A 57,671-nucleotide genomic window follows, 5' to 3' on the forward strand; every position below is an offset into this window, starting at 1 on the left:
AATGACCATGCGACCGAGACGCGCCTTGAGATCCATGAGGTCGGTGGCCAGGCAGAAGCAGGCCATGACCTCGGAGGCCACGGTGATGTCGAAACCGTCCTCGCGCGGCATGCCGTTGGCAACGCCTCCCAGGCCGTCGACGATGCTCCTGAGCTGGCGGTCGTTCATGTCGACGCAGCGCTTCCAAACGATGCGGCGCGGGTCGATGCCAAGGGTGTTGCCCTGCTTGATGTGGTTGTCCAGCATAGCGGCGCAGAGGTTGTTGGCCGCGCCAATGGCGTGGAAGTCACCGGTGAAGTGCAGGTTGATGTCCTCCATGGGGACAACCTGGGCGTACCCGCCGCCCGCGGCGCCACCCTTGATGCCAAAGACGGGGCCAAGCGAAGGTTCGCGCAGGCAGAGCATGGCGTTCTTGCCCATCTTGCAGAGGGCGTCCTCAAGTCCCACGGACGTGGTGGTCTTGCCCTCGCCTGCGGGCGTGGGGTTGATGGCGGTGACCAGAATGAGTTTGCCCTTCATGGGCGTATTGGAAAAGGCGTGGATGTCCACCTTTGCCTTGTAGTTTCCGTAGAGCTCCAGCTGCTCGGGACCCAACCCCGCCTTCTTGGCGACCTCGGTAATGGGGAGCATCTTCGCCTCTTGGGCAATCTCGATATCTGACTTTGCCATCTCCTGACTTCCTTTCGCTTTATGGCGCTGGTCGACGCCAACGGTTACCGAGTTTCACGGGACGAACTGACCGCGTCCCATTGTGCCGCTCCGGGCCACGTCGCCATCGCAAGAATCCAAGATGAAACATGGATACTACCGAGTGAACGCACCTGAGATACCAACGAACCAAGGCAGTCTCCCCGTCGCTTGCAAGGAGATGCTACGGCCCTGCCACGCACCTCTCAATGTCAAAACAATACAAATCGAGGTGCAGAAAACCGTTCAATTTGACCAGGCGCTCTGCCCCTCGTTAGCTCAACCTTACCTGCGGTGTGAGCGAATGGGAATACCGTTTGAGAATGACGTGATACTCGTGTCGCTCCGGGCCACGTCGCCATCGCAAGAATCCAGGATGAGACGTGGATACCACCGAGAACGGATAGCCAAGCCGTGAAAGACTCGTTGCTCACCTAACGGCGCATCAAAAATCCTCGCGACCAGGCAGCCAATTGCCTAGAGAAGGGCCCGCCCAGAAGAGCGGGCCCACCCTTGCAGTTATCTTCGCATCATGGGCTAGAAGGTGGTCCAGCCACCGTCCACGGTTATCTGGGCACCATTCACATAGGCATTGTCATCATCGAGAAGGAACAGTATTGCCCTTGCAATGTCCTCTGGCGTTCCCATCATGGTGTTGCCGTCCGCATCGTGACCCAGTGAAACTCCCCCGCGAACGTTGTACAGCTCGTTGCCCTCGGAATCCATGACGTCGCGATCTGGCCACTTCTCCATAGCGTTCCCCAGGATGCCGGAGAGTATTGCCCCCGGGTTTACGACGTTCACCCTAAGGTTGCGCCAGTGATACGACCATGCAAGATTTCGCGCAAGGCCAAGGACTGCGTGCTTTGAGGTTACGTATGCCGCCCCCGCAGTGGAGCCATACAGTCCGCCCACCGAACCGACTATCACAACATTTGCTGCAGGCCCCTCATGATCGAGCAGCATGGGAAGGCAGTCTCGAACAAGGTAGAAGCAATCGTTGCAGTTCACATCCATGACATATTGCCAAAGTGCATCATCTGTCTTGTGAGCAGGGCACATGAGGTCGAGGACCCCGGCGACATACAGCAGACTGTCGATTCGCCCGTACTTCTCGCGAGCCGCCGCAACAAGACCCGAACGGTCTTCGGAGCTCGTTACGTCCCCGTAGACCATTTCAAGATTGCCTTTGAATTCGGGCAGCTCCTCGGAGATCTCCTCGAGCGTATCGGCCATGTTGTCTCTGTTGTTGTCGAATCCAATCACCGTTGCGCCATCGGCAAGAAGCATCTTGAGGGTGGCTGCCCCCATCCCCGAAGCGCATCCAACGAGTACAACGACCTTTCCCTTCATGGAAGACATGGCATATCCCTCCTAGCACCACTTGGGAGCAACGATGACGGCGGGCGAGTCATTTGGCCCAATGGTCACCTTGGTCCCCAGGGGACATCTCTTCGGATCGACTATTGCGTAGCCGATGTTCTTATCGACGGTGTAGCCGTAAATCATCTGGCGGCACTTTCCGACTGGTATTCCGCGCTTGCGGACTATCTCGTTCTGGCATATGTCCTCATAGCTCTCGCGCTCAATCTCAACGCCGACGAACGCATAGCGCGGGCCAACTTCCTGAGCCTTCTCCAGTGCAGCGCGCCCCACAAAGTCACCCTTCTTGTCGAGATGCACCGACCATCCAAGGTTTGCCTCGAAGGGCGTCAGGTGGTGATAGTCCTGCCTAAGGGCCATGCCCTTCTCCATGGGTAGGCTCCTCACGAAAACCTCGAGCGTTTGCAGCTCCCGAGAATCTGCGTCACGCAAGAGCTTGAGAATCTGGTCGGAATCAGAGCGAGAGCAATAGATCTCATAGCCGAGTTCGCCGGTGAAGCCGCCTCTGTCCACGCGAACCGAAATCCCACCAATGCTGGCATCGACAATCTGGAAGCGCTTCAGCTCATCGACGGGAGCATCCAGCAGCTTGTCCATCACCTCTGCTGAACGAGGCCCCTGCACGGAGAACATGTCGATTTCTGGCGTGATGTCAGAGAAGGCGACATCGCATCCTTCCGCATGCTCTCCCAGCCAGCGGACCATCTGAGGTCCGTAGAGCGTAGAGAGCCACCAGTGGTTCTCCTCAAGGCGGATTGCCATAAGGTCATCGATAATTCCACCGCTATCGTCGAGCATCGTGGTGTACTTCTCGCGCCCCACGTTGCACTGAGCAACGGTATTGACTAGAAGCTTGTCGAGCAGGGCGGTCGAGTCTGCCCCCGTTACGTCCACCGTGTCGTGGGTCCAGCGATACCAACCGGAGTCTTTCCTCACTGCAAGCGCATCTGCACGAGCAACCTCATCGTCTTTAAACAGCATGATTCGTCACTCCCCTACACCATGTGTGTATCGATCTTGCGGCCAATCTGGATGAACTGGTACTCGTCGTCCTTCCCGTCAATCCAGACGGACCACTCGGGCGAGACAAGCGTCTTGACGGCACCGTTCCACTCAGCCTCGTATCCGGCGGTTATCTCGTCGAGAGGAGCCATGGGGAAACGGCCGTTAAAGTCATCGGTTGAGACCTTGATGGTCACGCCATCGCTGTCGAAGGCCTCCCACTCGAAGGGAACAAGCTGGCAGCCCATGATGGCCCCAATGTAGGCGCCCATGACACGCGGGTCGTTGTCGCCCACCTCGCGGGGGATGTCGAGCCACGCACGGAGACCCTCCCGTGCAAATGGGTCGACAAAGTGGTTCTTGCCTGCCGTTGAAAAGACAATCGGAAGCACGCGGTCAAAGTCTCCGTCGTTCTTCTCCATATCCCTGATTGCAATAAGCGGGAACGAAATAGACCAGACCCAGCCCATCTGGGCAACCCAGTTGTACTGCCACTCGAAGGAGTGCTCCTCGCCAAAAGTCTGCGTATACTGGCCGTTTCGAAGGCCTTGGGCATGCTTCACGCGACGCTCCAGCGGCGTATCGTGAACGGGAGCTGCGGACTCGCCCCTGTGGTCAAGCCAGCCCTGGTGATGCAGGCCAAACGCATCGAGCCGCTCCGCGACCACACGACAGTGGGGGTCGCCGCACCCACGCGCCTCGCACATGTTCAACGCGACGTCATTGGTGATCTTGCCATGCTCACCGCCTGCAGCGATGTCGAAGTTGGCGGTAAACATCGCCGTTGTCATGTTGCACATCTCGGAGCCGACAATGTCCCAAGGGCAGGAATCGAGCTCCTTCTCGACACGGTTTCGCGTGAATTGAATCACGCGCCCAGCCATATCCTCTGCCTCATCACCATAGTCTCCCCATATGGCACCTATCCACGCCTCCCTGTCTACGAATTCCGGGATGTTCCATTCGTCGTAGAAGGCATTGAGATACTGTTGGAGCTGACCCTCGGAGCCCGAGCACGCTGCGCAGTTCATCATGTTCGCGGTTTCGCAGATTCGCGCAGTCCGGTCCTCCCAGTCATCGTTGAGGATGCGCATCACCTGGAAGATGTTTGCGGAGAACGCGGCAATCGTTCTGAGGCAGAAGGAATACGCCTCCTTCTCGGGAATCACCTTCCCAAACGCCGTCTCGACACCACGATGGAGATCAACCCTCTGTTTTAGTGCCATGACCCACTCCTCCTCCGATGCGAACCGAAAGGCAGCACGTGCCTCATAAAATGGAGGATGTAATTGGAGGGCATTTACTGCCAGCGGCAGTTTGGAGGATTGTGCCTCGAGGGACACCTACGATCTGTTGGTCCCGAGAGGCAGTCGCCCTTCCACCGAGACACGTCGGCCCCTTGACGGAATGGATCGGCTCGGCTCTTCCTGTCTGCTACATTGGCAAGCACATTACGTAACGGCACTTGGTGTCATGTCCAGGCATGTGGTGATTGTCATGAAGGTGAGTCCTCAGTTGATCTGCGAAGGCCTTCCGGCTGAGTTCGAGGCGCAGCTCTCCGGTGCCTCTCCCCTGGAGGAGACGCTCGAGGCGCCCGAACTCCTGGCAACAGATGCCCCCGAGCTGCGGGGAGGACGAATCTTCGTAACCAGCGCAGACCGTCTCCCCCGTCTCACCAAGCTTGGACAAGGCTGCGCCCTGCTTTGCATAGGCGACACCAGGAGGTTGGATTGGTTTCGGAGGCACTGCACAGTCATCACCGTTAGCCCGAGCCTTGATTTCTACACTGTTTTCTCCGCAGTCCAGCAGGTGTTTCTCCGCATTGGAAACTGGGTGCTCGACACCTACCAGATACTCGAAGACGGCGGCTCAATCCAGTCGATGCTCGAGGCATCCGCAGCAGTCACCCCTGCGTCGATGATCGTTGTGGACTCGAGCTTCGACTGCATAGCCTCAACAGGCCTGAGGGCGGATTCGGCGGAGTCTCCAGAAGGCGTCCCAGATGGCGCGGCAGAGGAGGCGGGCAGAAGGCTTCCCCTCTCGCAGGTAGACCAGTACCTTGCGTCCTACAATCTCTCAATGAGCGAAAAGGAGCCCTTCGCCCTTGAGTTTGACCAGCTACAAAGCCTGAATGTTAATCTCATCGACGCTAATGGATACCACGGGTGCCTCTCGTTCCTCTATTACGACAGGAGCATGCGTCCTGGCGACTCATTCATCGCCAGGCATCTTGCGCGCATGGTGCTTCGGTGCGTATCCCAACCCAGAGGCAAAACGGAGACCCGCAACGACATTTTGAAGAGAGCCCTCTCCAACCTGATAGAGAACCTTCCCCTTGGCACCCTGGAGCTCGCAGCCCTTCAGGCAGCATCCTCGAATGGCACCTACGTTTGCGTGCTGATGCGACCCCAAAGGCGGTCTCGGGAGCTCCCGCTGTCCTACATTTGCAACTCGCTCGAGGAGGACATCCCCGGTACAATCGCATTTGAGTACAAGCAGACTTCGGTTGCCGCCTTCATTCGCATCGACCGTCTTGCACCAGAGGGGAGTCGCAGAGACGAGCTTGAGCGCAGGCTCCTCCCCATTCTCGTCTCCCTAGACATGAAGGCAGGGATGTCCGATCATGTGAGCAACCCGCTTGAGGCAAGAAGCTATTTCCTACAGGCGAGCATTGCCCTTGACAAGGGCTCTTGCCTGCAGGAAGGTCCCTCCCTCTACCGATTCCAAGACTATGCGCTCGCAGAGCTGTTGGAGAACTGCACGGGAGAAATGCCCGTCGAGCTGTACTTCACGAGCGGTCTTAGGCGGCTCTTTGCCCACGACAAGAACTCTGCAACCTCATACGTCCAGACCATGAGCGAGTACCTGAAGCACAACATGAACGTCACGCACACTGCCCAGGCTCTCTTCATCCATCGCTCCACGCTCATAGACCGCCTCGAGCGCATACGTTCGCTTTTGGACGAAGACCTGGAGGACCCGGACGAACGGCTGCGACTGGAGATGGTACTGCGAGCGTTGGAGCTTCGTGGCCAGTTGAGAAACCAGCTCGGGGGATACAGCCAAAGCGGCAGCATCCCCCTGATGTGGCACTCCCCGTTATAAGGCAGCCGATGGTTCCAGCGCCTAGTCTCCCAAGGCCTTGAGCTCTGCGTCAATCTCGTCGAGATGGTCCGCAAGTTCCTTGGCTTGGGGGAAGCTCGCGAGCTTCCTCAGAGTGAGCCCATACACCATCTTCATCTGAGGGTCGGTCTTGAAGCCGGGCGAATACTTGCAGATGATATCCGCAGCCGCCTCGTTCTTCGCAAGCGCTTTGATCTTGCTGTCAACAGAAACACCCATTGCGCTCTCCTCTCCTTGGCGGGATGCTGCATGCATCCCGCCCTGCTGGTGGATTGCGAGGACACCCTCGCAGCTCTCAACTAGCATCAAGGTAGAAAGCGCGTACGTACACCGCACAAAGCAGAGGTGTTTTTCGAGGGGAACACCTACAAAGTGAACGTGATGCGCGGGGCGGCAGGATGGCATAGGGCAAAGAGACCCCTATCCCCGCGCAGCACCAAGTGCGCGCCATAGATATTCCGACCGGGACTCACTATGAGCAGTCGTCGCACGGTCATGCTCGCCCCTGCGTGACCGATGCACCTTGAGCGCGATCGTCACAAGGTACTCCTCTTTCATCCTCGGCAAGAATGAGACAAAGGGACTGTCCCTTTGTCTCATCTTTGTCTCATCGCAGGTCGGCGACGGTTTGGCGCTCGACGAGCGTTCCGGCGATTCTGATCTGCTGGATGTGGTAGTTGGGACTTGTACCGAGAAGTGCCTGCTCAAAAGCACGACGTCCACGTGAGAAGAGGTCAAACCGAACGGTCGTGAGCCGGTTGTGCGGAACCGAGGCGGTAAGCGAGTCGTCCACACCCACCACGCTCACGTCCTCGGGCACCCTTCTGCCGGCATCCTCAAGCGCAGCAATGACGCCGAGCGCCATCTGGTCGTTGGCAACGTAAACAGCCGTCATGTCCTTGTCGGCCGCAAGCGCCGCGCCGGCCTCATAGCCGCTGTCTGCCGTCCAGTCACCACGCAGCGGCTCGGCAACATCGATACCACGCACCTCGAGCGCGTCTCGCCAGCCCTGCTCGCGGAAGTTGGAGTCAACGGAGTACGAAGGGCCCGCCACAAAGCGAACCTGTCGATGCCCGCGTGAGAGCAGGTGGTCCATCACGAGCATGGAGCAACCGTACTGGTCAGAGTCAACCGTAGTGCAATGGGGATGTTCATACATGGTGAGCAGAACCGTGCCAAACCCCGGGCTGGGACGGAAGGTGTCGAAGTCCTCGGCCTTGATGCTCATGCTCATGATCATGGCGTCAACCGGCAGCGTGAGCATGCGCTTCGTCATGTACTCCAGGGAGACCGGGTCATCGCCACCCATCTCTACCATGGTGATGGCATCGCCGTGCTCGCGTGCGGCAGTCATGATGCCGTCGAGCGTTGAGAGGTTGCCAAACTCGGTGATGTTGTAGATGCAGAGCCCCACGGAGCGATACCTGCCGCTCCTGAGCGACCTTCCGGCGAAGTTGGGCCTGAAGCCAAGCTCGTCCATGGCCTTCTGGACCGCCCGCCTCGTCGACTCGCTCACATTGGGCTGTCCATTGACCACGCGAGAGACCGTCTGCTGAGACACACCCGCCCTCTCGGCGACGTCTGCCATCGAGACCGAACGGCGTGTGTCGCCCAGATGCCTCGTGCTCATTTCACATCTCCCCAATCTGTGTGTCTCAGGGGCCGTGCTGTAACCGTTTGCCAGATGGCAAATAAAACAACAAAGTTCTCAATGTTCATCCGTACTGAGTACGTTAACATTGCCTTGGTTGCAAACACGTGAGAACGCTGTATCCACCGTTCGCCGAGCAATTATCGCACACGAGAGGAGACCCCATGGTCAGCTCGGAATCCCTTGGGCAGACGCCATCGGGAGATTTGGTCCGCGTCTTCACGATCACCACCCCCAGGGCACGCCTCAGGCTCATGGAGTTTGGGGCAGCGCTCCTCTCGCTGGAGGTCCCCGACGCCTCCGGAACGCAGGGGGACGTTCTTCTCGGCCTGGCCTCGCTCGAGGATTATTTCGATAACCCTGCCTGCCACGGTTCCACCTTAGGGCCCATCGCAAACCGCACGGACGGGGCAGAGATGACCATAGGCCCCGCCGTCGCCTGCCACCTTGCGAGAAACGATGGACCCGGCCAACGCAACAACCTCCACACCAGCCTTACCTCGGGGCTCCACAAGCGCGTATGGCGAGCCGAAGCCGTCGAGGGGAGAAACGCCGTGCGCCTTACCTGCCGGCTTGGCGAGGGCGAGCTTGGCCTTCCAGGCAACCGTACCTTCACCTGCGAGGTCTCGCTTGTCGACCTTCCCGATGAGACCACGCGCCTCACGGTCTCGTACTCCTGCAAGACCGATGCCCTCACCTTTGTGAACATGACCAACCACAGCTACTTCAACCTGGCAGGCCACAACGCTGGCACCGCTATGGGAACGGTCGTGCGCCTCGAGGCAGACGAGTTTCTCCCCATCCGCGAGGACTCGGTCTCGACGGGTGAGATTCGCCCCGTCGACGGAACGCCCTTCGACTTCCGTGAGCCAAAGACCCTGGGATGCGACATTGACGGTAATGACGAGCAGCTGCGGCGGGCACGCGGATACGATCACTGCTTCTGCATCCGCAACTGGAAGCCGGGTGCCCCACCACGCCTGGCCCTCTCGGCACGTGACCCCAGAAGCGGTCGTACGCTGGAGATATACGTCACCACGCCGGGCGCGCACCTCTACACGGGAAACTGGCTCGACGACGCCCACGCCAAAGGCGGCGGCACCTATCAGCCACGCGCCGGCTTTGCTTTCGAGCCCGAGTTCTACCCGGACTGCGCGCACCATCTCTCATGGCCGCAGCCAATCTGCACACCTGCCCAGCCGTACACCCAAACGATTGTCTACCAGCTGGGAACCATGTCACGCTGAGGAAAAATGCTGTAAAGGTGAGACGGGCGCTGCCCCCTCATTGCAATGATGCGTTGCCCGGCATGCCGGGAGGAAGGAGAACACGATGAACGAGACGTGCGCCATTCAGGAGGGTGGCATCGAACGGGCACGGCAGCTCTTCTGCCAGGAGTTTGGTGAGCCCCCCGTAGGCGAGCGCCTACTCAGGGTGCACGCCCCGGGCCGCTCAGAGATCGCGGGCAACCACACCGATCACGAGGGCGGCCACGTCATCGCGGGCGCCCTGGATGTGGCAGTAAACGCTCTCGCCCGCCCCAATGGCTTGGACGTCGTGCGCCTGGCAAGCGACGGATACCCCACCATTGAGGTCTCCCTCGAATCGCTTGATTCCCAGGACGCCGAAAAGAACACCACGGCTTCTCTGGTAAGGGGCATGGCGTTCAGGATGGCCCAGGACGGTAGGATCCCCGCGGGCTTTGACCTTGCCATGACGAGCACCATCCCCGTAGGCGGTGGCCTCTCCTCCTCCGCAGCTGTCGAGGCAGCGCTGGGACGCGCGATGGAGGCCCTCTGGGAGGGTCGCAGCTATGACGCCCTCGAGATGGCGCGCATAAGCCAGTTTGCCGAGAACGTCTACTTTGGCAAGCCCTGCGGCCTCATGGACCAGGCATCCGTCTGCCTGGGCGGCCTCGCCTTCATCGACTTTGCCGTTCCCGAGGACCCTGTTGCCCGACGCCTGGAGTTCGACTTCGAGGACCACGGCTATGCGCTCTGCCTTGTGGACGTCGGATCGAGCCACGCGGACCTCACCGACGCGTACGCCGCCATGCCCCAGGAGATGCAGGCGGTTGCCGCCGTGTTTGGAAAGAAGCGCCTCTGCGAGGTTGACCAGGACGACTTCGACGCCCACGTGCCTGAGCTGCGGCGCGACCTTGGCGACCGTGCGGTCCTGCGCGCCATCCACTACTGGCGCGAGAACGAGCTGGTCGACAAGCGCTGGGCAGCACTCAACGCCCCGGACATCGACGCCTTCTTGGCGTGCACGCGCACCTCGGGGGCGAGCTCGGCAATGTTCCTCCAGAACGTCTCCTGCGGCATCGAGGACCAGCCGGCGATGGTGGCGCTTGGGCTTGCCGAGCGCGTCCTCGACGGCCGCGGCGCCACGAGGATCCACGGCGGAGGCTTTGGCGGCACCATCCAGTGCTTTGTTCCGCTCGACATGGTCGAGGAGTTCTCCGACCGCATGGACGCATGGCTTGGCGCCGGCTCCTGCAGGCGCTACCGCATCTCTGACAGGGGGGCGTACGCGGAATGGGAGTAGAGAGCACACATACGCCCATTGACGGTGCTGCCCTGGTTGCTGCTGCTGCGGGGATTGTCGACTATGCTGCCAACCATGGGCTCATTGGCTGGGCGGACCGTGTCTGGGGCGTGAATGCCGTGCTTGAAGCCGTGGGCGCAACCGGCCCCGGACCCAGCGACGCGTGGGTGCTCGCCGAGGGACCGGACTCCCCCGCCGTGACGAAGGGCGCAATGGCCACGGCGCCGGACGACCTTCTCGCCACGCTCGCCGAGGTCGCGGTGGACAACGGCTGCACCGCAGACACAGCGAGCGGCCGTGACCGCATAGCCATGCGCGTCATGGGGCTTCTCATGCCCAAGCCCTCCGAGGTCGAGGCAACGTTCAAGGGTCTTCTCGCGCAGGATGGCCCCAAGGCTGCGACCGACTGGTTCTATCGCACCTGCTGCGACGCCGGCTACGTGCGCCGCACCGCCATTGCCCGGAACGTCTGCTGGAACACGCAGACAAGCTGGGGGTCGCTGGAGATAACCATTAACCTCTCCAAGCCAGAGAAGGACCCGCGTGAGATTGCCGCGGCAGGCAAGGCGCCCGCAGGCGAGAAGTACCCCGCCTGCCAGCTCTGCATTGAGAACGAGGGCTATCCTGGGCGAGCCGCCACAGACCCCATGGGTGCGCACCCCGCCAGGCAGAACCTGCGGATCATCCCAATATCCCTTGGCGGCGAGCGCTGGGGCCTGCAGTATAGCCCATACGCGTACTTCAACGAGCACTGCATTGCTATGAGCGCACGTCACCGCCCCATGCACGTGGACCGTGTCTCGCTCTCGTGCCTCTTCGACTTTGTGGACCTGCTGCCCCACTACTTCATTGGCTCCAACGCAGACCTGCCCGTGGTTGGCGGTTCGATCCTCTCGCACGACCACTTCCAGGGAGGCGCGCACGTCTTTCCCATGATGCGCGCGGCCACTGCCGAGAGGTTCTCGCTGCCGGACTTCCCAGAGGTCTCCGGCGAGGTGCTGCACTGGCCGCTCTCGGTCCTGCGCCTCTCCTCCCAAAGCCGAGACCAGCTGCTTGACGCCTGCGACCACGTGGTTGCGGCGTGGCGCGGCTGGAGCGACGAGTCTGTGGGCGTTATCGCACACGACGCTGACGGCACGCCGCACAACACGGTGACCCCCATCGTGCGGCGCGTGGATGCCCAGGGCAACGTGGGCGGCTCCACGTATGAGGCCTATCTCGCCCTTCGCTGCAACGTCACAAGCGCCGAGCACCCGCTGGGCGTCTTCCACCCGCACGAGGAATGGCACCACATCAAGCGCGAGAACATCGGCCTCATCGAGGTCATGGGGCTTGCCATCCTGCCTCCGCGCCTGGTGGGAGAGCTTGGCCGCGTTGAGGAGCTGCTGGTTGCGGGGGCAACTAGGGAGCAGATGGCCGCGGACCCGCTGGCCTCATCGCACGCCGACTGGGCGGCGCAGCTTGCCGAGGAGAACCCCGGGCTTTCCGCCGCAGACGTTCACCAGGTGGTTCGCGACGGTGTGGGCCTGGTCTTCTCGCACGTGCTTGAGGACGCGGGCGTCTTCAAGTGGGACGATACGGGTCGCGCGGCGCAGATGCGGTTCGTGGCGTCGCTGTAACAACGCGCTCATCGAGACACGAGGGCCATCCCGGCAGCGCTGGGGTGGCCCTTCTCGTTAGCGTGAGACTTGCCAGCAGGCCACGCCGCGGCGGCTCGTCGGCCGCAGCGCGTCCCTGACTGCACGCGCCACAGCAGGCCGCGCCCTGGCTGTATGCACCCCCTCTCTCCAGGAAAACTGCGGTTTAATTGCTGTTATTTTATTGTCTTGCTGAGAATAACCGCAGGTAGAAGCGCTGGGTGCAATTTGGGAACTGCAACTAAACCGAACATATCCTAAGGCCAAGGATTCCCGAGCCAGATACGCTTCCCGAATCCGGGAATCGCGTGAGTCACGTAATGCCGCGTATTCCGAACGGTTAGAGGCACCTAAACGGTGAGAACGCGCTGCATGTGGGAACATGCCGCGGATTCCGAACGGTTAGGACCGTCTAAACGTTCGGAATATTCCTAAACGGCGAGAACACGCGGCATGACGGCCTCATCGCGCAACAAAAAATGGGTCCGCGGCGGACACTCCGTCGCGGACCCATAACACGCTGGCGAGAAAAACTACCGCACTTATGCCAGGTCCACAATTTGGCCCTTCAGCTGCTCGATCGTGGTCGTGAGCTCAGCCTGCTGCGCGCGCTTCTTCTCGATGACGGCAGGGGCCGCCTTCGCGACGAAGCCCTCGTTGGAGAGGGTCCTGCTCACGGAGTTCAAGTCCTTCTCGGCCTTCTCGAGCTCCTTCCTCAGGCGCTTCGCCTCCGCGGCAAGGTCGACGAGGCCACCGAGCGCCACGAAGATCTCGAGCGTGCCGTCGGCAACCGTGACCGACCCCTCCGGCTTCTGCTGCTCGTGGCCGAGGGCGAGCTGGTCCACGCGGCCGACAGAGCAGATGAAGCCGCGCTGGGCCTCGAGCACCGCGGCGTCCTCCGCGGAGGAGCGCACCGCGACGTCCAGCTCGGCCTTGGGCGACAGGCGGTAGCGGGCACGGGTGGAGCGCACGGCGGAGACCACGCGCTTCGCGAGGTCGAAGTCGTGCTCGGCCTTGTCGTTCACAAAGGCAGCGAGGTCTGCGGGCTCGGGCCACGCAGCGGTCATGAGGAACTGCGCGGAGTGGTCATCGAGGCCGCTTGCGGGCAGCGCGTCCCACACGCTCTCGGTGACGAAGGGCATCACGGGGTGCAGCAGGCGCATGGATACGTCGAGCACATAGACAAGGTTGCGCTGCACCTGGAGGCGCTCTTCGGGCGTGCCATGGAGCAGGCGGCCCTTGCAGAGCTCGATGTACCAGTCGCAGACCTCGCCCCAGAAGAACGACTGCAGGTCGCGGGCATAGTCGCCAAACTCGTAGCCCTCAAGCTGGCGCGTGGCGGCCTCGACGGCGCGGGCAAGGCGCGAGAGCATCCAGGCGTCCTCGGCCGTCTCTGCCTTGGGGGCACCGGGCGTGTAGCCATCGAGGTTCATCTGGACAAAGCGGCTGGCATTCCAAATCTTGGTCACAAAGGAGCGCGCCTGCTCGGTGCGCGGGCTGTCGATGAGCTCGCGCGTCTTCTTGTCCAGATTGGCGTCGAATTTGACGTCCTGGTTCGTGGTGATGAGCGTGAGCAGGTTGTAGCGCATGGCGTCCGCGCCGTACTTGTCCATGAGCGCCATGGGGTCGACGCCGTTGCCCTTGGACTTGGACATGCGGCTGCCGTCCTTGGCAAGGATGGTGGCGTAGATGTACACGTCGTGGAACGGCACCTCGTGCGTGAAGTAGAGCGAGCTCATGATCATTCGGGCAACCCAGAGGGCGATGATGTCTCGCGCGGTCACGAGAACCTTGGTGGGGTGGTGCCCCTCCATCTCCTCGGGGTGGTCGGGCCAGCCCTGCGTGGCAAAGGTCCACAGCTGAGAGGAGAACCAGGTGTCCAGAACGTCGGGATCCTGGTGCACGTGGTGGCCGCCGCACTTGGGGCACACGTCGGTGTCCTCCATGAGGGCGTCCTCCCAGCCGCAGTCCTCGCAGTAGAAGACGGGGATGCGGTGGCCCCACCACAGCTGGCGGGAGATGCACCAGTCCTTGAGGTTGTCCATCCAAGTGAGGTAGGTCTGCGTCCAACGCTCGGGATAGAACTTGACCTCGCCATCCTGGACGACCTTGGTGGCAGGCCCCTTGAGCTTGTCGACGGCAACAAACCACTGCTCGGAGAGCCAGGGCTCGAGGGCGGTGTCGCAGCGGTAGCAGTGCATGACCGAGTGCTCGAGGTCCTCGATGTGGTCGAGAAGACCGTGCTCGTCGAACCACTTCACAATGGCCTCGCGTGCCTCGTCGCGATCCATGCCAGAGAACTCGCCGTAGCCGTCCACGATGTGCGCGTGCTCGTCGAGGATGTTGATCTGCTCGAGGTTGTGCGTCTGACCCATGGCAAAGTCGTTGGGGTCATGCGCGGGCGTGACCTTCACAAAGCCGGTACCAAAGTTCTTGTCGACGTGCCAGTCGGAGAAGATGGGAATCTCGCGGTTCACGATGGGCAGCATCACCGTCTTGCCCACGAGCTTGGCCTTCTCCGGGTCCTCCGGCGAGACGGCCACGCCGGTGTCTCCCAGCATGGTCTCGGGGCGCGTGGTGGCCACGGTGATGTACTCGATGCCATCGACGGGCTCGGTGAGCGGATAGCGCAGGAACCACAGGTGGCCCTTCTCGTCATGGTACTCGGCCTCGTCGTCCGAGATGGCGGTGCCGCACACGGGGCACCAGTTGACGATGCGCTTGCCGCGGTAGATGAGACCGTCGTGGTACCAGTCGCAGAAGACCTTGCGCACGGCTCGGCTGAACTCGGGGCTCATGGTGAACTTCTCGTCATCGAAGTCGATCGAACAGCCCATGCGCTTGATCTGCGAGACGATCGTGCCGCCGTACTCGTGGGTCCAGTCCCAACAGGCGTCGAGGAACTTCTCGCGACCCATCTCGAGACGAGACTTGCCCTCGCTCTTGAGCTTCTTGTCCACCTTGGTCTGCGTGGCGATGCCGGCGTGGTCGGTGCCGAGGATCCAGCGGGTGGAGCGGCCGCGCATACGGTTATAGCGGATGAAGGTGTCCTGGATGGAGTCGTCCATGGCGTGGCCCATGTGCAGGATGCCGGTCACGTTAGGCGGCGGGATCACGACGGTGCAGTCCCCTACGCCCTTGCTGCGACGGTAGCAGCCAGCATCAACCCACTTCTGGATGAGCTGGGGCTCGGCCTCTTGCGGATTGTAGGTCTTGGGCATCTCTTCCACGATACGGTCCTCTCGAACACAGCCATGTGGGGCGCCTGGCGCCCAGATTGCAGCTTCCCAGCTTAGCACAGGTGCAATGAGACAAAGGGAGTCTCCCTTTGTCTCATGCTTTCGACTATTATCGGGGCGATTGCAAGAGGACAAGCTAGAACGCGGAGAGACGCATGGCAAACGTTGACGAGACACCCACGTCCAGGCTCGAGCTGGTCATGGGAAAGGACGCCGTGAGAAGGCTCGCAAACTCCTGCGTGGTGGTCCTTGGACTGGGCGGCGTGGGTTCCAACTGCGCCGAGGCCCTTGCGCGCGGTGGCGTGGGGTCGCTCGTCCTCGTAGACCGCGACGTAGTCGAGCCAAGCAACATCAACCGCCAGGCCGTGGCCTACACGAGTACCGTGGGCCAGCGCAAGACCGACGTTATGGCGCGCATTGTGGCAGACATCAACCCCTCAGCCAGCATCACACCCATCCACGTGTTTCTCACACGAGACAACATAGGCCAGATTCTGAGCGGGCTAGACCCGCGCCCGGACTTTGTGGTGGACGCGATCGACAACGTGACCGCCAAGCTCGTCGTGGCTCGCTGGTGCCAGGACGAGGGAATGCCCCTGGTCTCGAGCATGGGAGGCGCCAATAAGCTCCACCCCGAGCTCCTGCGCTTTGCTGACATCTCGCAGACGCATGGGTGCCCGCTCGCCCGCATCATCCGCAAGGAGTGCCGCAAGCGCGGCATCCGCGGACTGAGGGTGCTCTACTCGCCCGAGGAGCCAGTGCGCCCCCAAGCGCCCGATGGTGCTTCCGGCAAGGCGGCAACGCTGGGAACCATGTCCTACTTCCCGCCCATCATGGGTCAGATGATTGCCGGTGACGTGATCTTGTCGCTCACGGGGCTTGACGGCAGGATCACCACCAGCGGGGGGAACGCGCGATGAGGCTCTTCGACGCCCACGTGCACCTTGACTTCTACGCAAACGCACCGCAGGTGGCAGCGCAGGCACAGGAATTTGGGCTCTCGTTTCTCGCCTGCACGGTGACGCCAGCGGGCTATCTTTGCGCGGCGCAGGAGCTTGCCGACGCACCGGGGGTCCATCTTGCCGCTGGCGCCCATCCCTGGTGGATCGCAGACGGTCGCATTGCCGAGAAGGACGTTGACACGCTGGTCTCCATATTGCCTGAACTGCGCTTTGTTGGCGAGGTTGGCCTGGACTTCTCGCCAGCGCACGTGGGCGAGGGAACGCAACGCGCTCAGGTTTCGGCCTTCGAGCGCATCATGCGCATCTGCGCCGAGACGAGCGACCCCTCGTGCTCCAAGATCGTCTCCATACACTCTGTGCGCTCGACAGACGTGGTGCTCGACGTGTTGGAGCGCACGGGCGCCGTCAGGTCCTGCCGTTGTATATTCCACTGGTTCTCCGGAAGGCCAGAGGAGCTGTGGCGCGCCGCCCGCATGGGGTGCCACTTCTCGTTTGGCGAGCACTCCCTTGCAACCAGGCGCGGACGCGAGTACGTGCGCGAGGTGCCCTCAGAGCTGCTGCTCACCGAGACCGACCTCCCCGCAGGCGAGAAGGTCTTGGGCAGCGCGCAAGAGATTGCCTCCTCGCTCGAGCGAGCTATTTCGAAGGCATCCGAGGTACGCGGCGAGGATGTGGGGGCACTGGCAGTCTCCAACGCCACCGCGCTTCTCGCATGAGACAAAGGGAAACTCCCTTTGTCTCACAGATGGGTCTTTGGCGCGGACGAGCGGGAGAACGCGGCAGTGCTGGCCCATCATGGTAGAGTCATACGTACTGTTTGCACGCCGAGAAGGGCATCCTACAGGGAGCAGCCAAACGATGAACTCACAGAGCAGAACACCTGCCTCACAGCAGTCGCAGAGGGGGACCATGCTGGCCACCTCGTCGCGCGAACTGCCGCTCGACCTCGACGACGTCGTTCTCGTCTTTGCCTGCAACGAGCTGTTTGTCCCGTACCTCTCGGTGGCGCTCCAATCCATCCTGGTGAACGCCTCGCCAAAGCGTCACTATGACATTGTGGTGCTCACGCGCGACATTACCCCCAAGAGCATGATCACGCTCACGCAGCAGGCCTCAAAGTACCATGTGGGCTTGGGCTTTCTTGATGTTGATGCCGCGCTTGGCGACATCAAGCTCCCCCACCACGGCCACTTCAGGCCAGAGACCTACTTCCGCCTTCTCGCACCCACGCTCCTCGATAACGTCGAGAAGGCCATCTACCTTGACTCTGACATCGTTGTGTGCGCAGACGTGGCGGAGCTCTTCGACACGGACATCACGGGCTACCTGCTGGCGGCAACGCGCGACGCAGACACCATAGGCCAGATTGATGGCTACGACCCCACGGTCTACTCGTACCTCAAGGACCAGCTGGGCATGACCGAGCCGCACGACTACTTCCAGGCGGGCGCACTGCTCATGAACCTGGAGAAGTTCCGCCAGACCATCACTGCCGAGGAGCTGCTCGACATTGCCACTGAGCGCACATGGCGCTGGCTCGACCAGGACGTCCTCAACAAGGTGGTAGACGGTCATTACCGGCGGGTGCACATGAAGTGGAACTACCTTGTGGACTGGCAGTACATGCGCCGCACACACATAGTGGCACAGGCCCCCAAGGACGTCCAGGACGAGTATGACGAGGCGCGTCGAGACTATCGCATCGTTCATTACGCCGGCCCGGATAACAGACCATGGCTCTATCCAGACTCCGACCTCGCTGGTCTCTTCTGGCAGTACGCTGCTGGGTCCCCGTACCTTGAGTACCTTCGAGACCAGCTCGAGATGTCACGCAAGACGGTCGACGGCATGGCGCGTCGCGTGAAGGCCGTCGCCATCTACCGCGGCATCATGCGCGCCTTTGACTACACCTGCCCCGCAGGGACAAAGCGCCGAAAGAAGTTCATCGAGTACTACGAGCGCTTTGGTGGCTCGGTGGGCTAGGCGCTAGAGCGGCATGGGCCGCTCCAGCATTTCAAAACAATGGCGACAAAAACGGCCGCGCCCGGACTCCGGACGCGGCCGCCGTTCTATCAAATCAACCTGTGCCTTACGGGCCTAGCTCGCGCGGTGCTTGGGGAGCAGCGGCTCCTGCCGTACGACCTCGGGCTTCTCGGCGCCACCGACGCACTCCTTGGTCACGATGACCCTGGTGATGTCGAGGTCACTCGGTAGGTCGAACATCGTGGACTGAAGCGTCGACTCGCAGATGGCGCGGAGACCACGGGCACCCGTGCCACGGGCGATGGCCTGGCGGGCAATCTCATTCAGGGCCTCGGGGGTGAACTCCAGCTCGACCCCCTCGATCTCGAAGAGACGCTTGTACTGCTTGACCAGCGCGTTCTTGGGCCTGGTGAGAATGTCCACGAGATCGGCCTCCTTGAGCTCCCTCGTGGAGGTAATCACCGGGATGCGGCCGATGAACTCGGGGATCATGCCAAACTTGTGCAGGTCCTGGGGCATGACCTGCTCCATGAGTTCGTCCTCGTCCTGGTCGACGTTCTTGCCAAGCTCGGCGTTGAAGCCAACGCCCTTCTTGCCAATGCGGTCCGCAACGATCTTGTCGAGGCCCACGAAGGCGCCGCCGCAGATGAAGAGGATGTTCGTCGTGTCGATGTGGATGAGCTCCTGCTGGGGGTGCTTGCGGCCGCCCTGCGGAGGGACGCTCGCCTCGGTGCCCTCGAGGATCTTGAGGAGCGCCTGCTGCACGCCCTCGCCCGAGACGTCACGCGTGATGGAGAGGTTCTCCGCCTTGCGCGCGATCTTGTCGATCTCGTCGATGTAGACGATGCCCAGCTCGGCGCGGGAGACGTCGCCGTCAGCAGCGGTGATGAGCTTGAGCAGGATGTTCTCGACGTCCTCGCCCACGTAGCCGGCCTCGGTGAGGGTGGTGGCATCCGCGATGGCGAAGGGCACCTCGAGGAAGCGGGCGAGTGTCTGGGCGAGCAGCGTCTTGCCGGTGCCGGTGGGGCCGAGGAGCAAGATGTTGCTCTTGGCGATCTCGACGTCCTCCTCGCCCTCGGGAACCTCGTCGTTGCCCGAGAGGATGCGGCGGTAGTGGTTGTAGACGGCAACGCTCATCGCGCGCTTGGCCGCTTCCTGGCCAATCACGTACTGGGAGAGCTCGTCGTAGATCTGGTGCGGGGTCGGCAGCTCCTTGAGCGGCAGAGGGGACTCCTCCTCGGCGTCCTCGTCCACCGCTGCGGAGCCGTCCGCCTCGTCAATCATCTGGGAGCACGCATGGACGCACTCGTCGCAGATGTAGACCCCGCCCGGCCCCTGGATGAGCTTGCTCACCTGGCTGCGGCTCTTGCCGCAGAACGAGCAGTGCATCTCGTTGTCGCCGTACTGGCGACCGCTTCCGTTGTCGTGGTCCTGAGCCATGCGCTACTCCTGCTTGCCCTGGTCGTTGCGGTTGGTGATGACCTTGTCGACAAGGCCGTACTCCTGCGCCTCGGTCGCGCGCATGTAGTTGTCGCGCTCGGTGTCGGCGTTGATCCTCTCGATGGGCTGACCGGTGGCCTCCGCGAGCATCTCGTTCAGGTGCTGCCGAATCCACTTGGTCTCGTCGGCCACGATCTGGATGTCGGTCTGCTGGCCCTGGACGCCGGAGCTGGGCTGGTGGATGAGGATCATCGAGTTGGGGAGCGCCAGGCGCTTGCCCTTGGTGCCGCTGGCGAGAATTGCCGCGCCCATGGAGGCAGCCATGCCCACGCAGATGGTGGAGACGTCGGGCTTGATGAAGTTCATCGTGTCGATGATGCCCAGGCCGGCGTAGACGTCACCTCCGGGAGAGTCGATGTAGAGCGAGATGTCCTTGTCGGGATCCTGGCTCTCCAGGTGGAGAAGCTGCGCGATCACGAGGTTGGCGGAGTCGCGCGTGACCTCCTCGCCCAGGAACACGATGCGGTCGTTGAGCAGGCGCGAATAGATGTCGTAGCTGCGCTCGCCGCGCGGGGTCTGCTCGACGACGTACGGGATGAGCGGGATGTTGGTTGGGTTGTGCATGACACTCCTTTCAGAATTCATATGCGTTCCGTTCCAATGTGCCCCGAATGGCTTGCGCCATCCGGGGCACGGCGTCAGTTCACAGGGTCTGCACCATTAGTTCGAGCAGAGGGGGGCTACTCGGCGTCCTCGGACTTCTCGCCCTCGGACTCCTTGGCGGCCTCGGCAGCCTCGTCCACGACGGTCACCTGGGCGTTCTCGACCAGCCAATCAAGAGCCTTGGTGCGCTTGATGGAATCGCGGATTGCAGGGAGACGGCCCTCGGAGCGCCACTGCTCGATGGCCTTGTCCACGTCCTCGACGTTGGCCTTCTCGAACTCGTTGCGCACGTCCTCCTCGGTGGCCTCGAGGCCGAGCTGACGGGCCACGGCGTCAAGAGCCAGGGACTGGCGGGCACGCTCCTCGGCCTGCGCGTGGAGGTCGGCGATGAAGGCGTCGGGAGAGATGCCGCGCGCATTGAGGTACATGTCGAGCGAGATGCCGGAGCGCTGCATCTGGCCGAGAACCTCCTGGCCAAGCTCGTTGAAGACCTCCTCCTGGTAGTCAGAAGGAATCTCGTCAAGCTGCAGGCGCTCGCCCACTGCCTCGACGACGCGGTCCTCCTTGAGGTTAGGGAGGTTGGCCTTCTTGTCCTCGGCGATCTCGTCGCGGACGGCGCTCTTGAACTCGTCGACGGTGTCGTAGCCAAAGCCCTTCTTGGCGAACTCGTCGTCAAGCTCGGGCGTGGTGGGGCGCTGGATGCCCTTGACCGTAGCCTTGGCCTTGTAGGAGTGCTCGTGGGTCTCCTCGCCCTCCTCGTGCTTGATGGTCCAGGCAAGGTCGACGACGTCGCCAACCTTGGCGCCGGTGAGGGCCTGCTTGACCTCGTCGGGCACCTGGCCGTCAACCAGCGCGAGGGACTGGCCCTCGCCGGCGAGCTTCTCGGCGCCCTCGACGTTCTCGATGTCGGCCTTCACGACGTCGCCCTCCTGGGCGGCCTCGCCCTCGGGAACGTCCTCGTAGGAGGTGTGGTAGGTCATGTAGCGCTTGACCTGGGCCTCGACCTCGGCGTCGGTGACCTCCTCAGGAGGCATGTTGATCTGGGGGGCATCGTAGGAGTCAAGCTCGGCCTCGGGACGAACGCCGATGGTGACGTCGATCGAGTAGTCCTCGCCCTCCTTGGCGAGATCCGCGTCCTGGGCGAAGTCCGGACGACCAACGGGGACGATGTTGAGCTCCTCAAGCATGAGGGGCTCGGCAGCGTTGAGAAGGTCATTGGTAGCCTGGGCGAGCACCGACTCCTTACCCAGGATGCCATCGATCACAGGACGGGGAGCGTGGCCGCGACGGAAGCCCTGGAAGTTGTACTTGTGCGCGAAGTCCTTGTAGGTCTTGGCGACAGCCGCGTTGACGTCTGCGGCGGGAATGGTGAGCTTTGCGGCAACCTTGTTGTCCTTGGGCTCCTCAGCGGTGACGGTGATCTTCAACGTTCCTCCAGTGTCTCGTCCTCGGCAGGCGGGCGCCCGCCGTTGATTCCTGCGAATGCAGCTCATGTGGTGCGGGCGAAAGGACTCGAACCTTCACGGGGTCTCCCCCACTGGAACCTAAATCCAGCGCGTCTACCAGTTCCGCCACGCCCGCATAGTCACACATAGCCTTGCCATAATAGCAAATGCACAGGTCTTGGCCTAGGAAACGAGAAAGAAATCGACACGAGCACACGTAGGCGGTGCCAATCGCGACCGCTGGAGGAGGCAAAGCGCTGGCGCCGGAGGGCTTAGTTTGTTGCATTTTCTCCCTGGGACGACGCCTCCGGCGACTATTTGTCGCCGGAGGGAGCATCTCGTACGAGATCCCGTCGGAACCCTTCGCTCCGGCGCCGTTTTGGCGCCGGAGAGGCCGTTGCCGCAGCTATCACGTACGAAACCTCGCTTCGGGCGTCACCCCGACGCCGAAGGGCGCATTCCAGCAGGATGTCTTCACTCCCTCAGCAGGTCAAGAAGCATGCGGGCTAGTTCGTCTCGGCGATGGATTCCCAGCTTCTTGTAGGCAGACGCCCGTCGCGAGGCAATTGCCGCAGGTGAAAGCGAGAGTGACCTCGCCACATACGACACGCTATATCCGCGACCGAGAAGGATGATGGCCTCGATTTCTCCCTCGGTAAGGCCGGTCTTTGTTCCAACCTCGCGCCAACGCTCGCGCACAGAAAGACTCGCCAGCCTCGCTCTGCGCTTGAAGAGCCGCACGAGTCGCGCGAACGCTAGCAACCCCACAACGGCAAGGCCGCATCCCAGGCAGGTGCGCAAGGCAACAGCAACGCCATTCGGAGTCTCTCTCGTGAGGACCCATAGCCACCCCAGGCAAAGCCCAACAATCTCGACGGCCAGCGACGGCAGCAGACGAGAAAGACCGCCGCCTTCCAGAGCACCCAAAATGGTGGACAGCAGGACAATAACGGCAATGGCAATTAGCCCATACGCAATTGACGCCTCAACAGGGCCAGGCGAGAAGCACTGCAACGCGCTCACCAAGATTGGAGCTGATGCACCAAGAGCGCAGAGTCCAACGGCAATGTGCACGGGAGGGAAGGGAGAGAATGCCTGCTTCGGCACGCCCTCTTCGCCGCCAGACATTTGCGCGAAAAGCACACCGGGAACAGCGAGCAACGCTGCCATGTACCAGCGCCTAATCGAAAGGGGCAACAGCAGCGCTACCGCAGCGAGCGCAAACGCACCGAGCGCCGCGATGGCCCTTTGCCGAGAATTGCCAAGAGCGTGGGAATCTCGGGAAACACCATCGAGGTAGAGAATAGGAAGCGCATAAGCAGCCGCTACAGACAAGGCATCCGTTCCCCACGACGCCAAATTGCCAAAAAGCGAATAGCCTGCAAGGCCGCCAGCCAGAGCAAGCACCAAAGCGACAACGCCCCGCTTGGAGATTGGCATGCGCGTACCGGCCGCAGCGATTATTACCAGAAGTCCAAGCACAATCGTCCCCGGACGCAGGTCATCGACTTGAGAGATGAGCAGATGCGCCCTCCCCAGCCATGGAAGCCAGTAGATTGCCACCGCGGCACCAATGCAACTAGCGGCAACTGTATGACTGACACGGTACGCTCTCTGGCACAGAGCCTGGGTATCGTCTCTCTCCGCAGTCGGCAGACACTCACCACTTTGCTCCCTGACCTCGTCGAGCAGGGCGATTGCAGCGTCTCTAGAGGTCACCCCCAGCTTCTCGTACGCCCGCTTGCAGTAGGTGCCAGCGGTTGAGCGCGCCACACCCATCTCGTCCGCAAGCTGCGAGACCGTGAGCCCGCGGTCCAAACCGCGTATGGCAGTTTCCTCTCGACTGGTAAGTCCATGGTCAAGAAACAGCTGGTCAACGGCAACGTATGGCCGTTGGATGTTGCCCGAGGCAGGCCGACCGCCCGAAAAGATACAGGGCAGGGCAGCGAGAACCGCCCAGGCAACAACACGCTGGGTGCCGCCCCACCCCAGCTGCTGCATGCCAATCGCAAGGGCACTCAAGGCAGCCGAAGATATCAAGACCGCCGCGCCCGCCCGAAAGAGGCCGCCACGAGATTCGAGGAGAATCCCTCGCGCGTGCAGAACAACGGCAACCACGAGCAGGGCATACTCCGCCACCAAGGTATTTTGTGAAGGCACCGGTGACGCCACTGCCATCGGGTCAAGCGGGCGCTCCCAGCCGACAAGCGCGACCGCTCCCCATATGGCAATCGCAACGCCAAGCAGGACAGGAACGGCCCAGACGCACTTGCCAGCATGGCGCGACCGCGCGGCAATACCCAAAGTGCACGGAACAAATGGGAGCGCAAAGTATGTCTCGGCAGGCAATCCGTCCCAAGCAACATTACCCGTCGCGATTGCCTGCAGCACCGAAAAGGAAAGCGCAAGTCCAAAGCTCGTACCTAGCGTACCCGCAAGGGCAGCTGGCGCGGGGAAGGCAGTGCTCCCCTCCCTAAATCCCAGGCTGCACAGCCACGCAAGGGGAAGGACGCCCAACAGCAATCGCAGGGTGAGGAGCACTTCGCCATACGGCCATCCCAACGGCAGGTTGCTGAGAAGCACCGTCACCACCAGCGACGGAATGGCAACCCGCATGAGGGCAGAATCCTCACACCTTTGCGCCAACCCTGGAGAGGTACTCGCGCTCAAGTGCTGCACCCCCATTCCCCGCCGCAAGACGCGTGAGGCCACCGCCATGGACTAGATATACATCGTCACACAACTCGGCAACCTCACCGAGCATGTGGCTCGAAAATATGACCGTCTCGCCCTTCTCGGCACATGCACGCACAATTCCGCGCAGCATAACGACCCCTTCTGGATCAAGACCGTTGGTCGGCTCGTCGAGAAGAACGAGGTCCGGATCGTCCATGATTGCCTGAGCGATGCCCAGGCGCTTTCTCATGCCAGCGGAGTACCTGCCAACGGGCGTGCAGTTGCCGGGGTCCAAACCAACAGTAAGCATTGCTTGCTCATAGACGCAATTGTCTTTGCGGCCGCCAAGGTCCCCCAGGATGCCAAGGTTCTCGATACCCGACATACGGTCAATAAACGGAGGCGCCTCGAGGAGCAGCCCCACTCGTGGCCAGCTCCCCATGTTCCTAATGTCTGCGCCAAGCACACTCCCTGCTCCGGAACTTGGAATGAGGAGGCCGGCGAGAAATCTGAGCATCGTTGTTTTCCCCGAGCCGTTGGGTCCAATGAGTCCAACGACCTCTCCCCTACCAACTTGCAGACCGCCGGAATCGATGACCGTAGTCCCGCCAAGACGTAACGAGAGGTCCACGACATCAATGGCCTTCTCGGCGGCCGGTCCCATATGTTTGAGAACTTTGGTATTTACAGGCATCCTAGTCAACCCTCGCATTCCGTCTGCCCACGCCGGATTCTCCGTAGCGATGAAGCAATGCCAGAAGCGATAGGCCAGCCAGCAGCAAGAGCACAAGGGCAAGCGTGGAATAGCTGTTGACTTGTGTTGCAGCACTTGCCACAATTTCCTGCCCATCGAACTGGCTTGTGATTACCGCAGCTTGTCCAACCTCTGTCTGGGTGAAGGATGCCCCGAGACAGTAGAAACAGAGGCAGAAGCGATCCATGAGAAACCCCCAGTCCCTCTGCTGCAAAGATGGATTAAGGAGGAACGCAACGTTAACGAAGAGCTCGGGCAGCGCCGTAAGAGCGACTAGGACCGCAAAGCCGAGAAGTGTTGGATTGGTCTTTGCTCTAATAGCTGCGGCACACGAGGCGAACGTGATCGTGATGATGGATAGAATCACTCCCTCGACGAGCGCCAGAACAATTACAAGGTGCGTATAGTTCCATGACTCAGGTACCAGGGCAATTCGTATGTAGTAGCGATTCCATTGGAAGTCATCCGGATTCCCGGAATAGGCAAGCCATTGGGGGACGGTGACAGACGGCATTGTCCCAAAGACAACCATGTCAAAGACGCACATGAGGACGAGCGTCGCTAATGCATAAAGCAGGCACGTCACCGTGATGGAAAGGCACTTTCCCCAAAGCCAGACCCTCCTGTTGCTTAGCCTTGAAAGGACGATATCCGAGAAACCACCCCGATCCTCCTTTGAAAAGGCGTCTCCGCAAAGCGCAAGTGCCCCAGTTGGCAACAAGATGCATGCAACAAGGGAGTCATTGAGACCTACGTAGAACACGTCGGGCGCAGATGAGCCAGCAAGGCTTCCACCCGATTGGACCTGGAAGGAACCCAACAGCGCGTACGAGATTGCGATTGACACAACGATGCACCCCAGCGCCATCAACAGACGCCAGGCTTCAAGCACACGTAGCAGCTCGATTCTCAGCACCAGAGGAAGAGGATGAAGCGCTGTGGACCTTGCGGATTGCAAACTGCTTCACCCCCTTGCCACAATGAGCCTGGGCAAGCACATCGAGGCGCACGCAAGCGCTGCAGTAAAGGCAAGGCCAGCGCACAGGTGTCCCACGCCGTACTCCCAAGCGGCACTGATTCCAGGCATCGCCATTTGTGGAATTAGCCAATCCGAGATGAAGCTTAAGTTTGCAATCGCCGGGAGGAGATAGTTTCCCCCGAGGTACACAACCAAGGAGACCGCGTATGCCATCCCACTGCTACCGAGCACTACGCAAGCAGCGGCCCACAGCCCGGCGATAGACAGTGCCTGCGACACGCTTGGCAGCATGGTGGCGATGGACCACAAGCCAATCTGGCCAGGCGAAATGCCAAACGCGCTTCGTAGCAGGGATGGGTTGAGAGAAGCCTGGAACAATACCGAGGTAAGCGACGAGAATAGGCTGGCCCACGCCCACAGGCTCAATGCATCGATGAGGCAGGAAGCAAACAGCAGCAATGCAGAGCTCAACGCCGAAAGTCCGTGGGCTTTGAGCAGCCATGGGTAACGTCCACGTGCCAAAGCAGCAGGACCTTGCCAAAGACCCGCAAGCACCAGCGGACAAAGATATGGGGCAAACTTGGCCTCAAGGGTAAATGCCGTAACTACAGGCGTGGATAGGTTGCGGCCAAGGTTGTTGGCAGCACCCCCAAAGTTCGTCACAAGCGAGTCGAGGGTGAGATAGATCGAGACGAACGCAGTAGCCGCAAACACCCCGAGCGACGGAAGGAGCACGCGGAAAAATCGCGCATAGCGCCAATGCGTTCTCTTGACCGCCATCCAAGACCTCCTGCTATTGGCTCACAAACGCCCCATCGCCCACTTCAATGAGAAGAACTTCTCGCAAAAGCCGTCAACTGTCTGTCGTACAAGTAGATGAACCTGGGATTTTATTGTCGTATAGGCAACGGGGGGATGTCGGACACCGCAGCAATCACGTACGAAACCTCGCTTCGGGCGTCAATTCCGCGCCGGAGGGTGCATTGTCGCAGCAGGTACGTATGAAACCTCGCTTCGGGCGTCGTATTGGCGCCGGAGGGCGCATCTTGGCAGCAAGCGTACGAAACCTCACCCCCGGCGTCGCCCCGACGCCGAAGGGCGCATTCCATCAGGACGACCCCCACATGAAAGAGCCCTCCGGCGTCATGGTGACGCCGGAGGGCTCGGAAGCGCACTTACGCGAGAAACCCTACAGGTCCTGCAGCGCGTAGACGTCGAGGGGACCCTTGCGCAGCGCGGCGATGGCCTGGATGAGCGCCGTCGCGCCGGACATGGTCGTGGCCATGTCGACGCCGCGGTTCACGGCCTCGCTGCGAATCTTGGCCCCGTCGCCACGGGAGCTCCCTCCGCGTGGGGTGTTCACGATGAACGCAATCTCGCCCGCGGCCATCATGTCGAGCACGTTGGGGCTGCCCTCGCTGATTGGCCGCACGACCTCGCACGGAATGCCCGCGGCGTGCAGCGTCTTGGCCGTGCCGCGCGTGGCCACAAGGTCGTACCCCAGGTTGGTGAGCGAGAGCGCCACGGGCGCGATGGAGCGCTTGTCGCGGTCGCACACCGAGACAAACACCTTGCCCGACATCGGAATCTCGTAGTCAATGGCCTCGCGCGTCTTGGCGTAAGCCTTGGGGAACGTCGTGTCGAGTCCCATGACCTCGCCGGTGGACTTCATCTCGGGCCCAAGGTGGACGTCGGCACCCGGGAAGCGGCTCCAGGGCATGACGGCCTCCTTCACGGCGTAATGCGAAGGTGTGCGGTCCTCGGGCGGAAGCCCCAGCTGGGCAATGGTCTCACCGGACATGATGCGTGCGGCGCAGCGCGCAAGGGGCACGCCGGTGGCCTTGGACGAGAAAGGCACCGTGCGGCTGGCGCGCGGGTTCAGCTCGATAACCAGGACCTGCTCGTCCTTGACCGCAAACTGGATGTTGAGAAGGCCGTGGATGTCCACCGCAAGCGCAAGCTTGCGGGTAATCTCGCGCACGCGCTCCACGATGGTGTCGGAGAGCGAGAAAGGCGGCCAGCAGCACGCGGAGTCACCAGAGTGGATGCCGCACTCCTCGATGTGCTCGAGGACCGAGCCCACATAGCACTGCGTGCCGTCACAGAGGGCGTCAACGTCCAGCTCGATGGCGTCCTCGAGGAAGGAATCCAGGTAGACCGGGTGATCGGGCGAGACGCGCGTGGCCTCAGCCATGTAGGTGCGCAGGTCGTCATGGTCGTAGACAATCGCCATGCCACGACCGCCCAGCACGTAGCTCGGGCGCACGAGCAGCGGGTAGCCAATGCGGCGCGCGACCTCGGTGGCGTCCTCCATGGTCTCTGCCGTCGAGGAGGGCGGATAAGCAATCTCCAGGCGGTCGAGAAGGTTCGCAAAGCGGTCGCGGTCCTCGGCCAGGTCGATGGCCTCGGGCTGGGTTCCCATGATGGGGACGCCCGCTGCCTTGAGCCTGCCGGCAAGGTTAATGGGGGTCTGGCCGCCCAGCGTCACGATAACGCCCACGGGCTTCTCGACCTCGATGACGTTCATGACGTCCTCAAAGGTGAGCGGCTCGAAGTAGAGGCGGTCGGAGGTGTCGTAGTCGGTCGAAACGGTCTCGGGGTTGCAGTTGACCATGACCGTCTCGTAGCCCTTGGCCTCGAGCGCGTACGCGGCGTGGACGCAGCAGTAGTCAAACTCGATGCCCTGGCCAATGCGGTTGGGACCGGCCGAGAGAATCACCACGCGGGGCTTCTCTGCCTCCGTGCGCTCGGTGGCGCCACCGTCCTCGTAGGTGAAGTAGTGGTAGCTCGTGCGGGCGGCAAACTCGCCGGCGCAGGTGTCAACGGTCTTCACGAGCGGGCGCACGCCAACGACCTCGCGCACGGCACGCACAACCTCCTCGCTCGTCCCCGTGAGGTGGGCAATCTGACGGTCAGAGAAGCCAAGCTCCTTGGCTGCGAGCATGTGGTCGTGGTCGAGGCCAATGAGCCCCAGCTCAGAGATCGTGCGCTCGGCAGTGACAATGTCTGCGATGCGGTTAAGGAACCAGCGGTCGATATGCGTGAGCTCAAAGACGCGCTCCACGCCCCAGCCGCGACGTAGCGCCTCGGCCACGTAGAGGATGCGCTGCGGGGTGGGGGTTGCCACGCGCTCCTCGAAGGCCTCCTCGTCGAAGGAGTCGTTGCCGTCCGCACCGAGGCCGGCGTGTCCCTGCTCGAGCGAGCGCATGGCCTTCTGGAGCGCTTCCTCGAAGGTGGAGCCAATGGCCATGACCTCGCCCACGGCCTTCATGCGCGTGGTGAGGGTGGAGTCCGCGCCCTTGAACTTCTCGAAGGCAAAACGCGGGATCTTGACCACGCAGTAGTCGATCGAGGGCTCGAAGCAGGCCGGTGTGGCCTGCGTGATGTCGTTGGTAATCTCGTCCAGCGTGTAGCCAACGGCGAGAAGCGCCGCCTCCTTGGCAATGGGGAAGCCAGTGGCCTTGGATGCCAGGGCCGAGGAGCGGCTCACGCGCGGGTTCATCTCGATGACGATCACGCGACCGTCGTTGGGGTTCACGGCAAACTGCACGTTGGAGCCACCGCAGGCAACGCCCACGCGCTCGAGCACGGCCAGCGAGTAGTCGCGCAGGCGCTGCATCTCGAAGTCGTTGAGCGTCTGGCAGGGCGCCACGGTGATGGAATCGCCGGTGTGCACGCCCATAGGATCGAGGTTCTCGATGGAGCACACCACGATGCCGTTGCCAGCGGAGTCGCGCATGACCTCCATCTCAATCTCTTTCCAGCCTTCGAGGCTCTGCTCGATGAGAACCTCGGAATTGGCAGAGAGCGCCAGGCCCTCGCGGGCAATACGCACCAGGTCATCGTGGGTGTACGCCATGCCGCCGCCCGCGCCTCCCAGCGTGTAGGCGGGACGGATCACCACAGGGTAGCCAATGTCTTCCGCCGCGCGTTCGCACTCCTCGAGCGTGTGCGCGGTCTCGGAGCGGGCGACCTCCAGGCCAATGTCACGCATGGCCTCGGCAAAGAGCTCGCGGTCCTCGCCGGTCTGGATTGACTCGATGTCGCAGCCAATGACCTCCACGCCGTACTTGTCGAGCACGCCCTGCTCGGCAAGCGCCACGGCGCAGTTGAGGCCCGTTTGGCCGCCCATGTTGGGGAGCAGCGCGTCCGGGCGCTCCTTGGCGATGACCTTGGCAACCGAGGCCGCCGTGATGGGCTCCACGTAGGTGCGGTCGGCCGTCTCGGGGTCGGTCATGATGGTCGCGGGGTTGGAGTTGACGAGAACGACCTCGTAGCCCTCCTCGCGCAGGGCCTTGCACGCCTGGGTGCCGGAGTAGTCAAACTCGCAAGCCTGGCCAATGACAATGGGACCAGAGCCAATGATGAGGATCTTCTTGATGTCGGTGCGCTTTGGCAACTAGAAGCGCCTCCCCTCGCGGACGTCGATGGCAAGGTAGTCCTCGCGTCCGTCCATGAGGCGCGAGAAGGACTCGAACATGTACGCCGAGTCGTTGGGGCCGGGCTTGGCCTCGGGGTGGTACTGCATCGAGAAGGCCGGCAGGTCGAGGAACTGGATGCCCTCGGGCGTGCCGTCGTTGAGGTTCACGTGCGTGAGCCGGATGCGGCCGTAGCGCTCGTTCATGGCGACGGGGGCCATGTGCATGCGGCTCCAGGTTAGGAGGCTCTCTGGGTGCTCGGTGAGACCGCCGGAGAGCTCGGGGACGAGCGGACCAAAGGTCGAGAAGACCGGGCCGTAGTTGTGGTTCTGGGCCGTGATCTCCACCTTGCCGGTGATGAGGTTCATCACGGGCTCGTTGCCGCCGTGGTGGCCGTAGGGCAGCTTTTCCACGCGGGCGCCCGTGGCAAGAGTAATCATCTGGTTGCCCAGGCAGATGCCAAAGACGGGGAGCTTGCCGAGAATGGCGCGCACGGTGTCGGGCACGGTGGGCACGGTGTCCGGGTCGCCGGGGCCGTTGGAGAAGAAGACGCCGTCGGGCTCCATGGCAAGAATCTTCTCAGCAGGCGTGTCCCAGGGGACAACCGTGACCTCGATGCCCACCTCGGCCATGCGGCGCACAATGCCGGCTTTCTCGCCGCAGTCCACGGCAACCACGCGGTGGTGCACCTCGCCCTTGGGCCTCACGACGTGCGGCTCCTTGCAGGAGACGTCGGCGACGTAGTTGTGCTCCTCAATGTGCGGGGACTCGCGGACGCGGCGGACGAGGCTCTTGGGGTCGAGGTCCGTGGTCGAGATTGCCGCGCGCATGGCCCCGCCCTCGCGAATGGCCAGGGTGACCGCACGAGTGTCCACGCCCTCGATGCCCACGACACCACGGGACGCAAGGAAGTCCGGCAATCTCACAACGCTCTGCCAGTTGCTTGGCGTGTAGCAGGCGTCATGGCACACAAAGCCCTTGAGATGCAGTGCGTCTGCCTGCATGTCCTTCTCGTTGACGCCGTAGTTGCCCAGCTGGGGATAGGTGAAGGTGACAATCTGACCTGCATATGACGGGTCGCTCACGATCTCCTGGTAGCCCACCATGGACGTGTTGAACACGATCTCGCCGAAGGTCTCACCCTCCGCGCCAACGCTTCGGCCCCTGAGGACCGTGCCGTCCTCAAGCGCCAGGAGGGCCTCCCGATGCCTGCCACCATCGACCAAGAGGTTCACAGCAACACCGTCCTTTCCGCGTGCAGCGCCGCCGACGTGCCATAAAAAAGGAGCCGCGCGCAGCGTGCGCGTGCTCCCGAGAGGCTGGGCCGGATTCTGCGCTATGGACGCCTTCTCGGTATCTCGTACCGCTCGTTAAAGGTCGTTGCAAGTATACGGGGCATGCATGTTTCGTTGAGCGAATTCAACAAGTCTGCAACAATCCCCTATGGTTTGACATGGATATGAATACTTGTGTGGATACCAAACATATTGTTTGGTGCCGTGGAACGGAGCCGCTGACCTTCTCGTCAAGGCGCTGATTCCGGACGTTTAAGCCCCCTTAAACGTCGAACTTTGGCGGCATAAAATTGTTCCGCGGAATTTGGACGGTTAGGGCACCTTAAACGTCCAAGAGACGCGGCATCAAAAAAGAATCGCGAGCGAGCCCCTTCTAAAGGTGAAAACATAAAGGCCCTCCGGAGGCGTTACGCCGCCGGAGGGCCAGACCAATCACTTGCCGCGAAAAACGCAGATCAGCGGGCTAGCACACACCCTGGGCCATCATGGCGTCGGCGACCTTGAGGAAGCCGGCGATGTTGGCACCAAACACGAGGTTGCCCTCGTGGCCGTACTCGCGCGCAGCGGAAGCGGCGGCGCTGTAGATGGAGTTCATGATTCCCTTGAGCTTCTCGTCCACCTCGTCGAAGGACCAGGAGAGGTGCTCGTGGTTCTGGCTCATCTCGAGGCCAGAGACAGCGACGCCGCCGGCGTTGGCCGCCTTGCCGGGAGCGAAGTACACGCCGTTCTCGATGAGGAACGTGGTCGCGTCGGTGGTGGTGGGCATGTTGGCACCCTCGACCACGTACGCGCAGCCGTTGGCCACGAGCTTCTTGGCGTCATCGAGGTCAAGCTCGTTCTGCGTGGCGCAAGGCATCGCGATGTCGCACTTCTCGCCCCAGGGACGCTCGCCATCGTGATAGACGGAGCCGGGCTTGCGCTCCGCGTACTCCTTGATGCGGCCACGCTCAACGACCTTGATCTGGCAGAGAAGGTCGAAGTCGATTCCCTCGGGATCATAGACGTAGCCGTTGGAGTCGGAGGCAGTCACCACGTGGGCGCCAAGCTGCTCGGCCTTCTGGATTGCGTACTGGGCAACGTTGCCGGAGCCGGAGATGCAGATGGTCTTGCCCGCAAGCTCCTCGCCCTTCTCGGTGACCATGTTCTCGAGGAAGTAGACAGCGCCGTAGCCCGTGGCCTCGGTACGGGCGAGAGAACCACCATACGGGATGCCCTTGCCCGTGAGGACGCTGGACCACTCGTTGCGGACGCGCTTGTACTGACCAAACATGTAGCCAATCTCGCGGCCACCAACGCCAATGTCACCGGCGGGGACGTCAGTGTCGGGGCCAATGTGGCGGCAGAGCTCGGTCATGAAGCTCTGGCAGAACGCCATGACCTCGCGGTCGGACTTGCCCTTGGGGTCGAAGTCCGAGCCGCCCTTGCCGCCGCCCATGGGCAGCGTGGTAAGGGAGTTCTTGAAGATCTGCTCGAAGCCCAGGAACTTGAGGATCGAGAGGTTTACGGACGGGTGGAAGCGCAGGCCGCCCTTGTAGGGGCCAATGGCAGAGTTGAACTCGACGCGGTAGCCGCGGTTCACCTGGACCTTGCCCTCGTCGTCAACCCAGGGCACGCGGAACATTACGATGCGCTCGGGCTCGACAAGACGCTCGAGAAGCGCGGCGCGCTCATACTCGGGATGAGCATCGAGCGCCGGCTGCAGCGTGGTGAGGACCTCCTTGGCGGCCTGGATGAACTCGGGCTGGTCGGAGTAGCGCTCCTCCAGCTGTGCAATGACCCTCTCGGAATACGTCATGAAGTCTCCTGTTCCTCGATCTTCTGGACCCTTTCCAGACGCGCGGTGATTTCCCCAAACGCGCACATCGCAGAACATCATAGAGTTAGGAACGAGTTGAAAACGATCTATGCCTTGCTAGAGACACGATAGAAATGTGCCAGTAACCGAACGCCGTTCATATACGGGCGAATGGTATTAAGGAGGGACAGCGAGCGGTTCCCGCCGAGAAGGATGACCCGTTGAAGCGCGACGAGAACTACCCTATACTTCATAACGTTCGGGGCGTAGCGCAGCTTGGTAGCGCATCTGCTTTGGGAGCAGAGGGTCGCTGGTTCGAATCCAGTCGCCCCGACCAGATAATCGCAGGTGGGGCGGGGTAAAACCCGCCCCATTTTTGTTTTTCCTATCGAGAGACACACCGACTACCTGTCAGACGCTTTGACGCAGTTGTCCAGCTGCACGTGCGTTATGGAGTCGCGCAGGCGCCCGGTGTCCACGGGGCACTTGGCCTTCGCGTGGCCCTCGGCGGCCAGGCCAACCTGCTCCAGGCCGCGCGAGAGCGCCGGCGCGAGCGCCGAGAGCCACTCCTGGGTGTGGTCGCTCACGTCCACGTTGTTCGCCATCCCGCATCACCTCGCGGCCATGGTCGCGTCGCGGTCACGCGGCAAGGAAGAGGCCCCGCCGTGGTGGCGGGGGCCTGAGCCATGCATGGGTTTTGGGCTGGGCTACAGCATCGAGCCGAGCGCGGCCGCCGTGGCGGAGACCGCCGCCGACACCGACGCGCCAACGACCTCGCGCGCGGCGCTCCTTAGCGGCTCGCAGGTGGCCATGTACTCCAGGCCGTCCAGCGTGACCTCGGGCGACAACTGCGCCCACAGCACGCGCAGCGGCGCGCCGTCGATGTCCTCTGTGGTTATGAGGCCGTCCACCTTGCCGGCGCGCTGGAGCTTGCACGCAAGCACGTCGCGCTGCTCCTCGCTGACGCCCATGGCCTCCGGGCTCACCGCCGCCACGTCGAACGGACGCCCCTCGCAGGAGCGGATGGCGCCCAGGATGCGGGCTATGGTCTTGAAGTCGCTCATGCGAACGTGACCTCCTTGCCGGTGAAGTCATGGATGCCATCGATGGCTATGCTGTTGTCCCCCATGTCCATCACTGGAATGGTCGCGTACTTGGTGCCATCAACGATAAGCTCGCGCCATCCGGTGCTAGGGAGGTCGTGGTCTAGCACCATCAGCGTCTTACCGTTGATTTCGATGCAATCCAGTCTTCTCATCAACCCCAGACCCCCTTAGCTTGCCTAGGTAATAGTCAATCGCTTTCTTTGTCTGCTCGTTCTCCTCTTTGGGGATATTGTACTGCTCCTCAGAATCCAAGAGGTACATCTGAGCATCGCGTTCCCGCAGGTTGCGCATGGTTTCCGCGTCAAACTCCGAGTAGTCGCCACGCTGCGACTGCCAGAAGTGAAAGACCTCCTCGAGAACCTCTGACGTTGTTGCATCGTTCCTCAGGATGATGGTGTCTCCTACTGCGGAGGCCCCAGCGCCCATCTTGTCCAGATGGTCCTCCCACTCCTTGTCTCCTCGTATTACCTTCCCGCCATGTCTCTCGACGTAGTTCTTCTGCGAGTTGTACAGGGCGTCGTTGACGACCTTCACTCTGCGGCGCGGCTTGTCCTGCTTCCTTGTAAGCTCTACGGCTTGCCTTAGCGCCTCCTGCTGCTCTGCCCTGGTCATCGACGGGAAGTCGCGGCCGGTCCTGCCGTCGGCGTTGAGCTGTGACACGATGCGGCTGCGCAACTGCGCCTTGCTGACCCCGGCCCGTCTGGCTGCCCTCTCGGCGGCCGGCGTGTCCATGAACTCTCTGAGGCTCCGGCCGCTGGGCTTGGGCCTCTTCGGGTCGCGCCCCGCCTTCCAGTCCTCGTAGCTGGTCTCCAGCTTGCTCGTGTTGCGGCCCTCGAAGGCGTCGTAGACGGGCACGGAGGCCACCAGCGTGCAGCGGCAGTTCCAGACCTCGGCCGCCGGGCCCTCGGGGTCGCCCGGGTAGCGCAGGCCGTTGCTGAACCTCCCGTCGTCGCCCACAAGGAGGCACAGATTGCCTCTTCCCCGAAACCTCACACGTGTTGTTTCTTATTTAATTTTGCCAGCAGACTAACAGGGATTTTCTCGCAACAGATAAGAATAGAAACAACACGTGTGAGGTTTAGGCGAGGCCGCAGCAACACAAAAGGCGCCTTCGATACGAAAAAAGGGGCCAGGCGACAATCCGCCTGGCCCCTCTCGCCTAACGCCGCAACAGCTCACTCCCCCCTATGCGAGAAGCGCGGTGAGGTCCTCCTCGGGTGTCGAGATGGGAGAAATGCCAAACTCACGCACCAGAATGTCAAGGACGTTGGGGCTCACGAAAGCAGGAAGCGTAGGCCCAAGCTTGATGTCCTTGATGCCCAGGTAGAGAAGGGCAAGCAGGTCTGCAACAGCCTTCTGCTCGTACCAGGAAAGCACAATCGAGAGCGGCAGGTCGTTCACACCGCAGTCAAAGGCGTCCGCAAGAGCCAGGGCAATCTCGACGGCGCTGTAGGCGTCGTTGCACTGGCCGATGTCGAGAAGCCTGGGGATACCGTCAATGTCGCCCAGGTCAAGGTCGTTGAAGCGGTACTTGCCGCACGCAAGGGTGAGGATGACCGTGTCCTTGGGAGCCTGCTTGACGAGCTCGGTGTAGTAGTTACGGCCGGGCTTGGCGCCGTCGCAGCCGCCAACGAGGAAGAAGTGCTTGATCTTGCCAGCCTTGACGGCGTCGACAACCTTGTCGGCAACCGAGAGCACCGCCGCGCGAGCAAAGCCAGTCACGACCTTGGTGCCGCCGTTAATGCCCGTGAGCTGCACGTCCTCGTCGTAGCCACCAAGCTCCTTGGCCTTCTCGATGACCGGGGTGAAGTCCTTCGAGCCATCGGCAGCCGCGGGGATGTGCACGAGCTCAGGATAGGAGACAACCTCAGTCGTGAAGACGCGATCTGCGTAGCTGGGGCGAGGAGGCATGAGGCAGTTCGTGGTGAACACAAAGGCAGCGGGGACGTTGGCGAACTCCTTCTGCTGATTCTGCCATGCGGTGCCAAAGTTGCCCTTGAGCTGCGGATAGCGCTTGAGCTCGGGATAGGCGTTGGCGGGCAGCATCTCGCCATGCGTGTAGACATTGACGCCTGTGCCCTCGGTCTGCTCGAGGAGCAGCTTGAGGTCGTGGAGGTCATGGCCGGAGATGACGATGAAGGGGCCCTTCTCGATCTTGAGCGAGACCTCGGTGGGCTCGGGCATGCCGTAGGTGCCAGTATTGGCTGCGTCGAGGAGGCCCATCACGTCGTGGCTGAGCTTGCCCACCTGCATGGAGACAGCGAGAAGCTTGTTGAGGTCGCTCTCGGTGGCGAGGGTGGCAAGGCAATCGACAAAGGCCTGCTGGGCCTCGTCACTCACGGAGCCGAGCATGCGGGCGTGGTACGCGTAGGCAGCCGCTCCACGAAGCCCAAAGAGAATGAGCGACTTCAGCGAGCGCACGTCCTCGTTGTCAGACCAAACGTGGCCAAGGAGCAGGTCCTGGGCAGCCTCGATTCCAGCGGCGGCAGCGATGCGCTCCTTCTCGGCACGCACGTCCGCCGTGATGGCGTCGACGGTGTCCTTGGAGAAGTTGACGTTGGTGATGCAGGTGAAGAGCCCGCTAACGATGAGCTTGTCGGCAAGCTCGCTGCGAGTGCCGGCCTGCTTGCAGGTGCAGGCGAGACCCACGAGCGCACCCGTGAGCTCATCCTGTGCAAGCGCAACGTCAAACGGCTTGCCGCAGACGCCGGCGCGCCCGGTGCACGCCGTGCACTTTGCGGTTTGCTCGCACTGGAAGCAGAACATCTTCTCGTCCATCAATTCCCTCTCTCTTTGGGTGGTTCGTTGTGTACTAGTCTGCTCGCGTCCGGAGATGTGCTAAGTTGTGTTCACAACATTCCTCGATTTTTTTGGCGGTGCGACATGCGTGGTGTAGATGCCGAGTTCCTGTCCAAGACGTCCCTCTTTAGGGGCGTGACGCCTCAGGAGGTTAACGAGATGCTGGGGTGCCTTGCGGCACGGCCCAAGACGTACGAGAAGGGCGATTTGGTCTGGGTGGAGGGAAGCCCCGTCAAAAGCGTGGGCGTCGTCCTTGAGGGCAGCGTGCGCGTGGAGGGCGCGGACGTCTGGGGCAACGCCAGCGTGATGGGGAGCTTCTCGGCTGGCGAGCTTTTTGGAGAAGCGTTTGCCGCCCTCCAGGACGAGCCGCTGCTCACCAATGTGGTTGCCACAAAGACTCCCACGCGGGTGCTCTTCGTCGACGTGACCCACATCATGCACAGCTGTCCTAGGGCCTGCGCCTACCACGCGCGGGTTGCCGAGAACCTCCTGGCATCCGTTGCGCGCAAGAACGTGCGCCTTACCCGAAGGATTCGCGACGCTGCCCCAAAGTCAATCAAGGGCAAACTGCTCGCATACCTCTCAACACAATCGAAGCTTGCGGGGTCGATCGAGTTTGACATTCCGTTCACGCGCCAGCAGCTTGCCGACTACCTGGGAGTTGACAGGTGCGCGCTCTGCACTGTGATCGGCGAGCTTGAGCGAGAAGGCAAGCTCACGGCAAACCGCCGTCACTTCTCGCTTCCCGTGGTGACAGCCAGGCGATAGCGGGGCCCTCTCCCCTATCCGCGCAGCGCCGATGCGACCTCGCTACGAAGGCGCGGCAGGACGTCCGTCTCGAACCAGGGGTTCCGGCTCATCCAGAGCTGGTTTCTAGGAGAGGGATGCACAAGCGGGAAGAATCGCGGCAGATAGTCGACATAGTTGCGGACAACGTCGGTGAGCCTTGCCGACGAGGAGAGCTCGAGGTAGCGGCGGGTGGCGTAGGAGCCCACCAGCACGGTGAGCAGCACCTGGGGCATCATGCCGAGAAGCACGGGGTGCCACCTCTCCGCAAACCCACGACGAGGCGGAAGGTCGCCAGACTTGCCCTTGCCGGGGTAGTAGAAGTCCATGGGGAGAAGGGCGACGACGGAGGGGTCGTAGAACGTGGCGCGGTCGATGCCAAGCCAGTCGCGCAGACGGTCGCCGCTCTTGTCGTTCCAGGGGATGCGCGTCTCCTGCGCAACCCTGCCGGGAGCCTGGCCGATAATCACCAACCGAGAAGTTGCAGACGCCGTGTAGAGGGGGTCAATCCCCTGCCGCGTGAACTCCCCGTTCTGCTCGTCTGCGCGAATTGCCTGAAAGACGCTATCGAAGTCTGCTTGAGTACCTGTCATTGAAGGGCCTCCTGCCTCAATGTTGCTGGCTCCACTGTGGCACGCGCGGCAAGACGTGTGTGTTGCAAATGCAACGAATAGAGAAGTGCTGTAGGTGACGCAAGCCTTTTGGCCCCGCTTCCCACCATCGCCCATCTTGTTGTATACTTCCCCATGCTTTGCGGCGGTAGTTCAATTGGTAGAGCGTCAGCCTTCCAAGCTGATTGTTGCGGGTTCGAGTCCCGTCCGCCGCTCCATGTAATTGCAGCCCAGGGTATTCGTAACCCTGGGCATTTTTTCTTTCTATAGTAATAGGAATCGTTACTAAAAGAGCTTAGATATAATAAAAAGGCCTCCGCGGGAGGTGCTTCCGCACCGTGCATTGGCCTTCATCTTCTTTATACCCAAAGTTATGAAGTCAAGTCAATTATCTGACGTGACTTGCTCACAAACAACAGCCTTCGTACCCGTCCAACAAATGGTAAAAGGCGCCGCAGCTCATGTTCAACATCTGCGTCGCTTGCACCGCGCATGCGACTGGAATCGATAATTACGTTTGGTGATTGAGTGGCAGCACGTCTCAGCACTCTCTGGAGCGACCGAACATTTCCCGTCTCGGGACATTTCATCTCCCAGAGAACCCCATCCATCTGGATGTCCGGAGTTCGCACCCGATTGCCGCCTATTCGCCGTACGAACGTAACCGAGCGTCCATCTGCAGCGAGAGCACGAGCCGTCCTTAGCTCATGCGGCCATACATCGCAGTTAGCCGGTATCGTTATGTTCCCAGAATTCTTCATGGACAGCATTCTACATAGAGAGTAACAACCTGTGGTTCAGCAAGCTGCGGAATCAACCAGAGGACATCCTGGCGTAGACGTCCATCGCAATCGACCTCCTCATCCAGACTCCGCATCTCATACCGTACAATGATGCAGCAACGCGATTTGGGAGGTATTGGATGGGCACGTCTCCGCTCGGCCGCACGCTTGTCATAGCAAACCCCGCCGCCAACCGAGGCGAGGGCGCAGAGGGCGCCGCATTTGTGCAGCGGTTCCTCGACTCCTATCGCGGCGCAACCACTGCGCACAAGGTCATCCTCACCAAGGCGGCGGGCGACGCGCAGGACCTCGCTCGCGAGGCCCGGGACTTCGACTCTGTCATCGCCCTTGGTGGCGATGGCGTCATCCACGAGGTAGTGAACGGCCTCATGGATCGCGACGAGAACGACCGGCCTCAGCTGGGCATCGTTCCCATGGGGTCCGGCAACGACTACGCACGGACCCTGGGGATGGCAATCAACAATCCATCTCATGCCTTGGCTCAGCTTGTCCGTGGCCACGTCACGCCGCTAGAGGTTGGCCGCGTAAATGGCGTGCACTTCATGGAGACGCTCTCGTTTGGCATGGACGCGGCAATCGCGCTCGACACTGTGAGGCGCCGCCAAGAAGAAACGACATCCCAGCACGGCGAGGGGCTCTTCATTACGTCTGGCATCCGCATCTTCTCCGAGGGCTCCAATGGCTGGCCCTGCAGAGCGCGCTTTGACGAGAGGCCCGAGGTAACGCTACCAACCGTGATCTTTGCGGTGCAGGTTGGCCCCACCTATGGCGGAGGCTTTGCTATCTGCCCCGACGCCGATCCGTCCGACGGCCTTCTCGACGTGTGCTACAACGTCAAGATTCCTAGCCGCCCATGGCTGCTCTCGCTTCTCGGCTTTGCGAGGTTTGGCCGTCACACGGGCTCGAGCTGCGTGAACCTGCTTAAGTTCACCCATGCAACCATGGACTTCGAGACGCAGCCTCCCTGCCAGGTCGACGGCGAGGAGCTCTGCGGAACGCGCTTCGAGGTAGACGTGATACCCAAGGCGCTCCGCGTCATCGTGCCGTAGCGCAATGGGACAAAGGGACAGTCCCTCTGTCTCATAAAAAGGCCCCGACGATGGTGCCGGGGCCCTTGGTTTCTAGCTTTTTCGCTAAGGCGCTGCGCTCTCCTACCTTGCGGCCGCCTGGAGCATGGCCTTGACCTCGGTTGCGGTCTTGAGAGCCATGACCTTCTCGGCCAGGGCGTCGGCCTCCTCCTTGGTCCAGAGGGAGAGGATCCTCCTCGTGCGCAGGATGGAGGGAGCGGAGACGGAGTACTCGTCCAGGCCAAAGGACATGAGAATGGGAATAAGCAGCGGGTCTGCCGCAGCCTCACCGCACATACCAACCATGATGCCAGCCTTGTTGCCCTCGCCGATGATGCGCTTGAGCGAGCGCAGAACCGCCGGCTGGTACACCTGGTAGAGGTAGCCAACACGATCGTTGCCGCGGTCGGCGCACATGGTGTAGCCGATAAGGTCGTTGGTGCCAATGGAGAAGAAGTCGCACTCGGCGGCGAGGTCGTCGGCAATGAGCGAGGCGGCGGGCGTCTCGATCATGGTGCCAACCTCGATGTTCTTGTTGTACGCAACACCGCGCTCGTCGAGGTCGTGCTTGCACTCCTCGATGAGGGCCTTGGCCTGGCGCACCTCGTCGATGGTGGTGACGAGCGGCAGCATGATCTTGATGTCACCAAAGGCAGAGGCGCGCAGCAGGGCGGTGAGCTGGACCTTGTACTGGTCGGGGTTGTTCAGGCAGTAGCGCACAGCGCGGAAGCCCATGAAGGGGTTCTCCTCCTTCTGCAGGTGCAGATAGGGGATCTCCTTGTCGCCGCCCACATCCAGCGTACGGATGATGACCGGCTTGTCCTTCATGCGGAGAGCGACCTTCTGGTACGCGGCAAACTGCTCGTCCTCGCTGGGGAGCTCCTTGGCGTCCATGAACAGGAACTCGGAACGGAAGAGGCCAACGCCCTCGGCGTCGTGCTCGAGAGCCGCGTTGGCATCATCGGGGTTGCCGATGTTTGCAACCAGCAGCTTCTTGTCGCCGTCACCGGTCACGGTCTCCTTGCCGCGATAGGCCTCAAGGGCGGCCTTCTCCTCGGCGAACGCCTTGGCCTTGGCACGATAGTGCTCGAGGTCGTGGTCGGAAGGCTGGGAGATGACCTTGCCGTTGGTGCCGTCGACAACAACCATGTCGCCGGTCTTGATGTTACCCGTGGCGTCCGCAACAGAGAGAACCGCGGGGATCTCGAGTGCACGGGCGATGATGGCGGAGTGGGACGTGCGGCCACCGGTCTCGGTGACGATGCCTGCGACGTTCTCCTTGTCGATGTCGGCGGTCATGGACGGCGTGAGCTCGTGCACCACGACGATGGAGTTCTCGGGCAGGGTGGAGAGGTCAACGACCTCCTTGCCCAGAAGATCGGCGAGAAGGCCGGTCTTAACGTCTGCCACGTCGGCGGCGCGCTCGCGGAAGAGCTCGTCGTCCATGTTGGCGTACATGGTGTAGAAGGTGCCATAGGCCTCGCTCACGGCCTGCTCGGCGCACATGCCGGAGTCGATGGAGCCCGTGACCATCTCACGGATGCCCTCGTCCTCGGCAAACTCGATGTGGGCACCCATAATGGCGGCCGCATCCTCGCCCACCGTCTGCTTCATGCGCTCGATCTGGGCGTTGGTCTGCTCGACGAACTTCTCGACGGCAGCGGCGTAACGCGCCTTCTCTGCCTCCGGGTCCTCCGGCGCATGCGGCGTAAACGAGAGGTCCGGCTCGACTGCTACGCGGGCCACGCCAATGCCGATGCCATCAGATGCGTTTACTCCCTCATACATTGCAATCCCCCTCATAACCGGCCGCTGTGCGGCCACCTCCCAGAATGCCAAGCGCCCCGGGTGGGGCGCTAAAGAGCCAAACACAGTTTAACGCGTTACTCGCCCTCGGGGGACTGCTTCTCCCCATCGTTTCCCTCGGCGGCAAGAGCCTGAGCCTCAGCGCGTGCCTTTTCGTTTTTGATATCGTCCGCGATACTTGCCGGCATCTCGCGACCCATCTTCTTGTAGAGGGCAGTAACCACGCGGTCGATGGTCGAGCGCTTGGCGATGCCCTTGCTGGCAGCGGTTGCCGTACCGCAGGCGGAAGCGTAGATGAGAGCGTTCTCGTAATCCATGCCGCGAGTGACCTTGGCGAGGAAGCCAGCAACCATGGAGTCGCCGGCGCCCGTTGCATTCACAAGGCGCACGCGTGCCGTGGGCACCATGTGCTCGGTGCCGTACTCGTCGAGAAGGAGCGAGCCGTTGCCGCCGCAGGAGACAATGACGTTGCGGGCGCCGCCCTCCTGGAGCTTCTTGGCGTACGGGAGGCAGTCCTCGGGCGTCTCGGGCATGGGATCAGCCTTGAAGATGCGGCCGACCTCGTGGTTGTTGGGCTTGATGAGGAAGGGATGCGCCTTGATGGACTCCATGAGGAGCTGGCCGGGGGCATCGACCACAAACTGGATGCCACGGCCGGCAAGGCGGGCCATGATCTGGTTGTACATGTCCTCGGGCAGGGAGTTGGGGATGGAGCCCGTAAGGACGAGGGTGTCACCGGACTGCAGGACGTCCATGCGGCCGAGAAGCTCGTCGACCTTCTTCTGCGGAATCTTGGGACCCATGCCGTTGACCATGGTCATGACGATGCCGTTGAGCTTGACGTTGATGCGCGTGTAGCCGCGATCCAGCTTCACAAAGTTGCTAGCGATACCAGCATCCTGAAGCTCGTTGATGAGGTACTCGCCAGTGAAGCCCGCGACGATGCCCATGGCCACATTGACTACGTCGAGCTCGTTGAGAAGCGTGGAGATGTTAATGCCGTTGCCACCGCAGTAGAGCTCCTCGCTTGAGGAGCGGTTGGTGTAGCCCATATCCAGCGTGAGGGGGTGCATCACGTAGTCGAGCGCGGGGTTCAGGGTCATGGTGTAAATCAACGCAAGCTCCTTCCAGCGGTTTACCTCGGCAAGGTACAGTATGCCGCAATTGGGCAACGAGGGAGGTGGAATCGTTCTCACCCCGCAAACCCCACGCAGCGCCTGCGCCGGCGTATTTTAACACCAAGTGTACCGTATCGAAACCTTGCTCCCACGTACAAAACGAGGCCGTGACGAACGGCTTTCAAAAGTGTGTGGGCAAGAGCCAATCGAAAGCGAGAAGAAGCTGGCTGGGCGATTTGCGCCACGAAAAAAGCCCAGGGCGACAAGTGCCCTGGGCTGCGGATTCGTGGTGGGTCGTGAGGGGGTCGAACCCTCGACCTTGGGATTAAGAGTCCCCTGCTCTACCAACTGAGCTAACGACCCATATTCAGCTTTCAGATGGGGTGGGTGAAGGGGTTCGAACCCTCGACCTACGGAGCCACGGTCCGTCGCTCTTCCAACTGAGCTACACCCACCATTTGGCCCACCTCGTGAAGCGCTCGTTTATTATGACAAAGAATCAGACGGATGCAAGCACTTTCTTGAAGAACTTTTTCGAGAATCACATTCGAATGGCACCAATTTCGCAAAACACCAGGTCACACACCCACTGCCTCGACACAGGACCTTCAAAAAGAGATTCCAGACCTACTTCTAGTCCTCGGCCGTGGCCAGAAACTCCCGCACGCGGGCGTCTGTGGGGTTGTCCATGACCTCATCGGCAGGACCCTCCTCCACAATCCGCCCGTCGAGGAGAAACGCCACACGGTCAGAGACGTCACGGGCGAATCCCATCTCGTGGGTCACGATGCCGATGGCCATGCCGTCAGCGGCTAGTTCGCGGATGATGCGCCGCATGTCTGCCGTGAGCCTGGGGTCAAGCGCCGAGGTTGCCTCGTCGAAATAGAGCACCTTGGGGTGCATGGCAAGCGCACGCGCGATGGCCACGCGCTGCTGCTGGCCGCCTGAGAGCTGGTTGGGAACCTTCTCGGCATGCTCCGCAAGACCCAAGCGCTCAAGGATCTGCTTGGCCTCTGCCTTGACCTTGTCGGGGTCTCTCCCCTGCACCGCTATGGGGGCGTCGCAGACGTTGCGCATGACGGTGAAGTGTGGGAAGAGGTTGTAGTTCTGGAACACGATGCCAAACTGCATGCGGGCCTTGGCGCTTGCCTCCTTGGAGTAGCTGGCCCTGCCGTTCTCGTCCTGCTCGGTCACGCGGAGGCTGCCGTAGTAGAGCTCGCCCGCATCAAAGGTGTCAAGCAGCGTGAGGCAGCGCAGAAGCGTGGACTTGCCGGCGCCGGAGGGGCCAATGACCGAGACGACCTCCCCTCGCGCGATGGAGAGCGAGACGTCGTGGAGCACCTCTCGACCAGAGAAGGACTTGCGCGCGCCCTTCACGTAGACGGCGGGCAGGCCCAGAATCTGCGAGACAGAGGCGTCGGGCACGGGAATCTGGTGACGAGACGCGCGGGCGTCGTGCTTCTCGGCGTTAGTCATGGTAGTAGTCCAGCTTCTTCTCGATGCGCCTTATGATGTACTCGATGATGAGGCAGGTAACCCAGTAGATAAGCGCGGCCACGGCGAAGGCAGCCATGGTGCGCTGGCTCGTGACGATGGCGCGCGCCTGCGTGAACATCTCGAGAACGCCCAGCGAGAAGGCCAGCGAGGTGTCCTTGACGAGCGTGACCACCTCGTTGCCCATGGCGGGCAGCACGCGCTTGACCACCTGCGGCAGTACGATGCGCTGGAAGGTCTGGCGGCTGGAGTAGCCAAGGACCTCGGCGGCCTCGTACTGGCCACGCGGGATGGACTGGATGCCCGAGCGGTAGATCTCGGCGAAGTATGCCGCGTAGTTGATCACAAACGAGATGAGCACCGCAATCATGGGGAAGTTCGCCCCGGTCTTGAGGCCAAACACGTAATACGGCATGAAGGAGACGGCGAACATCTGAAGCATCAGGGGCGTGCCGCGCAGCACCGAAATGAAGAGCTGCATGAGCAGTGAGAGCGGCTTGAACTTGGAGAGCCGTCCCAGCGCCACCAGCATGCCCAGGGGGATAGACCCCACGAGCGTCACCGCAAAAATGATCATCGATATGCGATACCCCGAGAGGAGCATCCCCATCATCGTTCCAAAGTCCACCTTACCAGCTCCCTTGTCGCACCGTTGCGTGCGCTGTTGTTGTCGTGATTGCGCAGTTGCGCCTACGCCTTGGGCAGGCACCAGAGGTCGTAGGAGACGCCCTGGTCAGCGTACTTCTCGCAGAGCTCCTTGACAGTGCCCTCGGAGTCGAGCACCTGGAGGTCCGCCTCGACGGTCTTGGCGAGCTGGGCGCCGTCGTCCGTATTCGCGAAGCCAACGCCAAAGTGCTCGGAGTTGAGGTTCTCGTCGAGGATGCGGAACTCGGAGGTCTTGTCACCAATGTTGAAGACGGCCACGGGATAGTCGATGGCGATGGCATCCACCTGGCCGCTCTCGAGCATCATGAAGGCCGTGTTGTAGTTGTCGATGGTTTGGAGGTTGCCAAAGCTCTTGCCAAGCTCCTCCTGCGAGCCACCCTCCGAGAGTACGTCGAGCGCCGCGGAGTCCGCCTGGGTAATGACGTTCTTACCAGCAAGGTCCGAGAGCTGCTGCACGTCGGAGGAAGCGGGCACAACAACAACCTGACGGTTCTCCATGTAGGGGTCGGTGAAGGCGTAGCCGTCTTCGCGGCCCTCAATGGTGAAGCCGTTCCAGATGCAGGTGATCTGGCCAGAGTTGAGCAGCGTGTCCTTGGCGTCCCACGAGATGGGCGTGGGCACGAGCGTCCAACCCTCGCGGTCGCAGACAGCTTGGGCAAGGTCGATGTCAAAGCCGGTGTAGGAACCGTCGTTGCCCACATAGCCGTAGGGCGGGAAGTCCTGGTCGAAGCCCAAGACAAAGTTGCCGTCGAAGGAGGTGGTGGAGGTCGAGGACGCATCGGCCGAGCTGGAAGTTATGCTGGAACTGCTGGCGGTTGTGGAGGAACCGCAAGCGGCGAGGCCAAGAGCACCCGTGATTCCCAGGGCGGCGGTGATGAACTGGCGGCGGTTGAGCGTGGCGTTGAACATGGTTGCTCCCATCTGCGGTGAATGACGTGCAAAATAACGTGCGGCGCTTTAGTACGATGGAGTACAGGTGTACAGAATAGCCGCGACTTGCCCCACGTTCAACACTTTCAGCTGCCATGCATCCTTCGCTTAACAATCGGGGCATGGCGTTGCCGGCGCTGTCACCGACGCAGTTGCTGTTGAGAAGATTTCGGACGAAATCTGCGGCGAGCGGGCCCCAAAGTGTCGAAATTATTCTCAACAGCGCATGAAGAGGTGGCCACGCGCCGGACGAGGCGGGCAGACTTCCGGTTGGCAGCAGTTTTGATAAGACTCTTTATGTGCCTGCAGCGCGGTGGCAATTCTCTGACCTGCGATTTATCAGACTTCAAATCTGTTTGTACTTGGGGTACCCCAGAAAAACAGTTGCCCAACCGTCGATTCCTGCCAAGGCGGATCTGGCGAGCATCCAGCCGGCGCCAAATATGATCTGTCCGAATCGCGTGCTGGCGCTGTCGGGCAGTTTCCGAACGGAGTTTCCCTTCAGCAAGACACGGAACATCCTATTTCTGCCCGACAGCGACGGAGAGCAGAGAATGCCGCCGCGTACGGCAGGCACAGTAGTCCGACAGTTGTCCGAACTACGCACGGTGAGAGCCGGGCCGCGCAAAAGCCCAGCAATCCACAAACCTGAATCGCGACCGTGCGTAGTTCATTGGTCGCAAAAGAGTAGCGCGGCGCCAGCGCTGGACCCACCGATAAAACCAGCTATGGTAGGGTGCAGAGGAGGCAGTCGGACCAGGAGGAACGCATGAACAGCACGGCCCAGGGACTTGTCGAGAACGACGCAGGCCTTGATGAGGTTCGCAGGGCGCTCGAACCAGAGTCCTCGCTTCTTGAGCGTGTGACCGGGGACGAGCACGTCTGGCAAGGCAAGATCTTCTCCGTGGACCACCTCGAGGTAGAACTCGCGGACGGCTCGCACGCATGGCGCGAGGTGGTTCACCATCATGGCGGCGCGGGGGTCGTTGCCATACAAAGCGGCAAGGTGTGCCTGGTGCGTCAGTACCGGGTAGTCCTCGGCCGCGTGACGCTCGAGATTCCTGCTGGAAAGCTCGAGGCAGGCGAGCAGGGCGAGAGCTGCGCCGCACGCGAGCTTGCCGAGGAGACTGGCCTTCGTGCCGAGAAGCTCGTGCACCTGGCAACCGTGCTGGGGTCTCCCGGCTTCACGGACGAGCACACCGAAGTGTTTCTCGCCCAGGGACTCTCGCAGGGTACTGCCCGCCCCGACGAGGGCGAAGTCGTCCGCGTGGTTTGGATTCCGCTTGACGAGGTCCTGCGCGCAATCTCTGCAGGACTCATCCAAGACGGGAAGACCGTCGCGGGGGTTCTTGCTGCGCGAGCGCTTCTCAGCGATGAGCCAATGGGCGACTTGCGCTAGAATGACAGGGTCGCACAGGCAATGCTCCCTTAACTCAGCTGGATAGAGTAGCGGACTTCTAATCCGAATGTCGAGGGTTCGAATCCCCCAGGGAGCACCAGAAAAGGCAAGCCCAGAGCACGAAAAGTGCCCTGGGCTTTTTTCTTTGAAGCGCCGTGACGGCCCCACCGCAGGAGTGCCGAGAAGCTCTCCCCTACTTCACTTCGGCAAGGTCGCCGCGGTTGAGTGCCTCCTCGTAGAGGTGCTTAAAGACCACGCTGCCATGTAGGCCGTCGTGCTCGAACTCATTGGTCACCCAAGCATGGCACGCGCCCATGCGAGAAAGCGTGTCCAGCTGAAGGCCAGAATCCACATAGGCATCGTCGAAGTAGACGGCCGCCTGGAGCGGAACCTCGTTTCTTGCCAGCTGGTCCTGGTCGTAGAGGTGGCCAAACTCGGTATCGACCATGAGAACGTCCATCGCAGGGGCAAACGGCTTGAGCGACGGGTCCTCCTTGAACATCCAGGGGAACATCGCCTCGGCGAAGAGCATGAGAGGACGCGCGCCTTCGGAGAACTCCGGCCTCGCTGCCGCCTCGCGTGCGGCCGCCCACCCAATGGGCTCGTCAAGCGTGCCGTCCGCGTAGATGAACTCCTGAAGCGTCCAATAGAGCGGGCTTGTATACGAGGAGGTCATCGACTGGACCTGATCAAGGAAGCCACCAAAGAGACGCACGTGGGAGGCGTCTCCACCGGCCGCGGCAAGAGCATCGTCGCAGGAACCGTCGCCATCGGCAAAGGCAACGTCGAAGAGGGCGTGCAGGCGCTCGGGCGCAGGCTTCATACCAAGGCCACCCCCCACGAGCTGAAGTCGCCTCACCGAGAAGGGAGAGCCATCGGGCAGGTTCACGTCACCGGCGGCAAGGCGGTCTGCCACGAGAGAAACGCGCTTCTCGTCCTCGGGATAGCGCTCGTAGTAGGCGCGGGTCTTGGCCACCATGCGCGGGAAGGTGTGTGCATAGACCTCCGCCGCACTTGCTGGCACGTGGGGAATGCCGCCGCAGGTAAAGCTTGCCGCAACACCAGACGGGAAGGCAGAGAGGTTTGCCAAGGTGAGAAACCCGCCATAGCTTTGCCCCAAGGTAACCCACTTGCGACCGCCAAACTCGGTGAGGCGCAGGTACTCGAAGTCGCGGATGATCGAGTCTGCCAGGAAGCGCTTGAGGTAGTTGGCCTGGCGCCGCGCCGGATCCGCACCATGAGCGGCAGCCTCGGCACCCACGGCGGCAATGCGGGCGCCGTCCACGCGCGAGGAGCGACCGCATCCACGCTGGTCGGGCAAGACCACGCGGAAGTGGCGCAGGGCCTCCTCGATCCACCCGTCGCTCTGGGGAGAGAGCGGTCGTGGGCACGCACCTCCGGGCCCGCCCTGGAGAAACGCAATGAGCGGCAGGTCGCGGCCAACGTTCTCCGGCGAGCAGAGCACACGGTAGAAGAGCTTGATGCTCTTGCCCACAAACGCAGGGTCGGGTTTCTCGGCAGCACCCTCCATGGCAAGCGCAGAGGGGTCATCCTGGTCCACGCCGGCAAGGGCAGCCGGGCTGGTGCCGCGCCAGTCGAGCGGAACCTCGATGGAGTGGTCTTCCGCGTAGATGCCCGGAAGGTAGTAGCTGGTAAGAAGCGCCATTCGAATCCCTCGCCCTAGAGTAGGTACTCTGCGATCTGGACCGCGTTGGTGGCAGCGCCCTTGCGGATCTGGTCACCGCAGCACCAGAACGTGAGCGAGTTCACGCCGTCCGGCGCAGAGAGGTCGCGACGGATGCGACCAACGTAGACCAGGTCCTGGTCGGAGGTGTCAAGCGGCATGGGGTAGCGCAGGTTCGCTGGGTCGTCCACAACCTTGACGCCAGGCGCGGCAGCAAGCGCCTCGCGCGCCTCGTCCGGTGAGATGGGGCGATCAAACTCTGCCGTGATGGACTCGGAGTGCGAGCGCATGACGGGCACGCGCACGCAGGTGCAGTTCACGCGGACCTCGGGAAGGTGCATGATCTTGCGACCCTCGTTCTGCATCTTCCACTCCTCCGAGGTGTAGTCCTCGTCCTTGAAGGAGCCAATCTGCGGGATAAGGTTCGCGGCCAGCTGGTAGGCAAAGGGGCTCGTGTCGCCCATCTCGCCGCCCTCGGCAACGACCTTCATCTCTCGCTGGAGCTCGGTAAGGCCGGGCATGCCGGCGCCAGAGGCGGCCTGATAGGTGGAGACAATCAGGCGACGCAGACCGGCGAGCTTGTGAAGCGGCCAGGTGGGCACAAGCCCGATAATCGTGGCGCAGTTGGGGTTGGCGATGATGTTACGCGGGTGGTTAGCGATGTCCCCTGCGTTGATCTCGGGGATGACCAGCGGCACGTCGGGATCAAGGCGGAAGGCATGCGAGTTGTCCACGCACACCGCACCGCGCTTGGCTGCCTCGGGAAGCAATACCTTCGCGGTAGCGTCACCCGCGGCGCCAAGCACGATGTCGGCACCCTCGAACGCCTCGGGGGTCGCCTCGACCACGGGCACGGCCTCACCGTGGAAGGAGACGGTCTTGCCCACCGAGCGTGCGCTCGCGAGGGGAACGAGCTTGGCCACGGGGAAGTTCCGCTCCTCGAGGCACTGGATCATCTGCGTGCCAACGACGCCCGTTGCACCGAGAATGGCGACGGTCTTGTCTGCCATGATTGTGGGTCCTTTCTCTGCGTGCCTCTGAGGGCAGCGATGGGTTCTTTAGGCCTTCTCGGCCGAGACCATCTCGTTTCGAACGAAGCGCTCGTAGATGACCTTGATTGCGCGCTCGAAGTCGGTGTTGTCAACGCCCACGATGATGGAGATCTCCTCCGAGCTCTGGGTGATCATGCGGATGTTGATGCCAGCGTCACCAAGCGCGCCAAAGATCTTGCCCGAGGTGCCGGAGCGCCTGGACATGTTGCGGCCAACGACGGAGATGAGGGCCAGCTTGTCCACCATCACGATGTCGTCGGGCTTGATCTCGCGACGGATGTCGTTGACGATCGAGTAGATCTTGTCCTTGACGTCGGCTGCGGCCACCACGACGCCAAAGGAGTCGACTCCTGTGGGGATGTGCTCGATGGAGACCCCGTAGCGCTCGAAGATCGAGAGCGCGCGAGAGATGACGCCCACCTCGTTGGACATGTGGGCCTTCTTGACATGCACGGCCATGAAGTCCTTGCGGCCGGCAATGCCCGTGATCAGGTGTTCGTCGGCACCAGCCTCGGCGGTCTCGCGGATGGTAGTGCCCGCGTCCTGGGGACGGTTAGTGTTCATGATCTTGATGGGGATGTTGACCTCGCGCACCGGGAAGATGGCCTCCTCCTGGAGCACCGAGGCGCCCATGTAGGAGAGCTCGCGCATCTCGTCGAAGGTGATGCGGCGGATGGAGCGGGGGTTCTCGACGATCCTGGGGTCTGCAGAAAGGAAGCCCGAGACGTCCGTCCAGTTCTCGTAGACGTCAGCGTCAAGGCAGCGCGCCGCGATGGCGCCTGTGATGTCGCCGCCGCCGCGCTGGAAGAGCTTGATGGCGCCGTCGACGGTGGCTCCGTAGAAGCCGGGAAGCACGAAGGCGCCATTCCTGTGCGCAAAGTCCTTGAGGCGCGCGGCGGTGCGCTCCATGTCCACGTTGCCGTCGTGGTGGAACACGATCACGTCAGCCGCGTCCACAAAGGGAAGGCCCAGGTACTCGGCCATGATGTTGGCGGTGAACCACTCGCCGCGCGAGACCACGTACTCGGGCGAGTGCTTCTTGATGTTGGCGGCGAAGGTCTCGAACTTCTCGGCCACGGGCCACTTGACGCCCAGCTCGTCCGCGATGTCGACAAAGCGCTGCTCGATGTCGGCGAGAAGCGAGGTGCAGTCCACGTGGTACTCGATGTGCGCGTTCACCAGAAGGAGGAGGTCCGTGATCTTGTTGTCCCCCGAGAAGCGCTTACCCACGGCAGAGACCACCACAAAGCGGCGGTCGGGGTCCGCCTCGACGATGGACTTGACCTTGCGGAACTGGTCAGCGGTAGCGACGCTGGAGCCCCCGAACTTGCAGATCTTGATCATGTGATCCTCTCCTAGCTGTTCGCGGACACGGCCGCCATGAATGTGGTTGGGTCAGACTTCAGGGCATCATCGAGAAGGGCGCGCGCCTGAGTTGCGGTGAGGTCGTCCACGATGACGGCGCCGGGCTCGTAGAACGTGGCACCGGGAATGGTGGCCTCAGTGCGGAACACGTAGGGCCCGTGGAGCATGGCGGGGTCGTACGTGAGGCCGCGCGAGAAGTCATAGGTGGGCCTCCTGCCCGCCACGCAGTCGAGGATGTCCTGGACGATGGCATTGCCCGTGGGAAGGCTTCCCGCGCCCTGACCGTAGAACTTGAGCTCGCCGATGGACGGCGCGTCAAGCGTCACGAGGTTGAAGTTGGTAGGCACGTTTGCCTCGAGCGTCGAGGTGCTCACAGCCACCGGCTCGACCGAGACGGCATAGCGGCCATCCGCCTGGACGCCGCGGCCGATGAGCTTGACCGTGAGGTCGCGGCTGCCAAAGAGGCTGAGATCGTACTTGGTGAGGTTCCTGATGCCCGAGACGGGAAGATCCTGCGTGCAGGCGACGTCAAACGCCACGGATGCCGAGATGATGGTCTTGTTGCGCACGTCGATGCCATCGATGTCGGCGGTGGGGTCCCTCTCGGCAAAGCCCAGCTCCTGGGCCTTGCTCAGGACCTCGGCAAAGTCCGCGCCGTCCTTGAGCATGGAGTAGACAATGTAGTTGGTGGTCCCGTTCATGATGCCCGAGAAGGACTGGACGTCCTCGATGCGGCGCACCTTCTCGATGCTCGCGATCCAGGGGATGCCGCCGCCCACCGACGCCTCGATGAGAAGGCCAACACCTGCCTTCGAGGCGGCCTCGGCGAACTCGGCGAAGTGGGCCGCAACAACGGCCTTGTTCGACGTCACCACGTGCTTTCCGGCATTGAGTGCCTGCAGGATGAAGGTGTGGGCGGGCTCGATGCCGCCCATGCACTCCACCACGAGCTCGATGGCAGGGTCATCGACAATGTCCTGATAGTTGGGGGTCATGCGCGGGTCGGTGAGACGGTCGGGCAGCTCGAGAATGCGGGCGACCTCGACCTCGGGCACGCGCTCCTCGATGATCTGCGCAACGCCACGGCCAACGGTGCCGTATCCCAGGATGGCTATCTTCATCGGCTTCCAATCTCTTTCAACTGTGTGTCGGCGCTTGCCGTGCGACGCACCGCCATGCACGGTACCAGCTATCATACGTGCTGGACACGATACAAGGCCTAACGACGCAAGGAGCCGACCGTGGAAACGTTCTACCACAGCACCCGTTCGCGCGGGGAATTGGTAACAAGCAAGCAAGCAATTCTCGCCGGCCTAGCGCCTGACGGAGGCCTCTACGTCTCCGACGCGCTTGGTGCGGAAAAGTTCGATCTTGCCCAGGTGTGCGCCAGCAGCTTCACCCAGACTGCCGAGCGTGTGCTTGGGACGCTCCTGCCCGACTACACTGCCGAGGAGCTTGCCGGCTGCGTGCGCGCGGCCTACGGCGCCCAGTGGGACACCCCGGCCATTTGCCCCGTCACGCCTTTGGGCACCGACTGGCTCCTCGAGCTCTTCCATGGCCCCACCTGCGCCTTCAAGGACGTTGCCCTGCAGATGCTGCCGCAGCTCATGGGCGTTGCGCGCGAGGGCGACGGCCATGACGTGATGATCGTGACGGCCACCTCGGGCGACACCGGCAAAGCGGCGCTCGATGGCTTATCGGGCGTGCCCCACACGGGCGTCTGCGTCTTCTATCCCTGGGGCAAGGTCTCTGACATCCAGCGCCTCCAGATGGTCACGCAGATTGGTGGCAACGTTGCCGTATGCGCCATCCGCGGCAACTTCGACGACGCGCAGTCCGAGGTCAAGCGCATCTTCTCGGACCGCAGCCTCGCGGAGCGCCTCTCGGCGCGCAACGTGGTGCTCTCGAGCGCCAACTCCATCAACGTTGGCCGCCTTGCGCCGCAGGTGACGTACTACTTCGATTCGTACGCGCAGCTCGTCCGCGCAGGCGCAATCGCGCAAGGCGACGAGATCACCTATGTTGTCCCCACGGGCAACTTTGGCGACGTCTTGGCCGGCTACTACGCCAAGCGCATGGGGCTGCCCGTGCGCAGGCTGGTCGTGGCCTCAAACGCCAACGACGTCCTCACGGACTTCCTCACCACGGGCACGTACGACAAGCGCCGCCCGTTTGTGAAGACCATCTCGCCTTCCATGGACATCCTGGTCTCCTCCAACCTGGAGCGCCTACTTTACTTTGCCTCCAACGGGGATGTGGAGCTTGTCTCGTCCCTCATGGCAGACCTCGCCGAGAAGGGCGCCTACACCGTGCCGCCGGCACTTCTCGCTAGCATCCAAGAGACCTTTGGCTGCGGCCGCGCGGACGACGAGATGGCCCGCGAGACGATCCGCACCACCTGGGAGAAGAACCACAAGCTCATCGACCCGCACACTGCCGTGGCAAAGCACGTCATGGACGCGCTGCCCCAGGATGGCGCGGCGCAGGTGTGCCTCTCCACGGCAAGCCCTTACAAGTTCCCGGCAGACGTGCTGGGGGCGCTTGGCGTTGACGCCTCGGGCATGAACGGCTTTGCGAGCATGGACTCGCTCGAGCACATCACCGGCACCACGGCGCCTGTGCAGCTCTCGAGCCTGCGCGATGCCGAGAGCCTTCACGACGACGTGTGCGACCGGGACAAGATGGGCGCCTTCGTGGAGTCCGCGTGCGCAAGGATCTTCCTGTGAGCGCGGCCGAGAAGGAACAGACCGCCGTGACTGGTACCGTGCGTGTAAGCGTCCCCGCAACCTCTGCCAATCTGGGTGTGGGCTTTGACGTCCTTGGCCTTGCGCTCGACCTTTCCGCCGAGTTTGCCTTCGAGCCGGCAGACACCCTGAAGATCGACGGGTGCGCGCCCGAGCTTGCGGGCGAGGACAACCTGGTGTGGACATCGTACCTCTGCGGCTGCAGGGAGTTTGGTCTTGAGGCCCAGCCGCTCCACATCACCGAGTCATGCACGATTCCAGCCTCCGGCGGTCTTGGGTCCAGCTCAACGTGCGTGGTGGCGGGCATCGCGGCAGCCCAGGCGCTTGCGGGCCTGCCGCTCGACCGCGAGCGCACGCTTTCTCTCGCCACTGCCATCGAGGGCCACCCGGACAACGTTGCCCCTGCCGTGATGGGCGGTCTCGTAAGCTCCTACGTCGAGGGGCCAACGACGGTCACCACTCGCTGGGTTGTTGCCGACAACCTTCGCTTTGTCTGCATGGCTCCCCCCTACCGCGTCCTCACGCGCGACGCCCGGCGCGCGCTGCCCGCCATGGTCCCCACTAGTACCGTCTCCTGGCAGGTGGGTCGCTGCCTTGCCATGGTGAGCGCTATGGCAAAGGGGGACACCGACGCCATTCGCGCCTGCTGCCACGACCGCATCCACGAGCCATACCGTGCGCCGCTCATCCCCGACTACCAGATGCTGCACGACGTGGCGCATGAGAACGGCGCCTGTACGTTCCTCATCTCGGGCTCGGGTGCCACGATGATGGCGATTGCCGACGGCGATGAGCGCGCGGCAAGCGTTGCCCGAGCGGTGAGCGAGGCCATGCCCACGCTCTGGGTGCGCACGCTGCGCGCGAGCGAGCACGGCACAACGGTCCGCCAATGAGACAAAGGGACAGTCCCTTTGTCTCATTTTTCTTAGTCTCGCTTCTGGAAGTCGCCGGAAGGCTACTTTTGGCGCAGATTGCAACAATACGGCCCCTCCGGCGACAAAACGGCGCCGGAGGGGCATTCTCGTCACTCTGGTTGGAGAAAATCGAGTCTCGGGCGAGAATTTGACGCCTTAGCAGCGACTTTATACGTGATAGCTGCGGAAACGTGCCTTTGGGCGGCAAAGCGGCGCCGGAGCGATGGTTATCGACAGGATTACGTACAAGACACGCCTTCCGGCGCCAAAATGACGCCGGAGCAGCAACCTTGTACGTGATGGATGCTGAAACGTGCCTCCTGCCGTCACTGCGCCGGGAACGTCACCGTGATCTGGGTGCCCTTGCCGAGCTCGCTCTTGAGGTCGATTGTCGCATCGTGGAAGGCCGCGGCGTGCTTCACGATTGCAAGTCCAAGGCCGGTGCCGCCCTTCTCACGGCTACGTCCCTTGTCAACGCGATAGAAGCGCTCGAAGACCTTGGCTTGGTCCTCCTGCGGAATGCCGATGCCCGTGTCGCTCACGCGCACGCAGGGCTGGCCGTCCTGCGGCAGCACCCACACAAAGACGCTGCCGCCGCGACGGTTGTACCTGATGGCGTTGGAGACAAGGTTGCCAATCAGCTCGTCAAGCAGACGTGGGTTGCCCTTAATGGTGGTGGACACGCCGTCCAGCTTGAGCTTCACGCCTGCGTCGCGGGCACGCTGCTCGTAGCGCTGGCAGACGTCCGAGGCAACCGAGAGCAGGTCAACGGGCTCGACGCTGCCAAAGAGCTGCCGATCCTGGGAGCGCTCCGTCTCATCCAACTTGGATAGCGTGAGAATGTCGCTTACCAAGGCCGAGAGACGCTGCGCGTCGTCGTAGATCCGGCTTGCAAAGTTGGGGATGTCCTCCAGGCGCACGATGCCATCGCGAATGAGCTCGGAGGCGCCGGAAATGGCAGCGATGGGCGTCTTGAGCTCGTGCGTGACGTTGGCGGTGAACTCGCGGCGCATGTCGTTGGCGCTCTGGACCTGGTCCATGCGCTCGACAAGGTCATGGTGCTGCTCGTTAAGGCGCGACACCAAAGGCTCAAGCTCCACGTAGGGGGCCTGCGCGTTCTCTGCCTCGGGATCAATCTCAAGAATAGGCTGCACCAGCCGGTTGGCAATGATGCGCGAGACAAACCACGCGACCACAACCAGACATCCAACGACGATGAGCATGATGAACAGGTCCTGGCTCACGATGCGCCCGACGCTGCTCCTGTCAAGGCCCAGACGCACAACATCACCCGAGGGAAGGCGGCGCGCATGATAGAGGCTCACGTAGCCCAGCGTATCCGAGTCGCGGTCAGACTCACCCTCGCCGCCCTTGAGCGCCTCGGCAATCTCCGGCCGATCGGCGTGGTTCTCGAGCGCGGCGGCATCCACCTGGGAGTCATAGAGCACGGTGCCGTCGGGCGCCACCAGCGTCGCGCGCTCCTCGCCAAAGTCGATTGAGGAGAGAAGGGCAATCTCCTCCTTGGCGGTTCCCCCATCATCGATTGCCGTTGCAACGGTGTCGCACTCGCGCGCGAGCATCCCCTTGGCGTCGGCAAGGACGGACGACTGGTAAAACAGCGAGAGCGCAAGGAGCAACACGACCGCCA

General features: G+C 61.9%; 46 protein-coding genes and 6 tRNA genes (2 of these 52 running past the window's edge). 15 read left to right on the forward strand and 37 right to left on the reverse strand.

The window, feature by feature from the left end; translation table 11 throughout:
• The 4 genes from BT122_RS04700 to BT122_RS04715 all read right to left on the reverse strand — a co-directional run.
• A protein-coding gene (locus BT122_RS04700) for a formate--tetrahydrofolate ligase (protein ID WP_072354801.1) crosses the window boundary here: on the reverse strand, positions 1–669 show its start. 999 nt of this gene lie to the left of the window's left edge; only the first 669 of its 1,668 coding nucleotides appear in the window; it begins with the start codon at positions 667–669; its stop codon lies off the left edge, out of view.
• Between the two features lie 555 nt (positions 670–1,224).
• Positions 1,225–2,049, reverse strand: a complete 825-nt coding sequence (locus BT122_RS04705) for an SDR family NAD(P)-dependent oxidoreductase (RefSeq protein WP_059054631.1) — start codon at positions 2,047–2,049, stop codon at positions 1,225–1,227.
• A gap of 12 nt (positions 2,050–2,061) precedes the next feature.
• Positions 2,062–3,051 carry an aminomethyl transferase family protein gene (locus BT122_RS04710; protein WP_072354802.1) on the reverse strand — a complete coding sequence of 330 codons (990 nt, stop codon included), beginning with the start codon at positions 3,049–3,051 and terminating at the stop codon, positions 2,062–2,064.
• A gap of 14 nt (positions 3,052–3,065) precedes the next feature.
• Positions 3,066–4,298, reverse strand: coding sequence for a hypothetical protein (locus BT122_RS04715; protein ID WP_059054635.1), 1,233 nt, complete (start codon positions 4,296–4,298; stop codon positions 3,066–3,068).
• Between the two features lie 271 nt (positions 4,299–4,569).
• Between BT122_RS04715 and BT122_RS04720 the strand changes: the two genes are divergently transcribed.
• Positions 4,570–6,177, forward strand: coding sequence for a PucR family transcriptional regulator (locus BT122_RS04720; protein WP_177242191.1), 1,608 nt, complete (start codon positions 4,570–4,572; stop codon positions 6,175–6,177).
• A 21-nt stretch (positions 6,178–6,198) separates the two neighbouring features.
• Here the strand turns inward: BT122_RS04720 and BT122_RS04725 are convergent, their stop codons facing one another.
• Both BT122_RS04725 and BT122_RS04730 read right to left on the reverse strand, forming a co-directional pair.
• Entirely contained in the window at positions 6,199–6,414 is a 216-nt protein-coding gene (locus BT122_RS04725; RefSeq protein ID WP_032111887.1) for a hypothetical protein, read from the reverse strand.
• 388 nt (positions 6,415–6,802) lie between these two features.
• On the reverse strand, positions 6,803–7,825 hold the full coding sequence (locus tag BT122_RS04730; RefSeq protein WP_072354804.1) for a LacI family DNA-binding transcriptional regulator: 1,023 nt from the start codon (positions 7,823–7,825) through the stop codon (positions 6,803–6,805).
• 185 nt (positions 7,826–8,010) lie between these two features.
• On the opposite strand from BT122_RS04730, the gene BT122_RS04735 reads away from it, so the two are divergent.
• The 3 genes from BT122_RS04735 (at position 8,011) to BT122_RS04745 (ending at position 12,012) form a co-directional block, all read left to right on the forward strand.
• Positions 8,011–9,093, forward strand: coding sequence for an aldose epimerase family protein (locus BT122_RS04735; RefSeq protein WP_072354805.1), 1,083 nt, complete (start codon positions 8,011–8,013; stop codon positions 9,091–9,093).
• A gap of 85 nt (positions 9,094–9,178) precedes the next feature.
• Entirely contained in the window at positions 9,179–10,393 is a 1,215-nt protein-coding gene (locus BT122_RS04740) for a galactokinase (protein ID WP_072354806.1), read from the forward strand.
• A complete protein-coding gene (locus BT122_RS04745; protein WP_083432308.1) occupies positions 10,384–12,012 on the forward strand; it encodes a UDP-glucose--hexose-1-phosphate uridylyltransferase in 1,629 nt (542 codons plus the stop codon). The genes BT122_RS04740 and BT122_RS04745 overlap by 10 nt, the downstream gene beginning before the upstream one ends.
• 560 nt (positions 12,013–12,572) lie before the next feature.
• Here BT122_RS04745 and BT122_RS04750 read toward each other — a convergent pair.
• Complete coding sequence (locus BT122_RS04750) at positions 12,573–15,260, reverse strand: valine--tRNA ligase (protein WP_072354807.1); 2,688 nt, start codon at positions 15,258–15,260, stop codon at positions 12,573–12,575.
• Between the two features lie 164 nt (positions 15,261–15,424).
• Here BT122_RS04750 and BT122_RS04755 point away from each other — a divergent pair, with 164 nt between their 5' ends.
• The 3 genes from BT122_RS04755 (at position 15,425) to BT122_RS04765 (ending at position 18,214) form a co-directional block, all read left to right on the forward strand.
• A complete protein-coding gene (locus tag BT122_RS04755; protein WP_072354808.1) occupies positions 15,425–16,189 on the forward strand; it encodes a tRNA threonylcarbamoyladenosine dehydratase in 765 nt (254 codons plus the stop codon).
• On the forward strand, positions 16,186–16,947 hold the full coding sequence (locus BT122_RS04760; protein ID WP_072354809.1) for a TatD family hydrolase: 762 nt from the start codon (positions 16,186–16,188) through the stop codon (positions 16,945–16,947). The genes BT122_RS04755 and BT122_RS04760 overlap by 4 nt, the downstream gene beginning before the upstream one ends.
• Before the next feature lie 193 nt (positions 16,948–17,140).
• Positions 17,141–18,214 carry a glycosyltransferase family 8 protein gene (locus BT122_RS04765; RefSeq protein ID WP_072354810.1) on the forward strand — a complete coding sequence of 358 codons (1,074 nt, stop codon included), beginning with the start codon at positions 17,141–17,143 and terminating at the stop codon, positions 18,212–18,214.
• A gap of 114 nt (positions 18,215–18,328) precedes the next feature.
• Here the strand turns inward: BT122_RS04765 and clpX are convergent, their stop codons facing one another.
• The 11 genes from clpX to gdhA form a co-directional block, all read right to left on the reverse strand.
• Positions 18,329–19,654, reverse strand: coding sequence for an ATP-dependent Clp protease ATP-binding subunit ClpX (gene clpX / locus BT122_RS04770; protein WP_072354811.1), 1,326 nt, complete (start codon positions 19,652–19,654; stop codon positions 18,329–18,331).
• A 3-nt stretch (positions 19,655–19,657) separates the two neighbouring features.
• Positions 19,658–20,278, reverse strand: a complete 621-nt coding sequence (locus tag BT122_RS04775; protein ID WP_072354812.1) for an ATP-dependent Clp protease proteolytic subunit — start codon at positions 20,276–20,278, stop codon at positions 19,658–19,660.
• 116 nt (positions 20,279–20,394) lie between these two features.
• Entirely contained in the window at positions 20,395–21,744 is a 1,350-nt protein-coding gene (tig, locus tag BT122_RS04780; protein WP_072354813.1) for a trigger factor, read from the reverse strand.
• Positions 21,745–21,811: 67 nt separating this feature from the next.
• Positions 21,812–21,898 (reverse strand) — tRNA-Leu (locus BT122_RS04785).
• Between the two features lie 338 nt (positions 21,899–22,236).
• Positions 22,237–24,378 (reverse strand): helix-turn-helix domain-containing protein, encoded by a 2,142-nt coding sequence (locus tag BT122_RS04790; protein ID WP_072354814.1) that lies wholly within the window; start codon positions 24,376–24,378, stop codon positions 22,237–22,239.
• A 13-nt stretch (positions 24,379–24,391) separates the two neighbouring features.
• Positions 24,392–25,069: an ABC transporter ATP-binding protein gene (locus BT122_RS04795; RefSeq protein WP_177242192.1), complete on the reverse strand. Its 678-nt coding sequence runs from the start codon at positions 25,067–25,069 to the stop codon at positions 24,392–24,394.
• 64 nt (positions 25,070–25,133) lie between these two features.
• On the reverse strand, positions 25,134–26,150 hold the full coding sequence (locus tag BT122_RS10950) for a hypothetical protein (RefSeq protein WP_177242193.1): 1,017 nt from the start codon (positions 26,148–26,150) through the stop codon (positions 25,134–25,136).
• A gap of 6 nt (positions 26,151–26,156) precedes the next feature.
• Positions 26,157–26,951 (reverse strand): hypothetical protein, encoded by a 795-nt coding sequence (locus tag BT122_RS04805; protein ID WP_072354817.1) that lies wholly within the window; start codon positions 26,949–26,951, stop codon positions 26,157–26,159.
• Between the two features lie 409 nt (positions 26,952–27,360).
• A complete protein-coding gene (carB, locus tag BT122_RS04810) occupies positions 27,361–30,570 on the reverse strand; it encodes a carbamoyl-phosphate synthase large subunit (protein ID WP_072354818.1) in 3,210 nt (1,069 codons plus the stop codon).
• Positions 30,571–31,824: a glutamine-hydrolyzing carbamoyl-phosphate synthase small subunit gene (gene carA, locus BT122_RS04815; RefSeq protein WP_072354819.1), complete on the reverse strand. Its 1,254-nt coding sequence runs from the start codon at positions 31,822–31,824 to the stop codon at positions 30,571–30,573.
• Positions 31,825–32,347: 523 nt separating this feature from the next.
• The gene (gdhA, locus tag BT122_RS04820) at positions 32,348–33,679 is read right to left on the reverse strand and encodes an NADP-specific glutamate dehydrogenase (protein WP_072354820.1); all 1,332 of its coding nucleotides are present in this window, start codon (positions 33,677–33,679) and stop codon (positions 32,348–32,350) included.
• 260 nt (positions 33,680–33,939) lie between these two features.
• Between gdhA and BT122_RS04825 the strand changes: the two genes are divergently transcribed.
• Positions 33,940–34,016 (forward strand) — tRNA-Pro (locus tag BT122_RS04825).
• Between the two features lie 67 nt (positions 34,017–34,083).
• Here BT122_RS04825 and BT122_RS04830 read toward each other — a convergent pair.
• From BT122_RS04830 to hcp, 5 genes are all read right to left on the reverse strand, one after another.
• A complete protein-coding gene (locus BT122_RS04830) occupies positions 34,084–34,284 on the reverse strand; it encodes an HK97 gp10 family phage protein (protein ID WP_072354821.1) in 201 nt (66 codons plus the stop codon).
• A 102-nt stretch (positions 34,285–34,386) separates the two neighbouring features.
• Complete coding sequence (locus BT122_RS04835) at positions 34,387–34,743, reverse strand: YjcQ family protein (protein ID WP_072354822.1); 357 nt, start codon at positions 34,741–34,743, stop codon at positions 34,387–34,389.
• Positions 34,740–34,937 (reverse strand): hypothetical protein, encoded by a 198-nt coding sequence (locus tag BT122_RS10845; protein WP_143189976.1) that lies wholly within the window; start codon positions 34,935–34,937, stop codon positions 34,740–34,742. The genes BT122_RS04835 and BT122_RS10845 overlap by 4 nt, the downstream gene beginning before the upstream one ends.
• The gene (locus tag BT122_RS04840; RefSeq protein ID WP_177242194.1) at positions 34,903–35,778 is read right to left on the reverse strand and encodes a hypothetical protein; all 876 of its coding nucleotides are present in this window, start codon (positions 35,776–35,778) and stop codon (positions 34,903–34,905) included. The genes BT122_RS10845 and BT122_RS04840 overlap by 35 nt, the downstream gene beginning before the upstream one ends.
• 192 nt (positions 35,779–35,970) lie before the next feature.
• Entirely contained in the window at positions 35,971–37,563 is a 1,593-nt protein-coding gene (hcp, locus tag BT122_RS04845; RefSeq protein WP_177242195.1) for a hydroxylamine reductase, read from the reverse strand.
• Between the two features lie 105 nt (positions 37,564–37,668).
• On the opposite strand from hcp, the gene BT122_RS04850 reads away from it, so the two are divergent.
• Complete coding sequence (locus tag BT122_RS04850) at positions 37,669–38,352, forward strand: Crp/Fnr family transcriptional regulator (RefSeq protein ID WP_072354825.1); 684 nt, start codon at positions 37,669–37,671, stop codon at positions 38,350–38,352.
• A 14-nt stretch (positions 38,353–38,366) separates the two neighbouring features.
• Here BT122_RS04850 and BT122_RS04855 read toward each other — a convergent pair whose 3' ends face one another.
• Positions 38,367–38,963, reverse strand: coding sequence for a uracil-DNA glycosylase family protein (locus tag BT122_RS04855; protein WP_072354826.1), 597 nt, complete (start codon positions 38,961–38,963; stop codon positions 38,367–38,369).
• A 160-nt stretch (positions 38,964–39,123) separates the two neighbouring features.
• On the opposite strand from BT122_RS04855, the gene BT122_RS04860 reads away from it, so the two are divergent.
• Positions 39,124–39,199, forward strand: a tRNA-Gly gene (locus BT122_RS04860).
• 153 nt (positions 39,200–39,352) lie between these two features.
• On the opposite strand, the gene BT122_RS11255 is transcribed toward BT122_RS04860, so the two are convergent.
• Complete coding sequence (locus BT122_RS11255; protein ID WP_353612412.1) at positions 39,353–39,751, reverse strand: CdiA C-terminal domain-containing protein; 399 nt, start codon at positions 39,749–39,751, stop codon at positions 39,353–39,355.
• 152 nt (positions 39,752–39,903) lie between these two features.
• Here BT122_RS11255 and BT122_RS04865 point away from each other — a divergent pair, with 152 nt between their 5' ends.
• Positions 39,904–40,833 (forward strand): diacylglycerol/lipid kinase family protein, encoded by a 930-nt coding sequence (locus tag BT122_RS04865; protein ID WP_072354828.1) that lies wholly within the window; start codon positions 39,904–39,906, stop codon positions 40,831–40,833.
• A gap of 102 nt (positions 40,834–40,935) precedes the next feature.
• Here BT122_RS04865 and ptsP read toward each other — a convergent pair whose 3' ends face one another.
• The 7 genes from ptsP to BT122_RS04900 form a co-directional block, all read right to left on the reverse strand.
• Positions 40,936–42,639: a phosphoenolpyruvate--protein phosphotransferase gene (ptsP, locus tag BT122_RS04870; RefSeq protein WP_072354829.1), complete on the reverse strand. Its 1,704-nt coding sequence runs from the start codon at positions 42,637–42,639 to the stop codon at positions 40,936–40,938.
• Between the two features lie 95 nt (positions 42,640–42,734).
• Entirely contained in the window at positions 42,735–43,772 is a 1,038-nt protein-coding gene (locus BT122_RS04875; RefSeq protein WP_059054684.1) for a 1-phosphofructokinase family hexose kinase, read from the reverse strand.
• Between the two features lie 290 nt (positions 43,773–44,062).
• A tRNA-Lys gene (locus BT122_RS04880) sits at positions 44,063–44,138 on the reverse strand.
• A 16-nt stretch (positions 44,139–44,154) separates the two neighbouring features.
• Positions 44,155–44,230: transfer RNA gene (locus BT122_RS04885), tRNA-His, on the reverse strand.
• Positions 44,231–44,408: 178 nt separating this feature from the next.
• Positions 44,409–45,251, reverse strand: a complete 843-nt coding sequence (locus BT122_RS04890) for an amino acid ABC transporter ATP-binding protein (RefSeq protein ID WP_083432311.1) — start codon at positions 45,249–45,251, stop codon at positions 44,409–44,411.
• Positions 45,244–45,897 carry an amino acid ABC transporter permease gene (locus BT122_RS04895; protein ID WP_072354830.1) on the reverse strand — a complete coding sequence of 218 codons (654 nt, stop codon included), beginning with the start codon at positions 45,895–45,897 and terminating at the stop codon, positions 45,244–45,246. The genes BT122_RS04890 and BT122_RS04895 overlap by 8 nt, the downstream gene beginning before the upstream one ends.
• 62 nt (positions 45,898–45,959) lie before the next feature.
• Positions 45,960–46,844, reverse strand: a complete 885-nt coding sequence (locus tag BT122_RS04900) for a transporter substrate-binding domain-containing protein (RefSeq protein ID WP_083432312.1) — start codon at positions 46,842–46,844, stop codon at positions 45,960–45,962.
• 790 nt (positions 46,845–47,634) lie between these two features.
• On the opposite strand from BT122_RS04900, the gene BT122_RS04905 reads away from it, so the two are divergent.
• Positions 47,635–48,264: an NUDIX hydrolase gene (locus tag BT122_RS04905; protein WP_072354831.1), complete on the forward strand. Its 630-nt coding sequence runs from the start codon at positions 47,635–47,637 to the stop codon at positions 48,262–48,264.
• A gap of 23 nt (positions 48,265–48,287) precedes the next feature.
• Positions 48,288–48,364: transfer RNA gene (locus BT122_RS04910), tRNA-Arg, on the forward strand.
• 93 nt (positions 48,365–48,457) lie between these two features.
• Here the strand turns inward: BT122_RS04910 and BT122_RS04915 are convergent.
• From BT122_RS04915 to BT122_RS04930, 4 genes are read right to left on the reverse strand one after another with little or no spacing between them, the layout of a single operon-like run.
• Positions 48,458–49,930, reverse strand: a complete 1,473-nt coding sequence (locus tag BT122_RS04915; RefSeq protein WP_072354832.1) for an alpha/beta fold hydrolase — start codon at positions 49,928–49,930, stop codon at positions 48,458–48,460.
• A gap of 14 nt (positions 49,931–49,944) precedes the next feature.
• Entirely contained in the window at positions 49,945–50,958 is a 1,014-nt protein-coding gene (locus tag BT122_RS04920; RefSeq protein ID WP_072354833.1) for an aspartate-semialdehyde dehydrogenase, read from the reverse strand.
• A 48-nt stretch (positions 50,959–51,006) separates the two neighbouring features.
• The gene (locus BT122_RS04925; protein ID WP_072354835.1) at positions 51,007–52,344 is read right to left on the reverse strand and encodes an aspartate kinase; all 1,338 of its coding nucleotides are present in this window, start codon (positions 52,342–52,344) and stop codon (positions 51,007–51,009) included.
• An 11-nt stretch (positions 52,345–52,355) separates the two neighbouring features.
• Positions 52,356–53,486, reverse strand: coding sequence for a homoserine dehydrogenase (locus BT122_RS04930; protein ID WP_072354836.1), 1,131 nt, complete (start codon positions 53,484–53,486; stop codon positions 52,356–52,358).
• 120 nt (positions 53,487–53,606) lie between these two features.
• Here BT122_RS04930 and thrC point away from each other — a divergent pair, with 120 nt between their 5' ends.
• Positions 53,607–55,091: a threonine synthase gene (thrC, locus tag BT122_RS04935; RefSeq protein WP_072354837.1), complete on the forward strand. Its 1,485-nt coding sequence runs from the start codon at positions 53,607–53,609 to the stop codon at positions 55,089–55,091.
• Positions 55,070–56,002, forward strand: a complete 933-nt coding sequence (gene thrB, locus BT122_RS04940) for a homoserine kinase (RefSeq protein WP_286130306.1) — start codon at positions 55,070–55,072, stop codon at positions 56,000–56,002. Before thrC ends, thrB begins: the two co-directional genes overlap by 22 nt.
• A gap of 347 nt (positions 56,003–56,349) precedes the next feature.
• Here thrB and BT122_RS04945 read toward each other — a convergent pair whose 3' ends face one another.
• A protein-coding gene (locus tag BT122_RS04945; RefSeq protein WP_072354899.1) for a sensor histidine kinase crosses the window boundary here: on the reverse strand, positions 56,350–57,671 show its 3' portion. Its footprint extends 64 nt past the window's final position; only the last 1,322 of its 1,386 coding nucleotides appear in the window; the start codon falls outside the window, past its right edge; the stop codon is at positions 56,350–56,352.

Source organism: Olsenella sp. kh2p3 (genome assembly GCA_900119625.1).
Taxonomy (GTDB): domain Bacteria; phylum Actinomycetota; class Coriobacteriia; order Coriobacteriales; family Atopobiaceae; genus Tractidigestivibacter.

Bases quoted from the DNA above. Each gene is read 5' to 3' on its own strand.
- ptsP (WP_072354829.1), bottom strand. From the start codon at position 42,639: ATGTATGAGGGAGTAAACGCATCTGATGGCATCGGCATTGGCGTGGCC.
- BT122_RS04830 (WP_072354821.1), bottom strand. From the start codon at position 34,284: ATGGCGAACAACGTGGACGTGAGCGACCACACCCAGGAGTGGCTCTCG.
- BT122_RS04725 (WP_032111887.1), bottom strand. From the start codon at position 6,414: ATGGGTGTTTCTGTTGACAGCAAGATCAAAGCGCTTGCGAAGAACGAG.
- BT122_RS04755 (WP_072354808.1), top strand. From the start codon at position 15,425: ATGGCAAACGTTGACGAGACACCCACGTCCAGGCTCGAGCTGGTCATG.
- BT122_RS10845 (WP_143189976.1), bottom strand. From the start codon at position 34,937: ATGAGAAGACTGGATTGCATCGAAATCAACGGTAAGACGCTGATGGTG.
- BT122_RS04905 (WP_072354831.1), top strand. From the start codon at position 47,635: ATGAACAGCACGGCCCAGGGACTTGTCGAGAACGACGCAGGCCTTGAT.
- BT122_RS04890 (WP_083432311.1), bottom strand. From the start codon at position 45,251: ATGACTAACGCCGAGAAGCACGACGCCCGCGCGTCTCGTCACCAGATT.
- BT122_RS04740 (WP_072354806.1), top strand. From the start codon at position 9,179: ATGAACGAGACGTGCGCCATTCAGGAGGGTGGCATCGAACGGGCACGG.
- gdhA (WP_072354820.1), bottom strand. From the start codon at position 33,679: ATGACGTATTCCGAGAGGGTCATTGCACAGCTGGAGGAGCGCTACTCC.
- BT122_RS04705 (WP_059054631.1), bottom strand. From the start codon at position 2,049: ATGTCTTCCATGAAGGGAAAGGTCGTTGTACTCGTTGGATGCGCTTCG.
- BT122_RS04850 (WP_072354825.1), top strand. From the start codon at position 37,669: ATGCGTGGTGTAGATGCCGAGTTCCTGTCCAAGACGTCCCTCTTTAGG.
- BT122_RS04925 (WP_072354835.1), bottom strand. From the start codon at position 52,344: ATGATCAAGATCTGCAAGTTCGGGGGCTCCAGCGTCGCTACCGCTGAC.
- BT122_RS04865 (WP_072354828.1), top strand. From the start codon at position 39,904: ATGGGCACGTCTCCGCTCGGCCGCACGCTTGTCATAGCAAACCCCGCC.
- BT122_RS04765 (WP_072354810.1), top strand. From the start codon at position 17,141: ATGCTGGCCACCTCGTCGCGCGAACTGCCGCTCGACCTCGACGACGTC.
- BT122_RS04720 (WP_177242191.1), top strand. From the start codon at position 4,570: ATGAAGGTGAGTCCTCAGTTGATCTGCGAAGGCCTTCCGGCTGAGTTC.
- BT122_RS04805 (WP_072354817.1), bottom strand. From the start codon at position 26,951: ATGGCGGTCAAGAGAACGCATTGGCGCTATGCGCGATTTTTCCGCGTG.
- BT122_RS04710 (WP_072354802.1), bottom strand. From the start codon at position 3,051: ATGCTGTTTAAAGACGATGAGGTTGCTCGTGCAGATGCGCTTGCAGTG.
- BT122_RS11255 (WP_353612412.1), bottom strand. From the start codon at position 39,751: ATGCTGTCCATGAAGAATTCTGGGAACATAACGATACCGGCTAACTGC.
- BT122_RS04760 (WP_072354809.1), top strand. From the start codon at position 16,186: ATGAGGCTCTTCGACGCCCACGTGCACCTTGACTTCTACGCAAACGCA.
- BT122_RS04915 (WP_072354832.1), bottom strand. From the start codon at position 49,930: ATGGCGCTTCTTACCAGCTACTACCTTCCGGGCATCTACGCGGAAGAC.
- BT122_RS04715 (WP_059054635.1), bottom strand. From the start codon at position 4,298: ATGGCACTAAAACAGAGGGTTGATCTCCATCGTGGTGTCGAGACGGCG.
- BT122_RS04745 (WP_083432308.1), top strand. From the start codon at position 10,384: ATGGGAGTAGAGAGCACACATACGCCCATTGACGGTGCTGCCCTGGTT.
- BT122_RS04730 (WP_072354804.1), bottom strand. From the start codon at position 7,825: ATGAGCACGAGGCATCTGGGCGACACACGCCGTTCGGTCTCGATGGCA.
- BT122_RS04855 (WP_072354826.1), bottom strand. From the start codon at position 38,963: ATGACAGGTACTCAAGCAGACTTCGATAGCGTCTTTCAGGCAATTCGC.
- BT122_RS04930 (WP_072354836.1), bottom strand. From the start codon at position 53,486: ATGAAGATAGCCATCCTGGGATACGGCACCGTTGGCCGTGGCGTTGCG.
- BT122_RS04735 (WP_072354805.1), top strand. From the start codon at position 8,011: ATGGTCAGCTCGGAATCCCTTGGGCAGACGCCATCGGGAGATTTGGTC.
- BT122_RS04900 (WP_083432312.1), bottom strand. From the start codon at position 46,844: ATGTTCAACGCCACGCTCAACCGCCGCCAGTTCATCACCGCCGCCCTG.
- hcp (WP_177242195.1), bottom strand. From the start codon at position 37,563: ATGGACGAGAAGATGTTCTGCTTCCAGTGCGAGCAAACCGCAAAGTGC.
- BT122_RS04790 (WP_072354814.1), bottom strand. From the start codon at position 24,378: ATGCGGGTTGCCATTCCGTCGCTGGTGGTGACGGTGCTTCTCAGCAAC.
- clpX (WP_072354811.1), bottom strand. From the start codon at position 19,654: ATGGCTCAGGACCACGACAACGGAAGCGGTCGCCAGTACGGCGACAAC.
- BT122_RS04835 (WP_072354822.1), bottom strand. From the start codon at position 34,743: ATGAGCGACTTCAAGACCATAGCCCGCATCCTGGGCGCCATCCGCTCC.
- BT122_RS04920 (WP_072354833.1), bottom strand. From the start codon at position 50,958: ATGGCAGACAAGACCGTCGCCATTCTCGGTGCAACGGGCGTCGTTGGC.
- BT122_RS04775 (WP_072354812.1), bottom strand. From the start codon at position 20,278: ATGCACAACCCAACCAACATCCCGCTCATCCCGTACGTCGTCGAGCAG.